Here is a 57,671-nt window from a genome sequence, read left to right on the forward strand (position 1 = left end):
ATCAGCAAAAATGGCAATGTAGACCAAAACACATCATCACGTATCCAGTATCCTGCCATAATCTGAAAAATACCGGCAAGCTGTAGATATGTCTTTCTGGCTTTTAGTCCATAGAAAAAAACAATACCTCCGGTTGCACAGCAAATAGCCGCCAATTGCGTAAACTGCAACGATATAAATGCGAAATAAGAAAAAAGGACTCCATTTAATGCAGAAAGAACCGTCCCCATAACGTAAGAATATCGTTCTAAAAAAACATATGAAACCATCCAGAAGCAGAAAAACGCCAGAACAAACTGGACAATTCCATAAAAATTAACGGCATGAGATAAACTATATAGAAATTTTAAAATAAATCCATAAATAATATTAGGGAACACAAGATACTGGCTAAAGTCTTCTCCATAATATCCTGCCGCAATGTCATTCATAACAACATCATCATATAAAGCAAAATATGACGTTGCAAAAATCTGCGTCAATGCCAGAATGACCAAATTGATCCCAAGTGCAAGAAATAGCTTTCCAACCGAGCTGTTTTTCCACTTTGTATGCATAAATTTCCTTTCCTCCTGTTATAACGTACCTTTTTATTGATCTAATCCGTGTTTTTCCATTAACTTTTCAAGTCCCTGATGTTCAATATTTTCCATAGACTTAAAAATGTGTTCATTTGCAATTTTTTCTGCACGTTCTTCATCCTTATTCAAGACAGCTTCCAAAATAGCTTTGTGTTCTTCACTCGCTGTCAATGCACGCTCTCTTGAAGCCAATGTATTCTTGCGGACACGTTCCACATAATGATGGTAATCGGATAAGATATGCTCTAATATCTTACTTCCGCATGCTTTATATAGAGATAAGTGGAAACGATTATCTAACTCAAAGATCTGTTCCCAGTGTTCCTTTTTAATATGAAATTCACTCAGGTAAATAATCTCTTCCAATTCTTCTGTCTGTTCTTTTGTAATATGCTCACATGCCCATTTTGCACACAGTCCTTCCAGATAAGAGCGAATGACATAGATATCATAAATATCCTTTGCCGTAATTCCGTTTACATAAGCACCTTTATTCGGAATAATACTGACAAGTCCTTCTAACTCCAGTTGTCTGAGTGCTTCCCTGACAGGTGTTCTTGACACACCTAATGCCTTACTGATGGCTGCCTCCTTCAATTCATCTTTTTCCCTATAATTTCCGGCTAAAATGTCCTCCCTGATCTTACTAAATACCTTTCCTCTCAAAGAGTATTTGTCCATTTCTTCTTTGCCACCTGCATAATTATCCATCATAATCTTCTTTCCCCTGAAGGCCGAATACCTTCTTTATTCCTTTCTTTTATCAAGATAATTTAATACGATTTTCTTATTTTTAAACAGAGTAAAAACTTTTCCAATTACGGAATGCTTTATCATACGAAAAATACCTATAGATACTATATCACCTTAGGCACTATTTTTCATTGTAAACATTCCCTATTTTAATGTCAACTATCAAAAATATGACTGCCGGCTGCTTCCACTATCCGTTACAGGATACTTTTTGTGATTTTCTTTATTACTATACGATAAGATCACCCAAAAATCATGGATTTTATTTGTTTCCATACCCATTTTATGATAAACTATTTTAGAAATATTTTATGCACAGATCACATTTGTGCAGGAACGGAGTAAAACATGGCAAAAGAAAAAAATACAAAAAACACGGCAGAGCCAAAATTTCCTTTGATCTATCTGGTACCACTGATCGCGGTTCTTGCTATCATTCCTTTGATCGTTCATATGTACAAATATGACACAGGTCTTACGAAATACGCATCCTTTCAGGGACCGTCAACAACTTATGACTTTTTTTTACACTCTAAGATGACATGGCTTTTGTTTATATTAGCATTATGCATCTTTATCCTTGCTTATATGATCTTTGCAGCCGAAATTCCGGCAGTCTGGAACAAACAGCTGCTTCCATTAGTGATCTATTGCGCTTTGACTTTTATCTCTGCTTTGGCATCCACTGATATCGGATATTCTTTTTCCGGCATCTACGAACAGTTTGAATCGGTCTGGATTCTGATGGGATATGGTATTCTGGTTTATTATGCCTTTTATGTGATCAGTTCCGAAGCCGCCCTGAAACGCTTAATGCCATGGTTTGTAGGTGGTATTGTTGTAATGGGTGTGATTGGAATTTTACAGGCCTTATCCCACGATCTGTATTCTTATCGATGGTTCCAGAAGCTTTTTATCGTTCCTTCTAATGCAACGCAAAACTTTAAATTCAAATTTAATTTTGAACCGGGACGTGTCTATCTGTCTTTATATAATCCAAACTATGTTGGTTTCTATGTTGCATTGGTAGTGCCTGTCCTTTTAGCCCTTCTCTTACATACAAAGAAGATCCTTTTTAAGATCGGATACGGCTTGTTAGCATTAGTCATGCTCTTTTGCCTTTTTGCATCACAGTCAAGAGCAGGTATTGTCGCATTGATCATTTCCTGCTTTATCATGTTACTCTGTATGCGACGTGTCTTTTTGAAAAACTGGCTTGTTACCACGATCACGATCGGATTGGTTGCTGTTGTTTTCATTGGAGTCAATGTAATGAATCATGGTATTTTAATTGACCGTATGAAATCCATGTTCTCAACCTCAGCAGAAACCCATCCTCTCGAATCGATCCTGACCGGAGAAGATGTTACGGTAACATATAACAAGCAGACACTTCATATTACAACGACAACGGATGATGATGAAAATACGACATTCACCTTAAAGGATTCTTCCAATAAAAATGTCGCATATAGCGAAAAAGAAGATTCTATTGTTATAACCGATACACGTTTTCCATTTACTCTTACAGCGATCAACGAGCAGAAGTTCAAGGGATTTGGTGTAAAAATAGATGATAAAACATGGTATTTTTCTAACCGGTTAAAACAGGGGGACAGCCGGTATTATGCAAAAGGAGCCGGTTCTTCTCTCGTACTTTTGACAAACCATGAAAAGAGCCTGAAATTTTTAGAAGAGCATTATCACTTTGCTAATATGCGTGGTTATATCTGGGCAAGAACCCTGCCGCTTTTGAAAAAATACTTTTTCCTCGGCTCCGGTCCCGATACTTTTACGATTGCATTCCCAAATGACGATTTCGTCGGTTTGTATAATTCAGGTCATGACCAGGAAATTATCAGCCGTCCTCATTGTATGTATTTACAAATTGCCGTACAGACCGGTGTTCCTTCTTTGATCGCCTTTTTAATATTCTTTGGCTGGTATATTATAAGCAGCTTACGCCTTTACTGGAAACAGTCATATGAAAGTTATATGTCTAAGATTGGTGTCGGAATCTTAGCAAGTGTGATCGGCTATCTGATCCTCGCTCTGACAAACGATTCCTGCATAGCCGTATCGCCTATTTTCTGGGTATTGACCGGTATCGGGCTTGCAATCAACCGTCAGTTAAAGAAAGCATCAGTGCATGCATCGTAAAAGCAATGAAATCTGTTATTTTCAAAACTGAAATAAAAATAACGAGGATTGAAAAAATTCACCAAAAAGATTTCCAATTTTTAAAACAAGGGGCAGCAAAAAGCTGCCCCTAATACTATAAAGATGATTAAGAAAATCAGGAGAATAGAGTGATAAACGCTCAGAAACGAGGATTATTATGCATACTAAATTAAAAATTTTATTTCCCGACTGGAAAAACTTCGGTGTAGACGATATCAAAGATGCTTTTGAAAAAATGGGACATGAAGTAATCATTTATAAAACGGAACCAAAAAACTACCGTATTGATCCTCGTTTTAAGTCCGAATTAAAAAAATATATTCGTGCCAACGAAATTACTTTGATGTTCACATCCAATTATTTCCCGGTTGTAGCTGATGCCTGCCATGAAGTGAATATTCCTTATATTTCCTGTTGCTATGACAGTCCTTTGGTACTGACATTTTCAAAAACGGTCTTTTATCCCACGAATTTTATTTTCATTTTTGATTCGAAAATGGTAGCAGACTTACAAAATCTTGGTGTAAAACAGGTCTTTTATATGCCTATGGCAGTCAACCCCGACCGCCTGAACAAATTACACACAACATCGGAACAGAGAAAGCTGATCGATGCCGATATTTCTTTTGTCGGATCATTATATTCCGAAAAACATACGCTTTATGACCGCATGACCGATCTGGATGACTATACAAAAGGATATATAGATGGTGTCATGAAAGCACAGGAACAGATTTATGGTATATCTATCGTAGAAGATGCTCTGACTCCTGAGATCATTGATGCAATGTACAAAAAAATGCCGATCAATATTCATGAAGATGACTTAGAAACGAAATCTTATGTCTATGCAAACTATTTTATCAATCGTAAGATCACACAGACAGAACGCCCTATTCTGTTAAAAGAAATCAGCGAAGCCCTTCCTCAGATGGAAGCACAGGTTGGACGTAAACTCAAACCACTAAAACTTTATACGCATAATCCGACACCATTTCTTCCTAAGGTTGAGAATATGGGAACCATCCATTATATGAAAGAAATGCCTCTTGTCTTCCGTCATAGTAAGATCAATCTTAATATCACATTGCGAAGCATTATCAATGGTATTCCGCTTCGTGCAATAGATATTATGGGTGCTGGCGGCTTTCTTTTGACAAACTACCAGAACGATTTCCAATATCATTTTGAAGATGGAAAGGATTATGTCAGCTTTTACAGCAAAGAAGATATGTTAAATAAGATTGCCTATTATCTGGAACATGAAGACGAAAGAAAACAGATTGCACACAATGGTCAAGAAAAAGTATGTAAAAAACATACTTATGATATTCATTTAAAAGAAATGCTGGATCTGGTATTTGATCATACTGATCCGTTTTGATGAAATATGTCTTTTACGAAAAACAAGAAATGTTCGTGCAACATAATATTATAATCAAAAGAGCAAAATCAACTTTAACAAAATGAACTACTCAAAATCATTAGATGATCGGTCTGATTTTGAACAGTAATTCAAGATGTTGATCTTGCTCTTTTATATTGATAAACCCTTTTTATGTAATGGAACATTAGATGTCATCATAAGGATGTTCATAAATTACTCTTTCTACCAGTTCTCTGGATACATGTAATTTTTCTACAATATCCTCTGTCTGATATCCAAGATCCGCAAGCATCTGGATACGTCCATCCAAAAAGCCTTCTTTACGTCCCAGTTCCATTCCCTGTTGAATCCCCTGTTGAATTCCCTGGCTGATTCCTTGACTGATTCCCTGACTGATTCCCTGATTCACCAATGCATCTGCTACCCTACACATAGTGACTTCACCTCCCTTTTTTTCAACTTCTTCTAAATATGCTATTCCAAGTTCCCGGTATCTCTTATCCTGTGTGAACGCACTCATAAATTCTAATACTTCTCTATAATGCTTTAATTTTCTTGTGCTGTCAAATGGATTTTTTCCTTGTCTTTTTCGTTTCAAAAAATATGCTATTTCTTTAAAATCACTTTTAAAACTTTCTATGATTTTGTCTGGAAGATAGGCTATATCGAAAACCTTGATCTGATAATCCTGCACATATTGCTTCATTTTCTCATTCATAGTCACCAATTCATGGACACTCTTTGGCGCTGTCCATCTTTTTTCTGTCAAATTCAATACAATCGTAATCACCGGATAAACAGAAGCTGCTTTCTCCTTCATCTGTTTATGATAACCGGATGCATCATAGTGCATTACCCGAATCGGCATTGTTTTGTCTATTACCGCCTGATTTTCTATCCCGAAATTTGCTATGACATAATTTGTCCCATCATTATATTTTTTAATAATATCTCTATCCTGGAATCGGATTTCTCCATTTTCTGAATGGTAGACTGATTGTGTTGCATCATTTTGCAATCCTTTTTCTTGTAAATATTCTTTTTCAAATAAAAGATGATTATAAATATCAACAAAAACATCTGCATATTCTTCTAATTGTTTTCCTGTCAGATCCTTTTTTCCCAATCGTGCTTCCTTTCTTTTCCTATGTAGCTCAAGTGTCTTTCCTATCGCAATACCAAGATTATATTGTGATAAGAGCATATTTTTATACTGTACTCATTTAGTATAATAATACTTCTTCCACATGTCTATTGACATAACTACAAAAGAATATAACCTGAAACAGATAAATTAACCAATGATATACCAGTCTTTGTATATTTTCTTTTTGACGATTTGTATATTGTCATGCTACAAATTTATGCAACCTGCTTAACTCTCTTTCATGTCATAATTTGCATCACAAGAAATTAACTTATCTTCCTGCTCCAACTCTTCATATCATATGTAAATTCATTATAAATGTCACATAACAACACGTCAATGCTCTTGCTCTGTCTGTCTTGCTTTTGCCAGGGCATATCCTTCAAAGAGGAAAATATCTTCCTTCGTCGTGATTTTTATATTGGTCTGGTCACCATAAGACTGATAAATCACTTCTCCTAACGCATACATCAGACTCGTCACATGCGGTTCTGTCGTGTCAATTATGTTCTTCTGTTCTGCTCTGTCATAGATTTCTTTGATATATGACATCTGAAAACATTGCGGACTTGCAATCTGGATATATTGATCCCTATCCACCCATTTGCAGCTTGTCCGGTCCTCATCATTCGTTCCCATCAGCTGATAACACGGTGTACACGAAACAGACATTCTATGCTCTTTGCATACCTGTATTGCATCCTGTATGATCCGCTTACTGGTAAATGGTGCTGCTCCATAATGGACCAACACCATATCCTCTAACGCTAACTTTTTTTCTAAAAAACGTACACCGTTTAATACGGATTTTTGGAAGGTCTCACCACCGGGTACGATCCATTCTACTTTGCTTAAATGATATTTTTCAATCATTTCTGTCAGATAAGAGATCCACTCTTTATGACAAACGACTGCGATTGAATCCACTTCCTGCATATTCTGAAACAATTCTATCGTATAAGCAAGAATCGGTTTTTCCAAAACTTCTACAAACTGTTTTGGACGGTCGGCTCCGACACGTGAACCAACTCCGCCCGCTAAAATCATTGCTGTGATCAATTCTGTTCTTCCTCCATCTTTTTATATTCTTCCAATGCTTTATCTGCATACTTCACACAGGTTCGATATGCCGGCAGGAAAAAGAAGCCGTCATCATCCCCGACACTTCCCTTATATAATCCCCAGCAAAACCAGTAAAAACCGCATAATACAACATAAGCAAGTGCATGACAATATTCCTGTATGGTCAATGTTCTTTCATAATATAACCCAAAATATTCCCGGATCATATCTTCATTGCATTCTGTACGGCAAAGAATACATGCAATATCATTCGCAGGATCATTCCATCCGGCATATTCCCAATCGATCAGATACAATTCACCGGATCTTTTCTTTAGAAAATTCGGTTCATATACATCATTATGACATAATACTTTTTCATTGTCTTCTTCTTTTACGATTGAATCCAATTTTTGTACCTTGACGATCAGATCATGAAATTCACGGATCAGATCTCCTTTTACGCAGGATGCGATCTTCATTAATTTCATTCCTTCCGCAAAATCATCAAAAACTTTTCCCTCTTGGCTCTTAGAAGTCTTATGCAATTTCCTTAAATATGCCATACTGCGTTTCAGGTCATCTTTATCCTTTTGAAAGTCGATCGCAACCGTATCTTCTATAAAATAAGATATCTTCCAGCCTGCTGCATCCATATAAATAATAGAAGAATCAATCCCGATATCTTTTGCAACCTTCTGTGCCAACAGCTCGGTTTTTCGATCTACCATATTACCGGCAGACGTTCCGGGATGGCGGTATACATATTTGGTATCATGCACATCAAAGGAAAAGGAAACGTTGGTCAATCCTGCCTGAATCACTTGTATGTCAACAATATCATTTGGTTCACATTTTAATACTTTAGTAATATTTCCTATGATCTCCGAATTGACATTTAATAAGAATTCAGAGTCAAACCTTCTTAAATCCTTGATACTGTCAAATTCTAAGATCATTCCTGCATCATATTCTTTGATATATAAAGTCAGACTTTTTTGATGCTTTGCATAGAATTCTTCCCAGAACATGGATTTTACACCAAAATCATCTATTTCTTTTTCCATTTTATCGCAAAAGATACGACTGAACCTCTGATTAAAATATGCATGACCAACCATTGCCATGCCATCACAACCACCAATCGAAAAGTCCGTGATCACATTTGCATCCGAATATTCGATTCCAAATTCCAAAAATTTTCCTTGCAATTTCATACATGCCCGGTAAGAAATATTTTGTTCATTTTTATCCAAAAACGGATTTTCTAAAAAGTAATGATCTCCACAGCAAATAAAAGTATCTTGGAGATAATTTCTTGCAACAAAAAGAGAATACAGATTCCCTTTTAAGGAAAATTGGTTGTTGACTAACAAAACCACACCATATTTTTCTTCTAAATAGAAGAATTTTTCTTTCATATAACCTACAACAACATAGATTTCATAAATGCCGGCTTTATGTAGTTGTTCAATCTGCCTCTCGATCAGAATTTCTCCTTTCACACAAAATAATCCTTTTGGGCGTTCATAGGTAAAAGGGGCAAAACTGCTTGATTTTCCTGCTGCCAGAATAATCGCATTTTTCATATCAACACAATCTCCTCTCCATGATTTTTCTATCTCATCTTTTGCTCAAAACCTGTTGCGTTCTGCTTTTATAAGCCAAACTTTTCTACGATCTGCATCACGATTTTCTCCGGTAAATCTTTGCCATCATTATGAATCACCATAGACGGATTCTTTGGCTCTTCAAATGGAATATCCATTCCCATTACATTGCTGATCTCTTTTTTCAGCACTTTGGAATACAGATGTTTTTGATCTCTGCGGATCAGCTCTTCCATTGGTACATTCAAATAGATTTCATGATACTTTGAAATATTTTCATGGTTCCATGCCCTGCATTCATCGTACATGGCGATCACACAGATAACAACGTCGATACCCTGATCAGAAAGCATTTTGCATAACCGTCCATGCTGTTTTGCAAGTTTTAACCGACCCTGTGTACTATAATCTGTCGTCTGGTATACTTCACGCATGATATCTCCATCTAAGAAAACAACGTTCTTTTCTTTCTTTTTCAAATGCTGATACAAAAGTTTACCGATCGTAGTCTTTCCGGCACCGGACAGTCCTGTCACCCAGAATACATGACCTTTCTGTGAGCTTTGGGCTTCTAATGTTTCATATAATCTACGTGTGTTTTTAAATTCCGGCAGATTTTTAATATCAAGGAAATAGTCGCCTGCCAATTCTCTTAACTGAGCAATTCTTTCCTGATAGAGCGGATTGTCAATTTGATCATCCTGCTCTGTATCCAGTTTCCAGTACATCTCCTTACCATTTGCAAGTCTTGCATACTTGTCTGTCTCTGTTACGATACAACGATAAGCAAGTCCATATATTTGATTCTTCTCTGCGACTATTTTGTTCACTCTAGACAAATTGTAAATATCTACATCCTCTATTAATGCATAATCCGACAATGCTTTATCTAATAGTGTTTCATCTCCATTTAATATATATTGTAATATTAAATAGAAATTTTTATAGGATATCATTTTATGTACTTTTTCTTTTTTCACCTTTTCTCCTTCAATTATGCAAAATGTATGCATTTTATCTTCCAGAAAATTCCATTCATCTCTTTGGAAATTAATTCCATGATCCGCCATATATATCTTTATTATCGGTTCAGGAAATAGTGTACTGTAAAATTTTAGTTGATCATTCATGTATTTATAATTTTCTATGATTTGTCCTGTTGTTAATGATTTTTTAAATTGATAAGAATAATCCACATCCATGCCAAAGGAAATAAACGGTCTATGTGTTTCACAAATTGAGTGCATGATAACAAATTGTGGTTTTTGGACTTGTAACAAAAATTTCAAGGTATCCCAATAAATACTACATGCAGCAATAGAAAAACGATCATCTTTATATAAATTCTCTTCTTTACCAATTCGGATATATACCGGATCAATATGTTTTTCTCCTACATATCCCATGTATGCAAATTCATATCCGGCCTCTGCAATTTCTTGTAAAACGATACTATTTTCTTTTTTTATTTCTTTTTTTGTCAATGAATAATCATCAATCCGATCTGTTCTTTGCATAATCGCATGCATTGTCGGGTGTGTATTCGGACAGCTTGAATATACCCTCTCAAAAAATAAACTCTTGTCTTTTTTCTCATACATAAAAGGAAGTTTTTCCAGATTCTTATATGGCACTGCATCAATCCAAAACATTATAATATGTTGTAAAGACGAATGTTTCATTTCCTGTCGTACCTGCTCCAAAAGTTCTTTTAATTTCTCTTCTATTTCGGAATACAATGCGATTCTGGAAAACTTTCTTTTTTTATACTCTTCTATCCATAAAAAAGCAGAATGAAAATCTTTTAAAACGAGAAGACTGTCTATTAACATTTCCAACATTTCTTCTGTTCGCTCTTTTTGATAACAATGCTTATAATATAAAGACGTTTCGTAAAATTTATTGCGATAATAATAAAACGGTGCCTCTAAATGATATCCTGCTTTTTCAAGCTCCTCATAAATATCCCAAATTAAAACAGATTCGGATTCATAATCCTCACGCATTGCATGACGATACGAATAGGAAGAAAGAATGACCATATCATATTTAATCTGCTTTTGCTTTTTTTTTGCAAGAATCGCTATGCCGTTTAATTGTTCCCCTTGTAAATTATCATCTATAACAGCAACAATTGGTGATTCCTCCGGTGCTGATAACTTCTGAAGCCTATTTAATATATGCTCTGTGTGAATTCCTCCACCTCGTATAATTACTTTTCTCCCGTTCATAAGAACAAGTAGCCTCAGAAAACAATCCGTCACATAATCTTCTATCCCTCTTGATTTACCATAATCTCCTAATTTTTCTATTATCTTGTTAAATTTGTCCTCTAATTTCATAGTCAACTCCCATTTTATCTTTTTTCTAATCCTTTCGCACCTTTTATATACTGTAATTTTTCTTTTCATTTTCCTTCAAAAAAGGCAAAATTTCTTTTTGTGGAAAGGTATAATAAATTTCTTTGTTCGGCAATTTCTTTTTTAATTCCATTACTTTTCCTATATCTAAATCTTCTACAGCGAGCATTTTTATAATCTCAGCTACCAAATCTAACGCATCATCATTCCAGTTATATCGTGCAATTTCCTGTGTACCTAAGCGAATGCCAAAACCATGAAAAAGATTCTTAGTTTTCTTATTCAAAGTAACTTCACAGCGATAAGCATTATCATAAATCCGATTCATTGTATCCTGATCGCATTCTATAAAAATTTGATGTGTATATGAAATCTGGTCTCCTGTTTTTACAATATGATATCCTTTTTCTTCTAGTTTTTTTCCAAGATAATTTGAACAATGCACCATATGAGTCATATATTCAACACCATATTTCTCAAATTCAACCAGAGCAAATAAAAGAGAAATTTTCTGATGCATTTGTGAATGTCTTAAATATTTAGGATTTATCGTCATCTCCATCTTATCGTGCAAAGATTTTTCATTTGTCATAATCAAACCTGATGCAGGACCTGGAAATGTCTTATGCGTTCCCGCAAACATAATAATATTTTTCATATGTTCTAATGGATTTTTACATAAGCCCGCTGCAATCAACCCTAATAACTGACTACAGTCCCACATTAATACGCAAGACGACGTATCTATCTTCTCTACATCCAATGGTCTTATTACATCTGATGGTGCTAACAGAATATATTTAATATTCTCTTTTTTTATCATTGCATTGACTTCATCATATTTTAAATCTAATGTTTCCATTGAAAACGGTGCTTCATATGTTTTTAATCCCAAACGTTCAACTACCGGCTTCACAGAGGCATGACCACCATATTCTTTTCCTAAAAGCATAATCTTATCACCATGTTCACATACTGTTTTTACAATCATATCAATACAATTCATTCCGGTAAATGGTCTTGGATCTGTGTAAACTGCCCCAAACATTCTTCTGCACACTTCAGAAATTTTTTGATAAAAAGGTAAAAGTTTTTCACATCCTATAAAGTTATCTGACATATTGAAGGAATATGTATTGTTCATAATATAACGCTCTTGAAATCCACATGATAATGGAATATTTGTAAATTCTGATGTAGGATTTTCTGCTGCACAGAGTGGTAATGTGCGTTGATGATACTCTTTAAATTCATTTGTTGCCTGATATAAATATTTCAAATCTCCCTCAACATTATACTCTCTTTTTCCATTAACTTTTATATTTTTATCTAACTTATACAGAGTTATCGTACTTCTTATTACATCACGACACAAATAATACACTCTACCCTGATAATTAATTTTATCATTGTTATTTTCTTGTATATCACAAATATATGTTTCTTCTTTACATTCAAATTTAAACATAGAAAATTTGATTTTCTTTAATGATTCAATATGAATAATCTGATCTTCCGTAACACCTAATACATAACATATTTTTTGCATGATCTTAGAATTTGATTTTTTCTGATAATTATAGTCAAATTTCCTTAGTTCTTCCAATGAATCAAATTCATGAATAACATCCGCACCACAATATTTTGCATACATATATAATTCTTCTAAATGTTCATCTTGTATATCAGCCCAAAATTTCCCTGCAGTATCTGGCAAGTCATAAATTTCATCTAATATTTTTACAAAGTTTTCTGAAAATCTTTTATTAAAATACGCATATCCTAATGTAACCCAGATATCATAACACTTATCTCCATACATAGTTTTTAAAATCTTATCATCCTCGTCTGTAACGATACCTCGTTCAGCTGTTTTTCCTGACATATAAACAGAAGAATAATAAGCATCATACGCATATGTCTGAAAGATATTTTCTGAAAAATATAGATCAGAAGAAGTAATGATTGTATTTTTCAAATATCTTTTGGCGGCATAAACACTTGAGTGATTATTTTTCTTTTCATACTCTTTAGATTCCACTAAGATAACTCCATATTTATCTACTAAATATTGGAATTTTTCTTTCATATATCCTACGACAATGACTACCTCCTGAATTCCTTTTTCCCTAAGCTGGCATATTTGTCTTTCTACTAATACTTCACCCTTTACCTTTAGAAGACCTTTCGGCTGCTCATAGCTAAGTGGTACAAATCGAGTTGACATCCCGGCTGCAAGAATAATGGCATTATCTATTTTATGTTCTTCTAGCATTTTTTTACCTGATGGCAAAATTTCTTTACCACTAATATACCCATTTTCCTCTAGATTTTTTCTTGCACTTTCAATCAAATTATTATCTTTAAATAATTTACTTGCCAATTCTTCATTACTGAATTCTTCATTTTCATCCAATAAACGAATTATTTCAAATTGCAATTTATTTATCATAACAATTTCTCCATTCTATCCTAGCTGATAAACCCTCATTTTCTTGCTTTCTCGTTTTTCTTCCAGTGGCAAAATCATATAATCTCCATAATCTGCTTTTAAAATCTTATCATACCCATCCGGTATCCAAAATTCTTCTGTTTCAAATTTTGTAAGATGTCGATTGATATAATCTTCTTTTAACATCACTCTGGATCTTCCATGATTAAAACCAAATGTTCCACAATATATACAAGAAACCCATCTGCTATCAGCTAAATCATATTTCAATATAGTCTCTTTTATTTTTTTTACTAATTGTTCATAGTCTTTTTTGCAAAACAAGCTTGTTCCATATGGAATAACCACTTTTTCTTTCCATTCATTTCCGATTTTTTCCATATTATCAGAGAATACCTTTTGATCAGAAATGTCATTTGGAAAACCGCCTAATGACCAAATATCTATTCCAATTCCCATTTTTTGTCGCAGCGGAAAATTTCTTTCTTCTCGTTTATACTTTTTCGATAGCAGTTTTGAAATCGTGCTGGTAAAATATTCTTTATTATTAAAAATGCTCAAAAATTCATACTCTTCTTCTTCGCTTAGCAATTCACAGCATTTAAAATAATCTTTTGCAGGCATTATAACATCTACATCATCATCCCATGGAATAAAACCCTGATGTCTGATAGCCCCAATTAAACTGCCACTATATAGTGTATAATGAAGGTGATTTTTTTCACAAAAATAATGAAACCATTTCAATATCTTCATCATTTCTTCCTGTGCCTTCGCAATTTCTATCATCCCTTTACTTTCTGACCAATCCAGACAATCTTCGGAAGCTTTATAATTATAAACATCAATCTCAATTATTTCCGTATTATCACTACCAGATGTCATTTCTTCCAATTTTTTTGCTTTTCCTTTTTCACATAAAACAACACTCTTATCCTTCTGTGATTGACAAAATTGCTCAACCGATAAAACCTTTACATTTTGAAATTTTTTTCCAATCTTTTCTGGTCTGTTATCAATCATTCCTTTTACCGTCATATCCATTTTATGAAAATAACTTATAAAAAGTTTTGCCGGTGAACTATATTCAAAAATATAAATGTTTTTCTTATCTCTCTTTCCATCCAGTTCGTTTTTCAAATTTTTAATCGCATACTCAGCACATGATTTATATTCCATTTAATATCAATATAGTAATACCCTTACTGGTATTGTTTACTCCTCTCTTTATTGCTGATCGTCATCCTCCAAAAAATTCTCCACAAAGAATTCCATCGCATTCTTAGATCCCGTTGATACACGGATATACTCTGAAAGCATTGGATTTCCAAATGTTTTGATCAAAATCTTTCTTTCTTCTTTTAACTCTTTTTCCAGTTCTTTCGGTGCTTTTTTCGTCTTAATAAAGATATAGTTTCCAAGTCCGTCCTTCGTTTCATATCCTTTTTCTTTCAGGATATCTAATGTATAGTTCTTGCCTTCTTTTTGTTTGCAAATCATCTGATCAACCAGATCTTTCTGCTCTAATATCCTCTCACCAAACTTTAATGCGATCGCATTGACATCGAAAGTCAGATGTGATTTTCTCACATACTCAATGATATTCGGATTACTGATGATAACACCCAGACGACACGCTGCCATAGAAAACAACTTTGAAAAAGTTCGTAAGATCACCACATTATCGTATTGATCGATCAATGGCAGGAATGTCTTATCATAAAAATAATGATATGCTTCATCAATGATCACGATCGCATTCTTTTCCTGTGCTTTTTGAATCACTCTTTCGGTTTCCTGTGTAGAATATGCAAAACCGATCGGATTATTTGGATTTAGTAAAACGACGATATCGGTATCATCATCGATCGCATCGACAATATTGTCAACATTGACTGTCAGATCTTTTTCATAAGCAACCGGAACATGCTGTAACCCCAGAATCGCACAATTCACACGATACATTTCAAAGGATGGGCTGACTGTCACTACTTTTTTACCTGTCTGTGCAAAGACTTCATACAAATAGCGGATCGCCATATCCGATCCATTCGTAGCGATCACATTTTCAAAACCTACACCGATAAAATCAGAAAATTTCTTCAAAAAACGATCCGGTTCAGGATAAATTGCCAGAAATTCCGGTGTGATCTCTTTTAAAACCTGATCGACAAAAGACTTCGGAAGTCCTTCCGGGTTTTCATTCATATCAAAGCGGTAATATCCATATCTTCCCTGCTCCGGGAATATTCTTTCACATTCTTTTACATATGGATTGACATAATAATTAGTCATATGATTCATCTCCTTTGTTTTTATCATTTTACAAATACAACAGGAAAACTTCTTAATATGACACCATAAGTTTTCTTCCTGCCTGACAATGATCTGCTCCTTAAATTCTGTTAATTCGTTCCTTATCTAAATAGAAAAACTTTTCCATCATTTCACTAATTCCGATAGACAATGTATTATCGACCGAATAATTTTTATGGTGTGTGCGGATCAGTCGTAAAAACTCTGCTACTTCATAGCGGATGCCTTCACCTTCGACCTGATAGAAATACCGTTTGTTTCTGTTAAAATCTTCAAAACGCACTTCAAAATATTCCATCTTCCACCACGGTGATGGCACATATACATATCCCTTGGTGCCGGATATCACAAGACTGCCTTCGGATTTGACACCATATCCGACTTTTCCATTGGCAACCCCGCCATCATAGATCAATTGCAATTGCGTAAAAAGATCGGTTTCTTTCTGCTCGTCAATAAAAGAACTAAAGCTGCTCTTTTTATAATCCATTCCGAATAGTTGAAAGATCGGAAGCAGGATAAAAGAACCCCAGTCGGAAAAGCTGCCACCTTTTGCTTCTTTCTCATAAAACCATGCATTTGACGGCTTCATCGACGTACAGGTTACATCAATCGCTTTCACGGCTCCAATCCCTCCGCCTTTGACAAGAGAGATCATACGGCAATACGCTCTCAGATACGCTGTTTTGATCGCATCAAACAGTACCAGATGATGTTCGTAGGCATATTGGTATAATTCCTGCGTTTCTGCTTTCTTTAACGTTGCCGGTGATTCACAGATTACATGACAATTCTTTTCCAACGCTTTTTTGATGATCTGATAGCGTTTTGATGGTTCTGCCAGAATATACATGGCATCGCAGGATTCCATCAGCATTTCCATGGATACCATATCTTTGGTATCGCAGACATCCTGCACCATGATCCCGCTGACGTACCGGCTTTCCTCGATCAGCTTATCGACCATTGTTCCCTGCCCGATAATGCCAAGCTTGATAAATTGCTGTTTCTCACGAATCTGCGTACTGGAGATTCCTTTCGTCCGCTCCAGATAGACAACCTCACAATATTCTTTCAAGTAATCAAAGTCACCATACCAGTCTGAGCCGATTGCAAAAACATCTACCTGATATTTTTTGACATCATCTACTTTCTGCCCCTCATATTCTTCTAAAATGATCTTGTCTGCCAGCCCGGTATCCTGAATGGCTTTTACCCGATCCATGACAGACTGCTGTACATTTAACTTGCCTCGGTTTACATCAAAACTGTCTGTTGTCACTCCGACGATCAGGTAATCGCCAAGCTTTTTTGCTCTTTTTAGCAAATTCAGATGTCCCTGATGCAGCAGATCAAATGTTCCATATGTAATTACTGTTTTCACAAAATCACCTCTTTTGACCAGTTTAGCCACTGTTTTAATAATGCATCTCTAAAAACTTAGGGAAGGAAATATCATATTGGCTTTTTACTTTTTCTGCAAATCTTTTTCCTTCTTTGGTCTGTATCAGGTTATACTTCAGATCACCGATACGATACACTTCTTCTTTTCCTGTCTTTGTCACACAATACACATATTCCTTTGAACGGAAGCCCTGAATACCGTCAATATAATCTTCCAGACCTTTCTGTTTTGCCACATCGCGAAACTGTTTATTATGTGTGCTGTAATACTGATAGTGGATCATTTCATTTTCAGGTACTTTGCCTTCGTTCCAGACATAATGCTCAACGAGCTTATTAAAATCAAGAAGACTTTGCAAACTGTCATCTTCTTTATGTACAATTCCCGGTCCTTTGATCGCCATAATGCAATGTGTAGAGCGGTCATTATCCGCAGCATAACAATAGAACGGAACACATTTTTCAGGATCATATACAATTTGCGAATGATCACTAAAAAGCACTGTGTAGCCATTCTGCGGCAGGATCTTTGCATAAAATGCAAACTCTTGATCTACATAATGAAGACAATCCTGTAACTGTCCTTCTATAAAGCCTGACATATCCTTAATACCGACATCCTTAAATCCCATAGCAACCGGTTCTTTCGTATGATATCCACATAACAACGGAAAATGTAATTCCCATGGATAATATGCATAATTAAATGTCGCTTCTTTGGTTTCTGCCATTTCACAAGCCATCGTCCATAATTTATCGGTAAGATGGATCTGATCTACATAATGGATTCTTTCATCTTCTTTAAAGATCCGCCATTCCGCAGAAGAATACAAACGGATCGAATATCCTTTTTCATATGCTTTCTTTAACAGATCACACTCATCTAATCCTAAGATGAAACGATCTTCATATACATTTTCTGTATATGGCATATGTTCTGTGATCGTTGCATACATACTTTCATAGGTTGTCGGTGCGGTAGAATGGATATCCGTAAAGACAACGGAATCTTTTAAATATTCATTCAAGACCTGATACGTGTCTTTTTTCTCTCCCAATACATCGACTGCCCGCAGTGCATCAATATAATGAATCGTAATATCTCCCTTGCGCTTTTCATTTTTCTTTTGCACTTCTAAGATCAATTCCTGTATCTGTTCTTTTGTCTGTCTTATCTCTTCGTATCTGTCGTATTGCTTTTCTATATAACGATCCATATATACAAAGGCATAATAAAAATCTTTGATCTTTAGATACGAGGCGATCAATTTCCATAATAATGCTGCTTTTTCTTCTTCCTTGGCATTCTCATATGCGACACGCACATCATATAATTCAGAATAAAAACTTCTCTCTTCATAAAAATTATAATGAATATCAATCCCCTGATCGCGCAGTTCCTGATACAGATCAAGTGAGGCACAGTCCGGTCCGAACTGATGTAAACTCTGCTTGATCGACTCTGCACTTGAACGGGAAGAAATGATCACTAGATCAATATCCCAGTCTTTTAACTGCTCCGGTGCAATGATCGGATAGCCAAGCAGATCTTTTCCCTGAAGTTCTTTACAAGAGTCGATCAGGCACACAACACCCTGTAAGCAGGTTGCATATTTTGTCAGCAAAACAGCCGCATGGCTTGTCATGGAATTATTGTATCCGGCTCCCCACAATGCAATTTTTTTCTTTAAACATTTTTTTTGAAATAATTCCAAAATAATATTATGGATTTTCGTACTGTCTATAAAATCATTTCTGGTAAGATCATGTTCCTTTATGATCGAATCATATCTTGCTTCATAACTGTTCAATGTCTTTTCCTCCCATTTTCCTATATATACTCTCGGAAATCCGTCCGGTAGGATTCGTTTTAAGAATACTGTCGAGAGTACATTTACTATATCTTCAGATCTTTTTTGATCTTTGTTGTAGAAATCTCCGGTGTCCGTTCCAGATATACAACTTCGCAATAGTCTTTTAGAAAGTCAAACTTTCCTTTCCAGTCATCCCCCATTACAAAGGTATCTACCTTAAATTCTTTGACATCCGAAATCTTCTGTTCCCAGTTCTGCTCCGGAATGACTAAATCCACATACCGGATCGCTTCTAACAGTCTTTTGCGTTCCTCATAAGAAAAGTATGTGATCTTATTTTTTTCTTTTGAATTAAATTCGTCCGTGGACAATGCTACGATCAGATAATCTCCTAATGCTTTTGCTCTTTGCAATAAATTAATATGACCATAATGCAACAGGTCAAATGTTCCATATGTAATAACTTTCTTCATTGTACCTCCTCGTTGACCACTTCTATCGGATCTTTAAAATATCTTTGATATCCTGTACCATTCGCGGTGATGCTGCGTTTTGTGTCTCATCAAAGACGTTTCTTTTTATTTCCTGATACTTCTCATTTTCTGTCATATCGGTCACTTTCCGATGGCAGACTGCTTCTTTTAATGCCTCTTCTAATTCTTCCTGATTCTTCGCTTTCATACCGGGTGTAAATGCTTCATAATCAAAATACATTTCACGCGTATCGGACAAATATTCTTCAAGATCATAGTCAAAAAACACAACCGGCTTATCTGTTAATAAAAAATCAAAATAAATAGAGGAATAATCCGTCACCAACACATCGGCTTCTTCTAAGAATGTATAGGGATCGGCATCCTTATCAATCACCTGAATTGCTTCTCCCTGCAGCTCTTTAAACTGCGCATTTAATTTTGACTTTGGGTGCAGCTTAACACAAAACAAAATATGATTTTCTTTTAAAAATTGCTGAAAGCTTTCTAATTGCATTACATCAAAGAACTTTTTTTCACTGTCACGGAAAGTAGGCATATAATATACCATCTTCCCTCTGCTGTCTCTCTCCCGGAAAGAAGTGATTTTTTCCAATTCTTTCTCTTCAAGTTCCGGAAGTACATTCTCAAGCACATCAGAGATCAACCTGTCATTTCTCGGATAACCGGAAACTAAGACATGTTCCGTGCGAAATGCTGACGAAAAGATCGGCCGCATAAATTCTGATGTAGTAAGTACATAATGACTTGGTTTTTCATCGGATAAATTTCTTGGAAAACATTTGAATTTTTCCCAGCTGTTCTTTGGATGTCTGAACAGATCAAAGCGATTATCCGCCTGAATTTTCTTTAATGGAATGCCATGCCACATATTAACTTTTAAGGCTCTTCCACTCTGCCAGAAATTAATATCCTTAGAATAATTATCAAACAAATAAACGCCTGCTCTTAGAGCCATCCAAATGCCTTTCAAAGAATGATAATAATATGCTTCATAACCATTGCTTTGTAAAAAAGAAACAATTTCTTTATTATGGCTGATCCAGACTGCCCGTATAGTAAGGCAATCTTCATTTGCCTTCCATTCATGCCCTTCTTTTTTCCATGCATCCACTCTTTGTGCAAGTTTGTCTGACTGATATGCCGAATGCTGGCTTACATACAGATAAAAATATCTTGGATTATCTGCAAATCTTCTTCCAAATGTGCTTCCAAACACCCATATATTTTTATTTCCAGGCACTAAAAAAGATAACCAATAGACCGGAAGGAGCAGCAATTGTCCCCAATACTTTAATCCATTGATTATCTTTTTTTTCATCTATTTATACCTCCATGTATCTGACATTTGCATCCTACTTTTTATATATATCGTCATTTTTTCTATAAATATAACCTTTATAATCTAAAAAAGTGCAACGCCGGCGCGTTGCACTGCAAGAATTACGAAGTAATTCTTGTTGTCATTCCACAACCTGCTGGCATTTCCTTTTTATATCTTAACCGGTTCTACCATTTATAAACCTTTGTTTTACGTTCCATTAAATCTTTCTTGGCAATAACCGGATCTTCATAATACGAATCATTCTTGACATGTGTTGTGGAAATCTCTTCAAAAACGGCTCCGGTACGTGAGCTGAACGAATGCATCTGTCCACGAAGCACTGTCTGGATATCCCCCGGTTTCATTTCTCTTTCCTCTCCGTCTACAACGACTTCGAGATCACCATATAAAAGCTGGAAAGTCTCTTCTTTGACTTTGTGCATATGATCCGGATGCTGCTGTCCCGGTAAGACTGCAATCAGCTTCTTACAGTATTCACGATTGACAATACTGATGATCACGGCACCAAACTGACGGAAATGCTTCATACCGTAATGATGGGAAAGTTCTGCTTCAAAGGTATCTCCTAAATAAATATTCGCTTCATAAAGCATACCTTTTACATCATGGATCACGCTTCTTGCCAGATTCGTATCGGTAACCGGCTTTGTCTCATGCAATTCTTCATTTGCCTTATAATCTTTACTGGCAACGACACCTTCAAAGAATTCTCCGCTTGTCATCTGCTTATCATGGTTTGGCATCGCAAAGAAAACATCTTCTCTCTTTAACTCTGTTCCCTTTTTGACATCATGTTTCAGATAGACTCCACGCATCAATGAATTCAGCGAATCAATCTCTGCCTGGCTGATATAACGCTCTGTTTCCTTCTTCATCTTGCAGATTTCTTTGGCTTCTAATGCCGATTTAACCCATTTGTCTGCCTGATCCGGGTTCATCGAATAGGCATTTAACGAGATTGTTTCTGTAGGAAGTCCTACATGACGTTCTAAGATTTTAGCGCCTTTTGCAATCGCCATCATCGGGATCACATTATCATCCGGATCTTCATGACCGGAATACCCGATCACATTGTCAGGATAACGTCTTCTTAACTTGTCAATAAAATCAAGCTGTAAACGTTCAATCGGTGCCGGATATTCGGCAATGCAATGCATAAATGCAAAGTCGCATCTTTTATGCGTAAAATAGTTATATAACTTATCAATGTCAGAAATTGTCTTTCCACCTACTGATATAATCACCGGCTTATGTGTCGCTGCAATCTTTTCGAGCAATGGCCAGTCAAGAGAGCTGCAGCTGGCAACTTTGATAATATCGAGTCCCTGATCCATACACCAGTCCACACCATCTTCATCAAATGGTGTACTCATGGCGATCATGCCTTCACTGCGGATCGCTTCTACTAACTCTGTAAACTGGTCATAGGTCAGCCGTGTGCTTTCAAATCTTGGAATATGGTTGACATCTTTTCTACCCTTGTAGTCCGGGTGAATAAATGTATCCAGATTACGGTATTGCAATTTGACTGCTGCTTTAATGTTATACTTTCTTGCAATCTTTCCCATCTCATGGATAATATCTTTTCCATGTTCTACACTTCCCTGATGGCTGTTTGCCATTTCAAAAATAAACAAATCATCAAATATCTTACTCATAACTCTCCTCTTTTCTGTATCTAAATATTAATCTTAAATTAAACCACGGTCGCAACAATTACTGTCAAGAGCACAAGTAATGCTAATATCACAATATATGCAAATAAAAACTTTTTTTCTTATGCCTTTTCTATCTCCATTTTTGTCTGCTTGTCATATTCTTCTTTATAACTTCCCAGCCCACGATAATTTTCTTCATCTTTAAATGCAGCATCTGTCTGCTCACTATACGGTACATCCGGCTTGTTTGTTAATTCTTCAAAAATAATCTGTGCAATTCGCATTCCTGCTGATAATTCTATTGTATTGTTGGAAATATTCTGAATTCGTAAAAATGCAAATGTCACATGACCCGGCTGATAATGTGGTCCATCTACTTTTAATCCCTGACGCATTCTGGAATTTTTCTCAGCAATCCTGCCTAAGATATTCAAAGGAATTGCCAGTTTTTCTTTTGTTTTCACAAACACGGTTTCACCCGGTCTCAAATCATAATGTATATTCTCTTTTTCATCAATACCGCAAATCACTCCTATTGTCAGATCATATGATATACCATTCAAATTTTCTTCCTGATAACCGGCTTGAATCAATTGACCTTCCTGAATATAACTTTTTATATCCTTATCTACCAATATCATAAAATACACTCCTTTTAAAGCATCCGATAAAGCTATTTTACCGAATACTTTTTCCATAAAACACTCCAAAGGCATTATGTTAATTACGCATCATTATAGCCAATACCTTAGTTCATTCATGTAGATAAATGAACATTTTTACTTATAATTCCCTTTTATATTTCTACTTTTTCAGTATAGCACGCTTATTTTCATACAACAAGCGTTACTTACATATCTTTAACCTATATTCTATTACTATTTCCAACCAATGCTTTTATTTTTAGATAATTTATTTTCTTCTGAACAGAATCACTATGACACTTTATTCTTCCTGCAAAAGATACTCCTTCGCACGAAGGAACTCTTCTTCGGTATCAATATCAAAGTTGTCTTCCATCTTATAACCTGCAATCGTATCTCCCGTCATTGAATGCTTTTTTGTAACAACTTCACTTCGAAAGACATCAATACACGCATTTTGATAATACACATTCGGAAGCTGCTGCCGTGGCATGTTGTAGCATTCCGGTATGTCTGTCATTAATGGAGAAAGCATTCCGGTATCTTCATCCATATGCCACATCTTATAGGGGATTTCTTTTGCCGGTGCTACGCATCGCATACTGTCTACATCCGGGTGTACCTCCATATATCGAATCATATTTTCAATATCCTGTATCCGACGGATCGGATATGTCGGGCGAAGCTGTACAACAAGATCAGGTATATATCCTTCTTTTTCTTCTAAAAAGCTAAGAGCATGCATAAATACATCCAGATCAAGAGATGTATCTGTCGCATACTCTGCCGGTCTGATAAACGGTACTTCTGCTCCATATTCTCTCGCAATTGATGCATATTTTTCACTATCTGTACTTACGATCACTCGATCGATCAAGGATGTTTGCAATGCATGCTCAATAGAATACGCCAACATCGGCTTACCATTGATCAGTCTGATATTTTTATCAACAACACTTTTTGAGCCACTTCTGGCCGGTATTACAGCAAGTACTTCACTCATATGTTCTCTCCTTTGAACATTCTGTTCCTAACTATATTATATATCGGCTACACACCTAAAAAAATAACTCTTTTATCTTGCCGAATCAATTCCTGTTAAGCTTTACTACGCTGACAACATTTGTTTATCTGCTAAAAACACATGATCAACATACAAAATGTGTATTATGAACAGCTTTCTCCCGGTAATGCTTTCCATAACGAAATACATTTTCAATTGCTTTTTCTTTCTCTACACAGGCAAGCTCAATAATTTTTTCTACACAGATAGAAGAAATTTTTTTCTCTTCCAAATACGCTATTGCTTCTTTACAATCTTCATCTGACAAACTGTATTCAAGTCTTCTCACACAAAACTTCAACTTCATAAAATGTTCTTTAATCGTTGTACTATTAACCGGCTCTATGCAAGCAAAAAGATCACTTTCTCCTGCTGCTTTCTCACGATCCTGTATTTGAAAAAGCAGATATAATACAACAAAAAGCTCACTGCTTTGCATCTTTTTGATATGCTGGTATACCATTTCTTTTGCAAAATCCAGGTTTCCCTGATCTAGCTGTGCGATAATCAGATTTTCAATTCTTTGAACAGCAGCATTTTCTGTTTGCTGCTCTTTGCTTTCTACAAGCGTAGAATGATATTCCTTGCAAAAAAGTGCTCTATATTTCTCATAATTCTGAAAATTCAGGAAACCGCAATCATGAAGCACCCATGGCACTTCCTGATACGGAACGACCACATGATACCCTTTTATACGAAATTCATAGGATTGCGATGCATCGTAAAAATCCCATCCGTCAAAAAGATCTTCTCTCCATGGCACATCATACTGTGTCATCATCAAAAGACCATCCACGGCTTCAACTTGTGTATAAACCGCTTCTTTGTCATGTTCATGATCAAAGAAATCGTCTACTGTATTCAAATGGCAGCTCCGCAAGGCACCGATGCGGTCATTGGTTTCCCACATTACTGCACTTTGCGGCATTTTAAGCGTTCCGACCATTCCGATTATCCCAATTTCAGGATGCTTTAAAAAAAGTGCGATCGTGTCTTTTAAAAATCCGCGATATAAAACAAAAACGTCCTGATGCAAATAGACTTTATACTTCGCATCGCTTGCCTGCATCGCAGCATTATAGCCGGCTGTCATGGATTCTGCCTGTGCGATCGTCAAAAGATCCAGTTCAAATCCATCCGGGATTTCAAGACGATTCAAATAACGGATGCATTCCGATAAATACAGTTCATTATTATAGCAAATAATAAAGCAGATTTTTTGTTCATTCATATCTTCTCTCCATGTGCTTTTCGCTACCAATATTTTTCTCTGACTCTTTGCTCTATCGCATCATTTAGATCCCTGATTGCAGACTCAGAAGAAGTCATAAGCTTTGCCCTGTCTTTTGCTTTTGCAGACATTTCCCGATAAAATGCATCATCCTTACGATACCGTTCTATCTGCTCTTTCATTTCACTAAGATCATTGACTGCAAAATCCGGTCCACCGGATACAAAAACGTCCCCTGTCTTTGTATACACACCCGGAACTCCTTTGGCAAATGCTTCGATCACCGAGAATCCTCCCCCTAAACGGATCGGATTGATATAAAGATCACAAATTTCCATCAATGCTTCCATATCTTCACAATAGCCTATAAAGTTCGTATTTTGTTCTAAAACCGGATCATTTTGACACCAATCCGAATACGTTTCAAATTTTCCTGCCAGAACTACAAAAAAACCTTCTTTTTCCAGCGTGATCAAAAGTTTTGTAAAATCATCACTAAGCTCATAGTCCAGACGAATCCCTACGATAACCAATACAAAGGCATCTTCCGGTATCCGGTATTCTTTTCTTGTAAACGTATGTGTCTGTTCTTTTAATTCAAAAGTAAAACGGCTTTCGATCACATCCATATTGGCAAATGTCTCTTTTTCTTCTTCCCGTATCATTCTTCCTAATATCTTCATCGGGTTCATTGTATGTGGCAGATTAGAAAAAGCCAATGCCATAGATGCAGTCGGAATAGCCTGACCACATAGATCAGCGGTCATACTTCCGGTTCCCATCGATAAAATGTAGAATGGTTTTACCTGCCTGATCAGTCGGAGCACCGTGCGCAGTTTCCGTTCAATCGTCATCTTTTCTGATATTTGTAAAAAATCAAATTCATCTTCTCCAAAACGTATCACATGTGCGTTGCGATAGCTTTCCTCTACACTTCCAACAGCCGGATCATAGATGGGAATTTCTCCTGCTGCCAGATATTGTTCGGTTGTATTGACAATAAATACTTTTTTCCCTAATTTCTTTAACCATTTCACACGTTCGATCAACGTTTTCGTTGGAGCATGATTCATACCGAGAAGCTGAATCGTAAGAACAACAATACAAGCAGGATCTCTTTGTTCTTTCGGAATTTTCTCCAACTGTGATTTTGTTTTTTCAAAATAAATACCATAGCTTTTCCGATAGATCCGCTCAAGAAGGTTATAACTTTCCCGGTCTGTTTGCACCATCTTTTTCAAAGAAAGCCGTTTAAACTGATTCCAGATATAATACAGTTCATCAGCATTAAAATCGCCCAGAAGTATTTCTTTTAATAAACTATTTGTATCTTCTGTTTTTTTCTCTAATCGCATTAAAAGAGACAGTATAAAGCAAAAAAACTCTTTTGTCATCTTTTCTTCCTGTCTTTGATAACCTGTATTTTTCCTGTCAGCACATGGCTCTAATACCTCTTTACAAGCCTCGATCAACAAATCTTTTTGTTCTATTGCCGCCTGACTCAAATAATCATAGATCATATTATCTAACTCTTTGAATGCATTTTTATCCTGACATTCTTTGTATGACCTTAAAATTTCCGTCAATGAATTCAAAAAATCTCCTCCAGTGTTTGTTCTTTCATACCATGTATTCTTGCTCCGTTCGAAGCGTTGATCCATTCAATCTCCGTCTCAGATTCAATACGTCTTTCGATCCAGCGTCGGTAAATATCCAGCGTTTTACCGGTTCGTACCTGTCTGCCGCCAACACCTTCTACCAAACGTAAATTCTGTGTATCGACAAGCTTCTTTCCAACTCCTCCGGCATGCGTTTGCTCACCCGGATATCCCATATCCAGACCAACGACTATGATCCTTTTGCAATGCATACGAATTCCAAGATCGATTGCAAAGGTAGCTACCGATCCACCGGATTCATATAGTGTATATCCCATTTTGTGTGCTGTCTCTTCTGCTTCCGGCATTCCCTCCTGATAAGCAATATAACGCTTGCTTTCATATTCATTTGCCACAATTGCCGCTACTGTCGATAGGTAGATCAACGGGATTCCTGAATTTTCAATTCCACGGATACGGCAGCGAGTGCCTGCTTTTGCATCCGTCATTACAAGATAATCCGGACGGATCTTTTCTGCCAATACTTTTTGGGCAACTTTTCCGACACAAAGCATAACAATATCTTCTCTGCCGCTTAACTCTCGAAGCTTCTCCCAGTGTTCTTCTAACGACGGTCCACCGGCTAATAATATCATCGTTTTATCGCAGAATGTATCAGAAAGCACATCTACACATTCGTCCTGTAACGTCTGGTTTTTATGAAAATTTTCAACCAAAAGCTCACCCTGCTTTTCCATCGAAGCAAAGATCACTTTATAATTTTCTAAAATTTCACGAAGAGAACGATCCGGTGTGGTCTTGATCGCCGGTTCCCACATACAATAGCGTATGTCTTCTTTTTCTCCGTCAAGCCATGGAATATAATCTTTGGGATTTTTGCAATATACGATCGTCACTTTTGTATCTTCTAAAAGTTCTTTCAGGTTACGATAACGCATACAGATTGCAAGCACTTCGAGATCACTTTCCAAAACGACGATCTTTTTAGATGTCATTTTTGCTAATGCTTCTACATGATAGCCAAGAGCCATGCCAAACACGACATATTCCTCGCAGGATTCATTACGATTCGCTTTTGCAAAAAGTTCAGCCTCCCGTCTGGGATTTCTTGCAGAGCAAAGACGAATCTTTTTTTGCTCTTCTTCTAATGAAAGAACGACATCTCCATCCCTTGTCCGATCCAGATAAAATATTCTGTCGGATTCATCCTGAAATGTGTTTAACACACGATACAACTTAGAATCTTTCTTTTTTAAGATAGAAAGATTACTTTGCCAAAAATCATTTTCTTCCAATACAATTACTCCTGTACTTTTTTGCTCTCCATTAAAGTCAGATCAATACACTTTCAGAAAACTTCAGATGATCTGACTCTATACTTTTCATGAAAAACATATATTTTACTCTAAATTTTAATGATAATCTCTTATCACAATTTTGCTAACGATTCTTTCAACAATGGTGTCAATTCATCAATAGCTTCTATCATAGCTGTATAAACCGCTCCTGAGATAGCGAGCGTCTGTAACATGTTCTGATCTGCGTCTTCAGAAAGCATATTGATCTGCTGTACTTTTTCCGTAGTCATACCTGTAATATAGGTATCCAATAAGTTATATGCACTTTGTTTTGCTATTACATTATTGACTTTACGAATTGTTTTCAGACATTTTTCTTCTTTTTGAGCAGATGTATTATGCTTACGGATCAGTTTCATCAGATCTTCCTGTGCTTTTTTCCCTTCCGTTGCTTTCCCTCGTAAAAGAACAAATTCCTTTTCTAGATGCAGCATTTTCTCTTTGACTTTTGTATACTCTTCTGCGGAAAAAGTAGGTCCTGTCTCTTCTAAAACAGCCGCAAAATCAAATTCTTTTTTACATTCCTTTTTAATGACATCGGCTAAAGTCCGCACCTTAGATCCTTCGATCAAAGCACCGCCTTCTGTTGCATCAATTACTTCAATCTCGGGAAGTGCACGGATCGCATCTTCAAACCAGTCTTTATAGATCAGCCAGTCATAACGAGAACGTACTTTACCGCCATTCACGCCATCCACCATCTTCATGCCATAAGATTCATTGACAATGTGCTTTTCTACACCTCCGGCATGTGTCACATCTCCATCATAAGCAAGATCCTGACCGATCAGAACGATCTTTTTAAATCCTAAAGCAGCACAAGTACTGAATGCACCTGTCGCAACCGACCCGCCACTGCTATATGGTGGAAACTCTCTGCCAAACTCACTATACAAAGCTTCTGTATATGGTTCACTGCGAAACCAGATTTTTCTCGATCTGTTCTTCTCTAAGAAAAGATTTTTTGCTTCCACATTGCTAAAGATCGGCACCTGTTCACATCGCTCGTCAGTCAGATGACGCGGGCTTTTCTTCGCATCCAAAGTTACGATCGCATCAAATGGTGCATCATGCATCAATAAATATTTTACTGCTGTATCTGTTGCAAGAATAAACGCTTTTCCTTTTGCATTTTTCAATTGATCAATGTTCTTATCCAAAGATGGTCCGGCAGCAACAACAATTGCCGGCACTCCGTCCGGGATTTTATCTATCAGATCCGGAATATAGTTACTATCCTTGATAAAATGAAGATTTTTCATCACATTGCTAATAGCCGAATGCGCCAGATGTGCTTCGGTATCCCGATTAACCTTTGCCATTTTATTCACATTTTCTACAGCTGCTAAAAAATCCTTATACTGCTCTATATATAGCTTATCATAATTAGGATGAAAGCTTAAGATCTGTGAGGGAAGATTGGTCCAATGCACGCTTCTTTCCAATGCACCCGCAAATCCGTCGAGATTGATCTGATCTACATAAATCTGTACTCTCTCATCTTTTAAGACATCTTCCATATCAAAATGATCTAGGCAAAAACAGAATAATGCAAAATCCGGTTCACAAACAAAAACTTTTGCATCTGCATCCAGTCTTTTTAGTAATTCTCCTAAAAAGATACCATTGCCCAATCCATATAAAATGGTAATAATATTCATATTTTGAAAAGTAAACTGATCTGCCCATTTCTTAGCTTCCTGTGCCGGACGATATGTACTGTTCATTCGATTTACTTTTCCGTCTTTTTTTATACAAAGTGCCCAGTTTCCGTCTCTTGTTTCGGTTTTTTCGAACGAATCAAACGAAGGCTGCTGTTCTTTTTCTCTTTCTATTAGTTTTTCATATAATTTTGGTCTTACTTCCTGCAAGACCGAACGATTTTTCTCAGCGTTATCCATATCATTTCTCCAATGCTATTCCATATTACCAACAAGTTCTTCCATATATTCCAAATAGTCATATTGTAAGATATCTGCAAGCAATACCATATCTCCGTCTTGTAATGCATTCATTGCATCTTTTAAAATATTTGTAAGCTGTGCTTCATCCAAAACAAAATCATCATGTTCTGTCCGATAAGTAAATAAGGCATCAATTGCTGTCATCATATTGCTAAGTCCTATTGTAAATTGATCCAATGCCTCTTTTTCTTTTTGCTGGTAAAAAAGATCAACTATCCCTTTTACTTCTTCTATACTTTTCATTACAACATCTTTTGATCCACTCATCTGCAGCTTCCTCCTCTATTTTTGTTCATATTTCTAACATCTTAGAATATCCTCATAATACCATAATGATATCTATACTTCAAAATTCCACTCTTTTTAGCCATTATTTTTTATTAAAACAATACACAATTTAATGATAGAAAAAATGGAGCCGGTCGATAATCGACCAGCTCCATCCCAAGTTTAGGATACCATCCTAGTCCAATAATTACTGGAGTAAAGAAAGTACACCCTGTGTAGCCTGGTTTGCCTGAGCAAGCATAGACTGACCAGCCTGCTGTAAGATAGATGATGCTGAGTAAGAAACCATCTCGTCAGCCATATCTACGTCACGGATCTTGCTTTCTGATGACTGTAAGTTCTCAGCCATGTTATCAGCATTAGCAATTGTATGATCTAATCTGTTCTGTAAAGCACCAAGTGCAGATCTCTGTGTAGAAACCTTTGTGATAGCTGTGTTTACAGTTGTGATCAACTTAGTGATATCCTTACCTGTGCTAGAAGAAATAACCTTAGCAATTACAGTTGCAGAAACACCGAGCTTACCAGCTGTCATTGAGCTGATTGTGATGCTGATTGTCTGGTTTGTGTTAGCACCAACCTGAAGTTTCTTGTTCTTGAAACCACCTGAAAGAAGTCCCATTGTATTGAACTGTGTCTGAGTTGCAATACGGTTGATCTCTGATGTAAGAGCTCTAACTTCTTTAGCGATAGCCTTACGGTCAGCTGAAACGTTAGTATCGTTTGAAGCCTGAACTGTAAGTTCTCTCATTCTCTGAAGTACTGAGTGAATTTCACTTAAAGCACCTTCAGCTGTCTGGATAAGTGACTGACCATCTTCAGCGTTTGTTGAAGCCTGCTCAAGACCTCTGATCTGTCCTCTCATCTTCTCACTGATTGAAAGACCAGCTGCATCATCAGCTGCACGGTTTACTCTGTAACCAGAAGATAACTTCTCTGTGCTTCTTGCAAGATTTGTGTTTGTAATGCCTAACTGTCTGTTTGCGTTAAGCGCTGTCATATTATGCTGTACTATCATAGCATTTTCCTCCTTGATTTCGCAATGGCATCCATGCCATTGGTGCATTGTTTTTAGTTTGCTGCCCCTTCCATGTCCGTACACACTTTAGAAACCGCATATATCTATACTCCTTATGGAGAATAAATAACTTTGTTGTTTACATTAAGGTTATCGTCAGCTTTTCTGATTCTCTTAACCCATTTCCATAAAAAAATTAATTTTTTTGTTATTTTTTCTGATCCACAAAATAAGTCTGCCATTGGTGATGCTGATTTGACATATTTTGATAATACGATGCTGCGGTTTTGTTACTCGCATTAAAATCACGAATCTCTTTTCTTTTATTTTTCACAAACATTTCGAACTTATTTTTGTTCTTTTGCTCCAATGCCTGAATTTTCATGCTGCATTCCGTAATAATACGGATATAATTCTGCATTTCCAATATTTCAGGCTTAAAGCTTTGCGGATCTGCCTGTATAAAAGGATTCACTTTCGAAAATACACGCTCAAATCCACCATCTAATGTAAAGATCCGTGAGATCAATTCTTCTTTTTGCGATAGCATTTCATCAAAAGCATCTGCATCAACCGGATCTGATGACAAAATCTCTGCCTGACGCTTTGTCGCATCAAGAATCTTTTGCATCACTTCATATTTTTCTTTTAAGGAATCTTTTAATATGGATACATAAACTGTCACCTGATCTGCCATACATCCTCTTTTCTATAAATCACATACTATGTGTTTTTTTCATTACTTCGATCCACGTTTCACGCATTGTCTTAATATGCTTTAACGCTTCTTCGAGTATTTCATTGTCTTTTTTCATGTTCGCTTCAACAAGTCTCCGGTAAATATAATCATATACCTTATCAAACTCCTGTGATACCGGATACTTTGTATCAAGTGACACACGAAGCTGCACGATGATCTTTTGCGCTTTCTGAATGTTCAGATTCGCCTTTTCGATATTTTTTTCATCAATTGCCACCTGTGCCATATGACAAAACTTGATCGCACCATCATATAACATCAAAATAATCTTTGCCGGTGATGCTGTCTGAACAGAATTTTTTTGGTAAAGTTGTGCAGCATTTCGATATTGTGCCATTGTAGTTACCTCCTTGTATTAGCAATTACACCTTTTTCATAGCAGGCAATCCCTATACGAACTGCCTTGGCTTTTTAACTAAAGAAGTTTGAGAGCGAATTTGACTGGGAATTTAATGAAGCTAATGCTTTCTCCATTGCCGTAAACTGAGAATAATAACGCTCTTCCATGGTTGATAATTTGCTGTCCCACTTCTTGATCTCGTCTTTATAATCCGATAACTGAGAATTCATCTCAACATCATTATAGAATGTCAAAGCACTACTCATGCTTGTCTTACCCATTTTCTTAAACAAGTCATCATAAAGATTTGATGCAAGTCCGGAGAATACTTCCATAACAAGATCCGGATCTTTATTCAGTAATTCTTCCAACTTATTTGTTTCATCGGCGTACTCGCTGTCATCTTCATCACCCTTAATATGTAAGAGACCACCTTCTGCATAATCGGCTGATGTTGAAATACCTATTGATGACAATGCATACCTCTTGCCATCCGATGCTGTGATCGTTCCTGACATATTATCACGGAATGATGAGATCAGAGAACTTAATGTATCATCACGGCGAAGCAGGGAATCCTTAATCTTGTCTTCCCATTTTTCTACTTCATCATCTGACATTGCTTCTTTCTGCTCATCTGTCAGAACATCATAATCTTTAGCAGAGGATGCATTGTACTTCGTATTCATCTCTTTTAAGATTGAATTGTATTCTGAAATGAAGTCTTTGATCGTATCATAGATACCGGATACATCCTTTGTAACAGAAATCGAAACTTCACTACCCGCTGTCATATCCAGGATATTTAATGTCAACCCGTTCACTGTGATCGTAGAACCCGAACTGCTAAGCGTTGCACCATTTAATTCGATCGATGCATCACTGGCTGCTATGACAACCATACCACTTGTATTACCGGCATCGCCTTCTGCAACGGCTGTACCATCAATAGAAGAAAGCCCCAGACCGGCAAGTACCGATGAAGAGTTTGTGATTGTACCAATATCATCTTTGAACGTCGTTGCAGCTGCTACGGAATCAATCTTACGTGTTGCACTGTCTTTCTTTAAGAAATCATCGTCTGCATTGGCAATACCGTTCTCTATACCATCTGTAATCTTCTGCTGGTATTCATCTGACTTCAAGTCTTTTGCAACATTTTTACTGATCAGAGAATTTATGCTGTCTGCTAATTCTTTCTCTGTCATTTTGTCAAGATCATCCTGCTTTACACCGGAATCCAGGAGTGCCTGTTTGCCTGCATCCGATACCTTTGTATGCTCATCATCTGTAAAATAGCTTGCTTCATAACCATCCTGAAGCTGCTTTTTATAATATGCATTGACCGCATTAGATGCTGCTTTATCTGTATATGACTCAATAGAATTCTGTACCTTATCAATTGTAGCAGAACCTGTCTGTAACTGGTCAAAGATCTTTTGTACACTTGCTTTATCAGAAGAAGACAAGTTATCGTAACCAATCTGCTTTTTCCAGTTAGCGATCGTATCCTGCTGGTCTGTTGTCAGATTACTTGCCGTAATTGAAAACGTCTGATCCACACCACTATCATCCGAACTGATAAAAAATCTCTGCTGTGTCTCATCAAAGCTGGCTTTTAGTCCTGCGTTTGTGCATGCTTTTGTAAAATCTCCTATTGTGGTATTTTCATCAACCAGCAAAAGCGATGTGCCGGATTTTGACTTGATCGCAATCTGTGTACCGGCTGCGATCGGATCAGCAAGCTCGGTAAGTTTTGTTGTTTCTTTTGCTTTCGAGCCATCTGTAAGTGTACCAAGTTTTCCGCTTGTTACATACTGAGCCGAAGCTAAAGAATTTACTTTGACCTTATAAGTACCTTCTGCTGCCTGTGATGTAGCAGTCGCTGTTACTTTACTGGTATCTGAACTTGTTGCCGCTTTGGTTTTATATGCAGATTGTGATTTAATCTTATTTAAAGATCCCTTATAGAAATCATAGAGTTTTGTATTCATCTCGCTCCAGATATCTTTTTTCCATTCAAGCTTTGTCTTTTTGCTTGTGACTTTTGTTTTCTTCATTCGCTGTGCAGACATCAATGCCTGTACGATTGAATCGGTATCCAATCCTGAATTAAGACCTGTCATTCTAATCATAATTCTGCCTCCTTATCGTTTCTCATCTACGATCAATCCTGCAATTTCCCAAATCTTTTTAATTGCTTCAAGAGATTTTTCAGGCGGTACTTCACGAATAAGATCGCCGGTATCTTTATCATATACCTTTACCGTGATCGTATTGGTCGGATCATCAAAATCATACTCACAACGTGTCTTTTTGATTCTTGAATTCATATTTGACATTGCTGACTCAAGTGTGCTCTGAGCTACTTCTTTGTCCTTTTGATTGTCTTTTGTCTTTCCTTTGTCACCGTCATCACCAAACGTAGTCTTTTTGACTGTATTTGTACTACTTACCATACCTGCTGTCGTGTCTTTTGTCTCTATCTCAGTCGGTATGATCTTTCGGTTTGGATCAGCCGAAAAACCATTAAGCTTTGCTTCCATTGCCATTGTAATACACCTCCATGTGCAAATGCTGTAAATAAACTTCAAAAATAACGTCTGTAACTTTTGATATATCCTTATATCTAACTAACCTTTATATCGACATTTTTGCTATTTATCTTTACTCTTTTTTTCAAATAAGTCTCTGATCTTTGCAATATCGACTTCCTGTCCTGCCTGTTTATTTTCTTCCTGAATCTGCAGATAAATCTCTTTTCGGTAAACCGGAATGGATTTTGGTGCACTGATTCCGATCTTTACCTGATCTCCTTTAATCTCCAGTAATGTGATCTCGATATCATCACCGATCATGATCGACTGGTTTACCTTTCTGGCTAATGCTAACATCTGACTCCTCCGATCCTGCTTATTGTTCTTCTAATATCATATGTTTAACCTGATACTCATTATTCTCTGCAATGATCTGCATCGCTTTGTTATTACGCGTATTGATAACGATAGGTGCTTTCATGTTCACAGAAGTTTTGCTGACATCTGCCGGAACAGTTGCCAAAAGAAAAACCGCCAGATCTTCTGTCTCAAAATCTCCAAGCTGTTTTAACAATGCATCTTCTACAACCGGATCATAGGACGTATCCACACGAAACGGATTCACGATTGGGAATGCAAGCCCCTCTTCCGTAATACATTGCAGCCAGGAAAAGAATGCTTCCTGACCTTCTTCTATATCATATAAGATCGTATAATCCGTATACTGTTCAAACCCCGGAATTCCTTTTTCGAAATGGATCACTTTGGTATCTTCAATGTCTACCTCACCAAAATATCTTGTTTTTACTCTCATCTTGTCCTCCTCACCAAATACTCTTTACTCATTAAATATAATTAAGTAAAGAAGTACCAAGAATCTTTACTGTAGCAGATAAGGATGCCTGATACAGATTGTCTGCCTGAGTCATATTGATATATGCATCTGTCAGATCGACATCTTCATTATCTGACAATTTTTCTTCTGTGTTAGTACTCTGATCATCCAGTTTATCTTCTGTCAGTTCAAGACGGTTATAACGTGAACCGAGATCTGCTAATGCAACATTTAACTTATCCTGCGTAAAGCTTACCATACTCAGTCCTTTTGTAAATGCCTCTGTCATAACTTCCGTACGAAGCTTTTTCTCTGCTTCAAAACGACTCTGAAGTTCCTTTAATGCAGCAATCTCATCCTCATCGGCACTGTTTGCGATCTGCTTATCTACATCACTCATCTTCTGCTCTAACTCATCCATTGCCTGCACACATTCTTCAATGTGATTGATCGCACGATAGATCTGTGGATCAAATGCATCTTTTGCCTGTGTATTGACAACAGCTGTCTGGCTGAAATTAACTTCATAACGGATATCCTGTTTCTCCGGTGCAGAATAATTGATTGTTCTTCCTGTACTTGTATTATAACTTGTACATCCAAAATACATTTCCGGACGGATATCACTCTTTTCAAATTCTTTCTTTGTATAATCAACCATAATTGTTGCATTATTCATCTGGACATCAGAATATGCCTGCGCACCAAAGATCACGGTGCCGGTATCATACAGATAGATTGTATCAAAGTTGGTACCGTTTGCTTTATTATAAGCATCTACATCATATGCGTTCGGATCGTCTGAACTTACCACTGCACTGGATAAAGTATCCGTAACCGTTGTGCCTGCTGCATTCTTATAGGATGTTGTAATATTAAATACCGTATTATCTCCTGTGATCGCACTGTTTGAGCAATTACGGTAAGAAAGCTGTAAGCGGTATGCGGTATCCTGAGATGCAAGCTGGTCGGAATAATCCGTGATATCATTACCTGCTACATATCCCACATTACTTGTAACATATTTGATCGTATCAATTGCTTTTGATGAAAAACTTTCCGAAATCTTATATTCCAGATTATCGGTATCGGTCGGAAAGATAAGAGAGGTATCGGTACGATATCCGCTAAATACATATCTGCCCGAATAATCGGTATTAGCTTCATCTTCAAAGATAGAAGAAACATATTCCTGCAGCACAGAAAGGACAGAGTTTCTCTGATCTGATTCAAGATAATCATTTGCACCCTGGTTTAAATAACCTTTCATATTCTTTAAAGTTGTATTTGCATTTTTTAATGCTGTCTCTGTAGAATCCATCCAGTCCATGGCGTCCGATACATTTTTACTTGCATACTGCCTGATCTGTGTATAAGTAGTACGCAGTTGTAAAGCACGAACCGCTACTGTAGGATCATCCGATGGACGCTGGATCTTTTTTTCTGACGCAAATTGTGTCTGGTATTTTAAAAATAAATTTTTCGCATTGGTAATATGCTGCTGCGAACTATTTGTGATCATGCTGTTTGTAACTCTCATGAAACCCTCCTATCTATGCTTTGCAAGCATCGCTCTTCATTTATCAGTCTGTCTGATTGCGGTACAACGAAATTCAAATTTTCACATTTTCGTTATACTAGACTGCTGTTCCATTGATCAACTTATCTAACACTTCATTCATAACAGATAATACTTTATATTGATAATTCAACAGATTCTGGCAGATGATCATGTTCTGGCCTTCTTCATCTTCATCAACACCCGCTGTTGATAACCTTCTATTTGCTACTGCATTTTTGATATTTTCTGCATTCTCCATCGCCGTTTTTACCTTGGATCCGTCTACACCGGCTGCAGAAGTAAGCACCTGTAAAAAAGATCCCGGTTTTCCCTGTCGAAACATCGTAGTATCATTTGCAAGGTCAGACATCTTCGCTAAGTTACCACCATTTGATACACCGCCGCCCTGTTTATCGGAAAGTGCAAGCAAAGAACCGTCTTTTGCAATCTGTGAATCAATATTGCAATTCAACGCGGTCATCATATAATAACTTGTATTAGCATACCCTTCGGTATCCGTTGCGATCTTTCCATTAGCATCTAAGGCTAATAAGGAATCAAACGTAAATCCTGTCTTTACTGTATCCGAAAAGCGCATCTCAATACCATTTACTTTATCTTTTGCAATAAACATCTGCTGACCTGCATTATCATTCAGATCATAACCACTTGTCTGTACTTTATTGAAGTTATATGAAAAAGTTCTGATAAATTCATTCAGCTGCGACATATAATAAGGAACACCTCTGTAATCTACCGCATCGCTGATATGCATATCCTCATCCTGAATATCTCTTCCTAATGCATTTTCCAATGTAAATGTATACGTATAATTTCCATCAGCATCCACTGTTGCTGTAAATGACTTATAATTATATGTAGCATTTCCCAGTGTGATCACACCATCCGAAGCCGGAATATCCAGTTTTAAAAGAGAATTTCCAAGGTCGTTTACATCTGTTACTGTTAATGTCTTAGAACCCGCTGTTCCGGTTGCTTTTCCTTCAAATGTCTCATTATTATTACCATCACGCATTTCAAACAATGCCTGCAGTTTTCCGCCTAATGCTTTGCTCCGCTTATCAAAGCTCTGACCGGTACTCCATGTCAGATCATACATCTTATCCATATCATTCATAGAATAACAGGTATCCATTGCTGTATACTTGATCGTATTATAATCATTGGTATCTACTAAAGGCGACCCTGCGATCGATACAATGTATTGAGCAAGTCCGTTACCGTTTGTCGGCTCTTTTTCTACCACGTCAACATCCACTAATGCCGAAAGCTCATCTATGATCGTTGCTCTCTGGTCGCGCAGATCATTTGCCTTTGTACCATATATTTCAATCGTAGCGATCTGCTTGTTCAGCGATGCGATCTGCTGTGCATACGCATTGATCTGATCTACTGTTGATGCTATCTGGTCATTTAAATCTTTTTGTAATGCCTGTAACGAATTCGCTACTTCATTGATCGATTTGACTAATGTATCTGCATAACCGACTGTCTGTGTACGAATCGTTGTGCTGGATGGATCTGTTGTCAGACTGGTAACTACTTTGAAAAAATTATCCAAAGAATTTGTCATTCCGCCACTTGTACTGTCTTTTGCATACAGATCATTCTCAATACTGTTCATATAATAATTTAATGATTCATAACGGCTATAGCTTGTATTGCTCATGCGATATTTATTATCGTAATAAACGTCTCTCTGGCTGTCAATGCTGATCGCATCGACACCGGTTCCTACCATACCATATGTAGTTTTAAAAGAGATTGCTTCTGTTGCCTGCTGTTTTACAACCTGTCTGGAATATCCTGTTGTTTTTACATTTGCGATATTATGTGCTGTTGTATTTAATACGGCATTGTAGGTAGACATACCTGATCTTGCAATATTTAACCCAAAAAATGTTGATGGCATCTCTTATCCCTCCTATCCTAAACGTTCGATCAAATGCTGTAACATTGCATCTACCGTCGTGATATATCTTGATGCAGCATTGTACGCATGCTGGTACATCAAAAGACTTGTCATTTCTTCTTCTGTCGATACACCGGCAATCTGCTGTCTCTTATCTTCTATGCTTTCTGTTTCTTTTGTCTGGTTTTCCATAATACTCTTCCAGACACTCCCCTGCGTAGCAAGGTTTCCGACCATTGCATCATAGAAACCGTCTGCACCATATTTTGATAATGCATTCGGATCTAATGCCGTATCTTCTTTTCTCCAGCTTGCAAGGATATTTTCATATGGTGTCTGTAAATATGTTCCATAATTTCCGGTTGCGGGATTACCCTTGACCGGAAGGTAAGAATAATTCTCTTTGAGGCTCGAATTCACTTCTAGATTCTGTAATGTATATAATGTATTTTTATCATCTGCGTCTTCTTCATTGTATACATACAGGCTGTATGTCTTTGTACCATCCGCTGCAACATTTTCTTTTGTCAGCGTAATCGTGTTGCCATTCTCATCTGTGGTTGTCACAGGTCCGTTTACCGTATATACCGTATAACGTGAACCTTGTCCTTTTCGTGTGAAAACTTCCGTTCCGATTGTTTCATCGTCATCCGCACCTACCAGGCAGTTGTTCGCATCAAGTACTTTTGCATTTGTCAATGCCGGCATTGCATTTCCCTTTGCATCGGTTCCGGAAACACCTGTCAGATCTGCATCAACATTTGGTGCAAATGCATCATTGACAGCTGTAACGATCTTGTGGATCAAAAGGTCAAACTGTGCTTCTACTTTCTCTAGCAGACAATTTCCTGTTGTATTATTATAATTCTCCAATTCATAGGATGTCGGATTCTGTACAATATCTGTGTACACACCAACATTCTTGCCTCGTGCTGTCAGAATACCAAGAAGTGAACCCATATCTGTTTCTTCTTCCTGTGAGTATGCACGATTGATATCATATACTTCACCATAACCGTTCTTTTCCCATACTACCGTATACATCGGAGAAGATTCAATATCGGTATATGTTCCGGTTGCTTCATCGTATTTCTGGTTCTTGATATTTTTGCAAGCCATATGATACGATCTTGATTCATCAACTAACGGTGCGTTATTGATTCTGACGTTAACCTGTCCTGTGCTGTCTTCATAGTAATCATAGTTTGTATATTCCGCTAACTGATCTAATAAAAGGTTTCTTGCATCACGGTAATCATTTGCATTTTCAAGTCCCGATGCTTCTGCTGCGGAAATCTTTGTATTCAGCTCTGCGATCTGGTCAGCAATCTTGTTGATCGATGTCACCTGATTTTCAATCTGTGAATTCAGATTAACCTGATAACTCTTCAATGCAGAATAGACATTTTGTGCCTTTTCCAGGAACGATTCTGCCTGTGTAATGAAAAGCTTACGATTTGTAATACTTTCCGGATTGGTTGACAGATCTTGTACAGTCTGCCAGATGTCCGATAAGACATCATTGAACTCCACGCCTTCTGTCTCGCCTAAGATATCTTCAATCTCGGTTGCCGTATTATACTGTACTTCGTAGAAAGTCTGTCTGCTGACTTCCTTTCTATACTCTTTATCCAGAAATTCATTTCTGATCTGACGTATTGTGGCAATCGTTGTACCGTATCCTACCTGAAGTGTAGAATTCGTTGTTGTCTTGATTGTCTGATAATAGGTATCTTTATTGATATTCTGCTGTCTGGTATACCCCTGTGTCTTTGTATTCGCAAGGTTATGTGCCGTTGTATTCAGTCCTGCCTGCGACGATTGCAAGCCGGAAACACCCGCATTAAAACTTGTAAATAAACTCATCTTTTCCTCCGTTTCAATAATATGTACTCTCGATATCTTCTCAAAAACCAATCCGAAAGCACATCAATCTATATCCATTCAATATATTCAACTTTTCTTTTCAAAACTCATATCTTTCTGACCGGATGACCACTACCGGTCATCCTATCACTTCCGATATATTGCCAGATTTTAATTCTCTTATACAGCAAAAAAACGGCTGTCACAGTACAGGGAGCTTTACGCTCCCCGTAAACAATCACTACTGCTTTGCATCAAACCCTCCCGGTGTATATCCCGGACTGTAGGATGACGATGCATTGCGGTCGTAATTATTTACCCCTGGTGACATCCGTGTACTTTGAATAAAATTCATATTGAATTCTATCATTTCAAGGGAATTCTCAATGAGATTTTTATTTTTCTCATTAATATCTACTAAACGCCTCATGATCACTTTCAATTCATCATGAAGCTGTGCTATCTTTTTTCTTTCTCCAGGCTGCTTTTCTAACAGCGTTGCCAATGTTGTCAGATCCAATGTGCTCGCATCCCTGTTTAGCACGACTCCAATATTGGCAATCACTTCTTCTCTTTTCTTTCCTATCGCTGTCGCTTTCTCAACCAAAGCCTGCTCTTCCCGGGTTACCTCTTCCAGTTCTTTCAGATCTCCACGGGTTAAGATCTCCGTCTTCTTCTCTGATACCGGAATCAGTTTCTCATAAATTTCTTTTTCACCGCTCAATGCAGTAAAAAGATCCTCCATCAAACTAGCCAATGTTCAACCTCATTTCTTATATTGAGATGTCATAGTAATTACTGATCATCTTTTCTGCGATTTCCTGTGAAGATACGTTATACGTTCCACTGGCAAGTGCTTCTTTCATTTCAGCAACTCTGTCTTCGCGAACATCTGATGACTCAGCGATCGCATTCTTTGCTACCTGATAATCTTTTGCAGATTGAGAGATTTCATAAGCATCCTGATATGAGGATTTCTTTGTCTTACCTACGCTTTTTACCTTTGTTGACTGGTACAGCTGACTTACATGATTAATGGCATCTACTCTCATTCTAATCACCACCTAAATAAAATTTCACAACATTTTCAATATAAATATCGGAATGATAAAAAAGAAACTTTAGTTTTTTTTTGACTTTTTTGCAAAAAATAAAAAAGTGCAAAGCCCGCACTTTGCACTGCAAGAATTGCTAATGCAATTCTTGTTGATGCACCACTACTGCACGAACAGATTCCTATTCCACAAAAAAGGACAGCACCTATGTGCTGCCCTCTGTCAGACCATCTGATCTTTTTATTCGTATTTAACATCCTTTAAGATATCCGAAAAGTCAAAGGTAGCAAAGTAATCCTTTGGCGTCTCTGCACGACGGATCATCTTAACACTTCCGTCTTCCTGTAACAACAACTCTGCTGATTTCAATTTACCATTGTAATTATATCCCATTGCAAAACCATGTGCACCTGCATCATGAATGAACAAATAATCTCCCATATCAATCTTTGGAAGCATTCTGTCTACTGCAAATTTATCATTATTCTCACAAAGAGATCCTGTTACATCATATTTGTGATCACAAGGAGCGTCTTCCTTCCCAAGAACCGTGATATGATGATATGCACCATACATAGCCGGTCTCATCAGATTGACAGCACATGCATCTACACCGATATATTCCTTATAAATATGCTTCTCATGGATTGCTTTTGTGACAAGTCCACCGTAAGGTGCAAGCATAAATCTTCCTAATTCTGTAAAGATTGCAACATCACCAAGCCCTGCAGGTACCATGATCTTTTCAAACTGCTTGCGTACGCCTTCACCGATCACTGCAATATCATTCGGCTCTTTGTCCGGTGTATAAGGAATACCGACACCACCGGAAAGATTGATGAATGCAATATCTACACCTGTTTCTTCCTTCAATTCAACAGCAAGATCAAAAAGGATACCTGCCAAAGTCGGATAATATTCATTTGATACGGTATTACTTGCAAGGAAAGAATGAATTCCAAAACGCTTTGCTCCCATTTTTTTCAAACGTTTGAACGCTTCTTTCATCTGCTCTTTTGTCATACCGTATTTGGCATCTCCCGGATTATCCATAATGTCTGTTCCCATCTTGAACACTCCGCCCGGATTGTAACGACAGCAGATAGTCTCCGGGATACCTGCTTCTTTTTCCAGGAAATCAATATGTGTAATATCATCTAAGTTGATAAATGCATCTAATGCTTTTGCTTTTTTATATTCTTCTGCCGGAGTTACGTTTGAAGAAAACATAATGTCTGATCCATGGAAGCCACAAGCTTCTGACATCATAAGCTCTGTCAATGAAGAACAGTCAACACCACATCCTTCTTCCTGTAATATTTTTAAAATATATGGATTCGGAGTTGCTTTTACCGCAAAATATTCACGATATCCTTTATTCCATGAAAATGCTGCTTTTAACTTACGTGCATTCTCTCTGATCCCTTTTTCATCATAAATATGAAACGGAGTCGGATATGTCTTTGCAATCTCTTCTACTTGTTCTTTGGTTACAAATGGTGTCTTTTTCATAATCTGTCTCTTCCTTTCTATACTTTACAGACTAACATCGCAAATCGCCTTATGATCGTCTGATTCTTCTGGTAAACTCCACACAATCTTTATCATATCAAAAAGCAAATCCACTTTCAATACTTCTTTTTGGCACAAGCGCAAACATTTGTTCTGATTATTTGCAATCTTATTTTTATTTGTGCTATACTTATTAGATATGTACGCAATAAACACTTGCGCCGGTTTACCGGCATTTATAAAAAAGCAACTTAAAGGGGAAAGAAAATGAGCGAATATTCAGGAAAAGATATTGTAATCCTGGAAGGATTAGAAGCAGTCAGAAAAAGACCGGGTATGTATATCGGTTCAACCGGTTCGAGGGGTCTTCATCATCTGATCTGGGAAATCTTAGACAACAGTATTGATGAACATCTTGCGGGATTTTGTGATGAAATCCATATCACGATGCAAAAAGACGGAGGAATCTGTATCGAAGATAACGGGCGAGGGGTTCCGGTTGACTTACATCCGACCAAGAAGATACCGACAGTACGTGTTGTATATACGATCCTGCATGCCGGTGGAAAGTTCGGAAACAGTGCCTACAAAGTTTCAGGTGGTCTGCATGGTGTCGGCTCTTCTGTTGTCAATGCATTATCAACAAAAATGATCGTTGAGGTACGCCATAACGGATGCATCTATCAGGATATCTATGAGAATGGCGGTAAGCCTGCTGTCTCCTTAGAAAACGGAATGCTTCCGGTCATTGGCAAATGTGCAAAAAGTGCTTCCGGCACAAAAGTAACCTTTTATCCTGATCCGGAAATTTTTGAAACAATCCATTTCAAACCGGAAGTGATCAAAAAGAAATTAAAAGAGATCGCCTTTTTGAATAAAAATCTCAAATTGATCTTTAAAAACGAAATAGACGACGAAGAAATTGTCTATCTTGAAGAATTCGGAATCCAGAGTTTCGTCCGCTATATCAACAGGGATGCCGTTGTATTGCATGAAGATCCTATTTATATAGAAGGAAAAAGCGGTGATATTGAAGTTGAAATTGCTTTCCAGTATACAACGAATTTTTCAGAACAGATCAATCCGTATTGTAACCGTATCAATGTCGTAGACGGCGGTACCTTAGTAACCGGCTTTAAAACCGGTCTCACGCGTGTAATGAATCAGTATGCAAGAGAACTTGGCATCCTAAAAGAAAAAGACGAAAACTTTGACGGAAAGGATATCCGAAACGGTCTTGTTGCAATCATTTCGATCAAGCATCCCGATCCGCAGTTCGAAGGACAGACAAAAACGAAGCTTGGAAATACTGACGCAAAAACAGCTGTAGAAGATGTCTTTACCACGCAGGTACAACGTTATCTTGATAAGAATGTCGAAGTCTTAAAAAAAATCTTAGACAATTCCTTAAAATCCTACAATGCCAGAAAAGCGAGTGATAAAGCAAGAACCGCTGTCTTAAAACAGTTAAATGATATTGACAGCAAAAGCAAACTTGCTGCATGCACTTCTAAAAAGCCGGAAGAATGTGAAGTATACATTGTCGAGGGTGACTCTGCCGGCGGTACGGTAAAAACAGCCCGTAACCGAAAGACGCAGGCAGTTCTTCCTTTGCGTGGAAAAATCTTAAACGTAGAGAAAGCTTCGTTAGAAAAGATCTTGCAAAACAACGAGATCAAATCCATGATCGCATCCTTTGGCTGTGGCATTGGTGATGATTTCGATATCAAAAAACTACGCTATGACAAGATCATTATCCTGACCGATGCCGATGTCGATGGTGCTCATATCAGTACATTGCTTTTAACATTCTTTTATCGTTTTATGCCGGAACTGATCTATGAAGGAAAAGTCTATCGTGGTCTTCCGCCATTATATAAGGTAGATTACGAGAACAAAAAGCTGCCGGTCAAAGATAATGATAAAGCCGAAAAAGGCAAAAAAAGCCGTAGCAAAAAAATGCATTCCGAATATATCTTTAACGACTTTGAGTTAGAAAAATTCCGTAAGAATAAAGATAACAAGATCCTAAGTATCCAACGTTACAAAGGTCTTGGCGAAATGGATGCCAGCCAGCTCTGGGAGACAACACTTGATCCCGAGACAAGAATTCTTGCACAGATCTCTATCAGTGATACGGTTGAGGCAGATGATGTGACTACGACATTAATGAGCAGCAGTGTCCCACCAAGACGGCAGTTTATTATGGAAGAAGCCAAGTATGCTACATTAGATGTGTAATGTTCTTTCCCGCTATAGATGGTATCACTGCATAATAAAGATTCAGATATAAAATTGAAATAGAAACGAGGATTATAATGACAACGAAAGACCAATCAATCATTCAATTAGATTTTTCAGATGAAATGAAAAATTCCTACCGGGATTATGCTGTCAGCGTTATTATCTCGCGTGCACTTCCCGATGTCAGAGACGGACTCAAACCGGTTCAGCGAAGAATATTATATGCCATGACAGAACTCGGACTGGCACCGGACAAGCCACACAGAAAAAGTGCCCGTATCGTCGGAGATACCATGGGTAAATATCATCCGCATGGCGACAGCTCCATCTACGATGCTTTAGTACATATGACCGAAGATTATTCCCTAAACCTTCCTTTAGTAGATGGTCATGGTAACTTTGGTTCCATTGACGGAGACAGTGCTGCTGCGATGCGATATACCGAAGCCCGTTTGTCTGCAGGTGCCTTGACGCTTCTTGAAAACTTAGACAAAGGACTGGTTCCTTTCGGTCCAAACTTTGATGAAAGCGAAAAGGAGCCACTTGTTTTACCGGCTACACTGCCAAACCTTTTGATCAACGGTACAACCGGTATTGCTGTCGGTATGGCGACAAACATTCCACCGCATAATGTATCCGAAGTTATTGACGGAACCGTGGCATTGATCAAAAATCCTGATATTACAACAAAAGGACTTATGAAATATATCAAGGGACCGGATTTTCCAACCGGAGCAATGATCACAAATGCTGACAGCATTGAACAGATCTATAATACCGGTGAAGGAAAATTAACGATCCGTGCCAAAACAGAAATTGAAAACAGCGATAACGGACGCAAAAATATTGTAATTACCGAAATTCCCTATACCGTTGCCGGTAACAAAACAAAATTATTAGAAAGCCTTGTCGCTCTGACAAAAGATAAAGTCTTTGATGAGATCTATGATGTCCGTGATGAGTCTTCAAAAGAAGGAATCCGTCTTGTGATCGAAGTAAAAAAAGACCGTAATATCGAAAATCTCTTAAATGGGCTCTATAAAAAGACAGCCATGGAAGATACCTATGGTGTCAATATGCTTGCAGTCAAAGACAAACAGCCGATCACATTTACGTTAAAGCATATGCTTCAGGAATTTGTACTTTTCCAGGAAGAGTTATATACCAAAGAATATGAGCATCTTCTTGCCAAAGCCAAAGACCGCCTTGAGATTGTAAACGGTCTGATCAAAGCAACCGATGTGATCGATCTGATCATTGAGATCTTACGTGGCAGCCAGTCTGTCAAACAGGCAAAATCCTGCCTGATCGATGGGATCACCGAAGGGATCACATTCCGTTCCAAAAAATCAGAAAAAGATGCCGCTACGCTCTCTTTTACCGAACGTCAGGCAGATGCGATCCTTGCTATGCCGTTAAGCCGTCTGATCGGTCTTGAACTTTTAAAACTACACCAGGAAAAAGATGTACTTGATAATAACATTGCGCAATATCTTGTGATCTTAAACAACAAAGAAGAATTAGACAAAACAATCATTGCCCGTCTGAAACGATACAAAAAACAATTTGGAGTACCCAGAAAAACAGAACTTGCGAATGTTTCTCAGGTCAAATATGTTGAAGAGATCAAAGAAGAGGATATCTATGTTCTGATCGATCGCTTTGGCTACATCAAATCTGTTGATGCCACAAGTTATTCCCGCCTTTCTGCAGAAACGCTCAACGATTATGCACATATCGTCTGTATGCGTAACACAGATCGGCTTTGTGTCTTCTCTTCTGCGGGTAACATGTATCAGATCAAAGCCATGAACATACCAAAAGGCAGGAGCCGTGATAAGGGTGTGCTGATCCAGTCACTTTGCAAGATCGGGCACGAAGATGCTCTGCTTTATGTCGATGCAGAAACATTATTTAATTCACAGCTTCTCTTTACAACAGCATATGGTTTTGTCAAGCTGGTATCGGGTATTGAATTCGATACGAACCGTCTGGCAATCGCTTCTACAAAACTGGATGAGAATGATTACCTTGCCGGTGTGACTTTATTAACCGTAGAAGATGCGATCGCACAGGATCGTAAAGTCATTATGATCACAAAAGACGGACTGTCTCTTGGCTTTCCACTCACAGAAGTCAGCGAGCTCAAAAAAACAAGCCGTGGCGTTAAAGGTATTGCACTGGAAAAAGAGGACCTTGTCGAATACTCTTCCGTTGTAACGCCGGATTGTGAAGAGGTCACTTTTGAACAGACTAAATACAATCCAAAGAAGATACGAAACCGCAAACGTGGTGCGAAGGGGCAGAAAGCACAGATACGTCTTTCTTAATACAATAGAGTATTATCTGTATGAATAGAGCGATATCTGTCCGAAAACCCCTGTATAGCAAAAAAGCTCTATGCGATAGAATGAAACTATACTGCCTTCCAAAATCAGATTTAAAATCTATTTTGGAAAGCGGTATCAGAATTCTATAACATAGAGCTTTTTATGATATGAATTTTCTTTTTTATCTAATACAATGATGATGCCAAAAAGGAATAAAAATTTTCTCATATCATTGTGGAATTTTAGCATCGATCACTTTGTACTTCTTATTCCTCTTTAGAAGTTTCTGTGCTTTCTTCTTTTGCTTCTGTTCCTTCTTCCTCACCGATATCTAATGTCACATAATCTCTGTCACTGTCATCGTTCTCATCTTCAAAGATATCATCAAAGTCATCATCGAAATCATCTTCTTCTAAGTCTGCTTTGCGTTTGTCCCAGAAATATAAGACACCGGCAACACTTCCTGCTACTGCAGCAACACCTACTACAAATTTCAAAAATTTCTTCATAAATCATCCCTCATTTCAAACATTATTAACGAGTTGTCAGTTTCTTTGTAATATGCCATAAGAATGGATCTAATCCTTTGTCCATTGCAAGAGCTTCCTGAATATCAAAGTCAACGAATTCGCCTTCTTTATATCCTACAACACGGTTAGATTTACCCTCGCAAAGAAGCTCAACTGCTTTCGCACCCATAGCAGAAGCAAATACACGATCTTTACATGTTGGATTACCACCACGCTGGATATGACCAAGTACCGTAGCTCTTGTCTCAACACCGGTAGCAATCTCAATCACCTTTGCCATCTCCGCTGAGTTTCCGATTCCCTCTGCATTGACAATGATATGGTTCTTCTTACCGATGCGTCGTCTATCCTGAATCTTATTGATGATTCTCTGGATATCACCATGATATTCTTCTGTTGTCAATATATACTCTGCACCGCTGGCAATGCCTGTCCAAAGTGCAATATGACCTGCTGTACGTCCCATTACTTCAACAATGCTGCATCGTTCATGTGATTCTGAAGTATCTCTTAATTTATCGATTGCTTCCATTGCTGTATTGATCGCTGTATCAAATCCGATCGTGTACTCTGTACATGCAATATCCAGATCGATCGTTCCCGGAACACCGATCGTATTGATTCCATGCTGTGCAAGCTTGCTCGCACCATTGAAAGAACCATCACCACCGATTACTACGATACCATCAATACCATGCTTACGACAGATCTCAGCACCTTTTTTCTGGTATTCTTCATGCTTGAACTCAAGACAGCGGGCTGTATATAAGATTGTACCACCTGTCTGGATAATATCCGATACGGTCAGATTATTCATATCAAAGATATCTTCTTCTAAAAGTCCTGCAAAACCACGACGGATTCCCTTTACATTTAATCCATTTGAAATACCGGTACGAACTACTGCACGGATTGCTGCATTCATTCCCGGTGCATCCCCACCACTTGTTAAAACACCAATTGTCTTTACTGCGTTACTCATATTGTCCTCCTTTTGTGCCTTAATCTATTTATAAATTTTACGCTAATTAAGATCATTTTTCAATACTCTTTTCACGAATTGCTAAAGCATTCTCACCGAATTCTTTTAATACATTTTCCTGTAAGATCCTGCGTGCATCTATACTGTAGCTTCTTGCCAGTTTTTTAACCTGCTTTTCTTTTTCTGCATAAATACATACGGTATCTGCACCATCAAAAGGCAGTATCTTTTGGTACAGCTCTTTTTCCTTCTCCTGAAATGATGCGATATCCGGAAAACGGATCCATAATTCACATGGAATTTTTTCAAATGGTATGATCTGCCGGCATAAAAGTTTTCCGCCTCTTCCTTCCTCTACCTGTGCTCTTCCTTTGACAAAAACTTTGCTGTCAACTTCGAGATACGGTTTGTTTTTCTCATAATCTCTTGGGAATACGACTACTTCTATGTTTCCATACAGATCTTCAACTGTCAGAAATGCCATCATCGTATTCTGTCTTGTAGTTTTGACACTTTTGGAAATTATCATTCCTCCGACAACTACCTTTTCACCATCGTCAACAGCCGCCATCATTTCTTCGTTTTCAGCAGACGGCTGGAAATCCAGTGAATTTCTGGTACAGTTCTTCTCCATAAGAGACACATATTCTTCGAGCGGATGACCACTGATATAAATTCCTAAAACTTCTTTTTCATACATCAGAAACTCTTCTTTATCCCATTCTCCTACATCGGGAAACGTAATGCGGTCCGCCTGATCTAACTCTTCATCTCCCATGTCAAACAACGAAAGCTGTCCGGCAAGATTGTCTTTCTTTTCACGGTTGACATGCTCAAGCATTGATTCATAGACATAAAATTTCTGCTTTCTTGTACCATCCATACTGTCAAACGCACCTGATTTGATAAAGTTTTCAATTGTGTGACGGTTGACTTCTTTCGATGACAGACGTTTCATAAAATCTTCCATTGATGTAAATGGTCCGTTTTGTGTTCTTTCCTGAATAATAGATTCGATCACACCGTCTCCGACACCTTTGATCGCTGAAAGACCAAAACGAATCTTTCCGTCTGCTGCCGAAAATGCAGACATTCCTTCATTGACATCCGGTCCTAAGATCTCAATCCCCATTTTTCGGCAGCTCATCGCGTATTCTAACACTTTTGCGGTGTTATCTTTAACAGATGTCATCAAAGCTGCCATAAAGGCAACCGGATAATAATATTTCAAATATGCCGTTTGGTAAGAAACCACAGCATATGCAGCCGCATGTGACTTGTTAAACGCATACTTTGCAAATTCTGTCATATCATCATAGATCTTATTGGCAATTTCTTCTGATATTCCATTGGCAATACAGCCTTTTACGCCTTCTTCTTCATTACCATAGACGAAATTCTTACGTTCTGCTGCCATGACTGCGGCTTTTTTCTTTGCCATCGCACGACGTACCAGATCACTTCGTCCAAAGCTGTATCCGGCAAGATTACGCACGATCTGCATAACCTGCTCCTGATAGACAATACAGCCATAAGTCGGTTCAAGGATCGGCTCTAACTGTGGGCAGTCATATGTAACACTGTCACGATTGTTCTTACCTTTGATGTATTGCGGGATGTAATCCATTGGTCCCGGACGATATAGAGAAATTCCGGCAATGATATCTTCCATGTTCTCCGGTTTCAACTCTGTCATAAACTGTGTCATGCCGGCACTTTCTAACTGGAACACACCTTCGGTCTTTCCTGCTCCGATCATCTCATAGACATTTTGATCATCAAAGTCAATATCCATTAATGTATCATCTTTTAATCCTGCCATCTTTGCTGCATTCTGGATCACAGTCAATGTACGAAGTCCTAAAAAGTCCATCTTCAAAAGACCAAGTTCTTCTAGCGTTGTCATTGTATACTGCGTTGTGATCGTACCGTCTGCTGCCTTCGACAATGGCACATATTCATCGACCGGCTTAGGACTGATCAGCACACCCGCCGCATGCATTGACGTATGACGTGGCAGTCCTTCTAATCGTTTGGACATATCGATCAAGTTTCTTGCCTGTTCATCTGTCTGATAGATATTTTTAAATTCAGGATTATGCTGTAAGGCTTTCTCGATCGTAATACCAAGTTCCATCGGTACTGCTTTTGCGATTGAATCCACATAATTGTACGGAAGATCTAACACTCTTCCGACATCACGGATCACACCTCTTGCCGCCATCGTACCAAATGTGACGATCTGTACCACATGATCTTTTCCGTATTTTTCCATCACATAATCAATCACGCGCGGACGGTTTTCATAACAGAAGTCAATATCAATATCGGGCATCGTCACACGTTCCGGATTCAGGAAACGTTCAAACAACAGATTATAACGGATCGGATCAATATTCGTAATACCCAGTGAATACGATACAATACTTCCGGCTGCCGAACCTCGTCCCGGTCCGACACTGATCCCGTTTTCCCTTGCATAACGAATAAAATCCCATACGATCAGGAAGTAATCGACAAATCCCATTTTGTGAATGACCGCTAATTCTTCCTCTAAACGTTCTTCATGCTGTTTTGCCTGCGTACCATATCTTTTTTGCAAACCTTCTTTACAAAGTTTTTGTAAATATTCCCATGCGGTATACCCATCCGGCACATCAAACTGTGGCAGTTTGTAATTGCCGAATTCGATCTCTACATGACAACGGTCTGCCACTTTTTGAGTATTATCAATGGCCTGCTGTGCATAAGGAAAAAGCTTTCGCATCTCTTCTTCGGATTTTAAATAATACTGTCCTCCGTCATAGCGCATACGGTCTTCATCAGTTACAAGCTTTTTCGTCTGGATACAAAGCAGGATGTCATGTGCTTCTGCATCCTCTGCCATAATATAATGCACATCGTTTGTTGCCACAAGCTCAATCCCTGTTTCTTCGCTCATTTTCAAAAGTCCGGTATTTACCGTCTGCTGGTCGGCAATTCCATGATCCTGCAATTCCAAAAAGAAGTTATCTTTTCCAAAGATCTTTTGCAAACGCAGTGCTTCCTTTTTTGCCTGATCATACAGACCTCTGCGCAGATTAGAAGCAACAATACCCGCAAGACAGGCACTTAATGCAATGATCCCTTCATGATATTTTTCAAGCACTTCATAATCGACACGGGGTTTGTAATAAAAACCTTCCGTAAAACCAATCGAAACAATCTTCATCAGATTATGATAGCCAAGATCATTTTCTGCTAACAGTACCAGATGATTATACCGGTCTTCTCCCTTGATAAGCTCTTTGTCGTGACGCGAACCGGATGTCACATAAACTTCGCATCCTATGACCGGATTGATTCCTGCTTCATGTGCCGCACGATAAAAATCAATCACACCATACATATTTCCATGATCTGTGATCGCCAGATTTTTCATTCCGAGATCTTTAGCCCTTTGCACAAGTTCTTTGATCTTGCAGGAACCATCTAGCAAAGAATACTCTGTATGCACATGCAAATGTGAAAAACTCATCTTACTCCTCCTAAAATGCCACTTCTAAAAGTGCATCGTCAGCACGCTGCACTACAAGAATTGCTATTGCAATTCTTGTTGGTGTACCACTACTGTACGAGCAGTTTTCTATTTCCTAAAAAAGCCATGTGAATACTCTCACATGGCTTCTAACATTTCTTTTTCTTTATGCTTCTGCTGCACTCAGGAATTTCTCAATGTCTTCCATTGCACTTGTCTCATCATCGCCTTCAGCCGATACGACAACTTCCTCTCCTGCGTCCAGTCCTAATGCCATCATCCCCATAATACTCTTGGCATTTACTTTCTTTGCTCCACTTTCTACATATATGCTGCTGTTAAACTGACTTGCTACCTGAACAAGTACAGCAACCGGTCTAGCCTCTAAACCATTTTGAATCTGAATTTTGATCTTCTTAGTAATCATGCTTATTTTTCCTCCTTCTGATAAGCGATAAGTCATAATGTATCATTTTGCAGCCACGAAACCATTCTTTTCTCTTAACTGTTCTGCAAATTCACTAATCTTTCGCAAGCGATGATTGACTCCCGATTTACCAATCGGCTTCGAAAGCATTTTGCCTAACTCCACTAAAGAGGAATCAGGATATTCCAGCCTTAACTCGGCAATCTCTTTCAATCCATCTGCTAATTGGCTAAACCCCATATGCTCCTGTAAATACTGTATATCTTCAATCTGCTTGGCTGCAGCAGTCACCGTTTTATTGATGTTTGCCGTCTCGCAATTCACCTGACGATTTACAGAATTTCTTACTTCCTTTAAAATTCTGACATTTTCAAAATCCATAAGAGCAATATGTGCTTCAATCACATTCAAAAAGTCTACAATCTGTGTTCCTTCTTTTATGTAAAGCACAAAATATTTCTTACGCAAAACAATCTTAGCATCCATAGAAAACGACTGCATCAGTTTTTGCAGCGAACGTGCATATTCTTCTGACGCGGTTGCAATTTCCAAATGATATGCTTTTTGCGGATTCGTGATTGAACCGGCTACTAAAAATGCTCCCCGTAAATAGGCTCTTTTACAACATGTATTCTGAACCAAAAGCTGATGCACTTTATCATAAGCTCCCCATAGCTTACCGGTATCATCGATCACTTTGATCGCTTTTAATACCATCAAAACATCCCGGTTCCCCTTAATAATCAAGCAATAATTTGTACTGTTTGCCCGGATATTATGATTTTGCACCCGGATATCTGCTTTTACACAAAATGCATACCCTATTAAGATATAAGATTTTCGGGCAACTGTCAAGTTTTCTGTCCTGATTTCCAGATAAATATCACCATATCTGTCCTTTCTGATCTTGCCTGTTAATGCAAAAATAGCGGCAAATTCAGCAATCAGACAATGTCTTCCATTGCCTGTCTGTGAAACCAGCTCTTCTTTTACTTTTCGTGAAAAAGACATACTCACCCTCCTTTACGAATGGCATCCTTTTCAATATCACGATGTTCTACTTTCAGTCCATACGGCATGTCTTTCATCTTCTTCGCTAAAGCATTTGCCATTGATACCGAACGATGTTTTCCACCGGTACAGCCAATGCTGATCACGATCTGGTTTTTGCCTTCTAAAATGTAATTCGGAATCAAAAAACGGATCATCTGAAAAAGTTGCTTTAAAAAGACCATAGCCGGTTCTGTTGTCATCACATATTCATATACTTCACTATCATTACCGGTCAGTGGTTTTAGTTCCGGAACATAATATGGATTTGGAAGAAAACGAACATCAAATACCAGATCCGAATCTTCCGGTATTCCATATTTAAATCCAAAAGACAGGATCGTTACAAAGAAGTTTTCATATACTGTCTTTTCTAAAAAAATCTTATCAATCTCCTGTTTTAATTCCCGTACCAACATATGACTGGTATCCAGAATGTAATCGGCTTTTTTTCGAATCGGTGCAAGTTCTTTTCTCTCTGCTTCAATTGCTTTATCCACTCTTCCCTGTAACGCAAGCGGATGGTTACGCCTTGTTTCTTTATATCGCTTGATCAAAACATTGCTGTCCGCATCCAAAAAAAGGATCTCATAATGATATCCGGCTTCCTTCATGGCTTCTAAAATATCATCCAATGCCGAAAGTCCTTCCTGATTACGGATATCGATTCCCAATGCAACTCTGTCGATCGTTTTTCTCTCTGCCATAAATACTTTTGTTAATTTAGGGATCAGCAAAACAGGAAGATTATCAATACAAAAATATCCCATATCTTCTAATATCCGAAGAGCAGAACCTCTCCCTGCACCGGACATTCCCGTAACGATCACAAAACGTATCATAACAACCGCCTTTCTATTGTATCATTTTTACTTCCAACTCCAACGATACATGAAACTTTTCTTCTACTGTTTTTTGCACATGTTCAATTACCTGACGTGCTTCATCATATGTTCCTTCGCCTACATTGACAACAAAACCGCAATGCTTATCCGATACCATCACATCACCGACACGATATCCTTTTAATCCGGCATCTTCTATCAATTTGCCGGCAAAATATCCTTCCGGTCTTTTAAATGTACTGCCGGCACTTCCATATTGCAATGGCTGTTTTTCACGTCTCCGCTGATTCAGATCGCGCATCGTTTCTTCAATCTTTTGGGTGTCTCCCTTTGCAAAAGCAAACAATGCCCATAATACAATCCGTTCTTCTTTTTGTATACGGCTGCTTCGATATCCGAGTTCTAATTCCTCTTTTGTCAGATATTCGGTTTTGCCATCTTTTGTCAATGTCATGGCTCCTAAAATGGAATCCTTAATCTCTCCACCATACGCACCGGCATTCATCACAACAGCTCCTCCGAGTGTTCCCGGAATGCCTCCGGCAAACTCAAATCCTGTCAATCCGGCTTTTGCAGCTTTTGCTGCCATGTTAGAAAGCATGATCCCGCTTCCGGCAAAGATAATGGTCTTACCTTCTGTCTCCGTCTGTTCTTCCGCCAGAATCTTTTTACGGTTCAAATCGCCCGGCATTAAGATCTGTAACGTATCCAGTGCTGTCTTATCTGCTTTTTCTTTCACCGTTTTTCCAGCCATATGCGTTGCGATCACAATGCCGTCATATCCGGTATCATATGCTAACAGATTACTTCCGTTTCCCATTACAAAGTAACGAAGATTCTGCCTTCTAACGTAATCCAATAAAGCAACAAGATCTTCTATATATTGAGGCATCACAAAAATCTTTGCATTTCCACCAATATGAAATGTCGTGTGTTTTGACAATGGTTCTTCACAAAGTACATTTTCCTCTCCGGCTATTCTTTTAATCTCATCTAAATCAGACATTCAATCACATCCTTTCCATCAGGCTGTTCTTTGCGTTATTAATCCAACACCATTCTTGCACTGCCATAAATACCGGCATCATTGCCAAGCTCTGCCATTTTAAATGCTTTGTTCTTTAAAGCAAACATAACATTTTCTTCATAGTTTTTGCTGACTTCATCAATAATGATCTGACCGGCACGTGCAACGCCTCCGCCAATGACAAAAACTTCTGGATCGATCACCTGTGAAATATGTGCTAAAGCCATTCCAAGATAAAAACCAAATTTTTCAACAATATCCATTGCAAGTTCATCACCTGCTTTGGCAGCGCCAAAAACAGCTTTAGCAGAAAGATCATCCGCAACTAATGTTGTTTTCTTTTCCTTTTTTTCTAATGCTTTCTTAGCAAGTCTGACCACTCCGGTAGCGGATGCATATTGCTCTAAGCATCCTGTCTTTCCACAGCCGCAGACATCCTTTTCCTCATAATTCACACGAATATGACCGATCTCGCCACCAGCACCATTGCTTCCGGTTAAGATCTTACCGCCCAGAATGACACCGCCGCCAACACCGGTTCCCAGTGTGACCATCACCAGATTATTATAAC

At 37.8% G+C, this 57,671-nt stretch carries 46 protein-coding genes (2 of these 46 running past the window's edge); 4 read left to right on the forward strand and 42 right to left on the reverse strand.

Annotated elements, in window-relative coordinates:
- Positions 1 to 557: the 5' end (the start) of a hypothetical protein gene (locus H8700_RS08570; protein ID WP_249305110.1), read on the reverse strand. Its footprint begins 1,132 nt before the window's first position; 557 of the gene's 1,689 nt are visible here — the first part of the coding sequence; it begins with the start codon at positions 555 to 557; the stop codon falls past the left edge of the window.
- Between the two features lie 33 nt (positions 558 to 590).
- Positions 591 to 1,292, reverse strand: coding sequence for a GntR family transcriptional regulator (locus H8700_RS08575; RefSeq protein ID WP_408610853.1), 702 nt, complete (start codon positions 1,290 to 1,292; stop codon positions 591 to 593).
- 390 nt (positions 1,293 to 1,682) lie between these two features.
- Here H8700_RS08575 and H8700_RS08580 point away from each other — a divergent pair, with 390 nt between their 5' ends.
- Together H8700_RS08580 and H8700_RS08585 are read left to right on the forward strand one after the other, a co-directional pair.
- Positions 1,683 to 3,494 carry an O-antigen ligase family protein gene (locus tag H8700_RS08580; protein WP_249305112.1) on the forward strand — a complete coding sequence of 604 codons (1,812 nt, stop codon included), beginning with the start codon at positions 1,683 to 1,685 and terminating at the stop codon, positions 3,492 to 3,494.
- Between the two features lie 178 nt (positions 3,495 to 3,672).
- Complete coding sequence (locus H8700_RS08585; protein WP_249305114.1) at positions 3,673 to 4,899, forward strand: CgeB family protein; 1,227 nt, start codon at positions 3,673 to 3,675, stop codon at positions 4,897 to 4,899.
- Between the two features lie 187 nt (positions 4,900 to 5,086).
- Here H8700_RS08585 and H8700_RS08590 read toward each other — a convergent pair whose 3' ends face one another.
- From H8700_RS08590 to H8700_RS08750, 32 genes are all read right to left on the reverse strand, one after another.
- On the reverse strand, positions 5,087 to 6,028 hold the full coding sequence (locus H8700_RS08590; protein ID WP_249305116.1) for an Rpn family recombination-promoting nuclease/putative transposase: 942 nt from the start codon (positions 6,026 to 6,028) through the stop codon (positions 5,087 to 5,089).
- Between the two features lie 357 nt (positions 6,029 to 6,385).
- Positions 6,386 to 7,108 (reverse strand): IspD/TarI family cytidylyltransferase, encoded by a 723-nt coding sequence (locus H8700_RS08595; RefSeq protein WP_249305118.1) that lies wholly within the window; start codon positions 7,106 to 7,108, stop codon positions 6,386 to 6,388.
- Positions 7,105 to 8,700, reverse strand: coding sequence for an NTP transferase domain-containing protein (locus H8700_RS08600; protein ID WP_249305120.1), 1,596 nt, complete (start codon positions 8,698 to 8,700; stop codon positions 7,105 to 7,107). The genes H8700_RS08595 and H8700_RS08600 overlap by 4 nt, the downstream gene beginning before the upstream one ends.
- A 68-nt stretch (positions 8,701 to 8,768) precedes the next feature.
- Positions 8,769 to 11,063 carry an adenylyl-sulfate kinase gene (locus tag H8700_RS08605; protein ID WP_249305122.1) on the reverse strand — a complete coding sequence of 765 codons (2,295 nt, stop codon included), beginning with the start codon at positions 11,061 to 11,063 and terminating at the stop codon, positions 8,769 to 8,771.
- Between the two features lie 43 nt (positions 11,064 to 11,106).
- Complete coding sequence (locus tag H8700_RS08610) at positions 11,107 to 13,533, reverse strand: NTP transferase domain-containing protein (protein WP_249305124.1); 2,427 nt, start codon at positions 13,531 to 13,533, stop codon at positions 11,107 to 11,109.
- Between the two features lie 15 nt (positions 13,534 to 13,548).
- Positions 13,549 to 14,556: a LicD family protein gene (locus tag H8700_RS08615; RefSeq protein ID WP_249305126.1), complete on the reverse strand. Its 1,008-nt coding sequence runs from the start codon at positions 14,554 to 14,556 to the stop codon at positions 13,549 to 13,551.
- 204 nt (positions 14,557 to 14,760) lie between these two features.
- Complete coding sequence (locus tag H8700_RS08620; protein WP_249305128.1) at positions 14,761 to 15,828, reverse strand: pyridoxal phosphate-dependent aminotransferase; 1,068 nt, start codon at positions 15,826 to 15,828, stop codon at positions 14,761 to 14,763.
- 100 nt (positions 15,829 to 15,928) lie between these two features.
- Positions 15,929 to 17,233 (reverse strand): adenylyltransferase/cytidyltransferase family protein, encoded by a 1,305-nt coding sequence (locus H8700_RS12225; protein WP_330606346.1) that lies wholly within the window; start codon positions 17,231 to 17,233, stop codon positions 15,929 to 15,931.
- Between the two features lie 34 nt (positions 17,234 to 17,267).
- Complete coding sequence (locus H8700_RS08635; RefSeq protein ID WP_249305131.1) at positions 17,268 to 19,064, reverse strand: nucleoside-diphosphate sugar epimerase/dehydratase; 1,797 nt, start codon at positions 19,062 to 19,064, stop codon at positions 17,268 to 17,270.
- An 86-nt stretch (positions 19,065 to 19,150) separates the two neighbouring features.
- Complete coding sequence (tagD, locus tag H8700_RS08640; protein WP_022141675.1) at positions 19,151 to 19,540, reverse strand: glycerol-3-phosphate cytidylyltransferase; 390 nt, start codon at positions 19,538 to 19,540, stop codon at positions 19,151 to 19,153.
- Positions 19,541 to 19,562: 22 nt separating this feature from the next.
- Positions 19,563 to 20,882 (reverse strand): CDP-glycerol glycerophosphotransferase family protein, encoded by a 1,320-nt coding sequence (locus H8700_RS08645; RefSeq protein ID WP_249305133.1) that lies wholly within the window; start codon positions 20,880 to 20,882, stop codon positions 19,563 to 19,565.
- A 188-nt stretch (positions 20,883 to 21,070) separates the two neighbouring features.
- A complete protein-coding gene (locus tag H8700_RS08650; protein WP_249305135.1) occupies positions 21,071 to 22,564 on the reverse strand; it encodes an N-acetylneuraminate synthase family protein in 1,494 nt (497 codons plus the stop codon).
- A 119-nt stretch (positions 22,565 to 22,683) separates the two neighbouring features.
- Positions 22,684 to 23,262 carry a dCTP deaminase gene (locus H8700_RS08655; RefSeq protein ID WP_249305137.1) on the reverse strand — a complete coding sequence of 193 codons (579 nt, stop codon included), beginning with the start codon at positions 23,260 to 23,262 and terminating at the stop codon, positions 22,684 to 22,686.
- A 247-nt stretch (positions 23,263 to 23,509) separates the two neighbouring features.
- Positions 23,510 to 24,211 carry an acylneuraminate cytidylyltransferase family protein gene (locus H8700_RS08660; RefSeq protein ID WP_022141671.1) on the reverse strand — a complete coding sequence of 234 codons (702 nt, stop codon included), beginning with the start codon at positions 24,209 to 24,211 and terminating at the stop codon, positions 23,510 to 23,512.
- Between the two features lie 145 nt (positions 24,212 to 24,356).
- Complete coding sequence (locus H8700_RS08665) at positions 24,357 to 25,502, reverse strand: glycosyltransferase family protein (protein WP_249305139.1); 1,146 nt, start codon at positions 25,500 to 25,502, stop codon at positions 24,357 to 24,359.
- Between the two features lie 23 nt (positions 25,503 to 25,525).
- Positions 25,526 to 27,097, reverse strand: a complete 1,572-nt coding sequence (locus tag H8700_RS08670) for a glycosyltransferase (RefSeq protein ID WP_249305142.1) — start codon at positions 27,095 to 27,097, stop codon at positions 25,526 to 25,528.
- Complete coding sequence (locus tag H8700_RS08675) at positions 27,094 to 28,416, reverse strand: motility associated factor glycosyltransferase family protein (RefSeq protein ID WP_249305143.1); 1,323 nt, start codon at positions 28,414 to 28,416, stop codon at positions 27,094 to 27,096. The genes H8700_RS08670 and H8700_RS08675 overlap by 4 nt, the downstream gene beginning before the upstream one ends.
- A 134-nt stretch (positions 28,417 to 28,550) precedes the next feature.
- Positions 28,551 to 30,380: a motility associated factor glycosyltransferase family protein gene (locus H8700_RS08680; RefSeq protein ID WP_249305145.1), complete on the reverse strand. Its 1,830-nt coding sequence runs from the start codon at positions 30,378 to 30,380 to the stop codon at positions 28,551 to 28,553.
- 15 nt (positions 30,381 to 30,395) lie between these two features.
- A complete protein-coding gene (locus H8700_RS08685) occupies positions 30,396 to 30,710 on the reverse strand; it encodes a DUF8042 domain-containing protein (protein ID WP_022141666.1) in 315 nt (104 codons plus the stop codon).
- A gap of 208 nt (positions 30,711 to 30,918) precedes the next feature.
- Entirely contained in the window at positions 30,919 to 31,749 is an 831-nt protein-coding gene (locus H8700_RS08690; protein ID WP_249305147.1) for a flagellin N-terminal helical domain-containing protein, read from the reverse strand.
- A 208-nt stretch (positions 31,750 to 31,957) separates the two neighbouring features.
- A complete protein-coding gene (gene flgN / locus H8700_RS08695; protein ID WP_022141664.1) occupies positions 31,958 to 32,446 on the reverse strand; it encodes a flagellar export chaperone FlgN in 489 nt (162 codons plus the stop codon).
- A gap of 19 nt (positions 32,447 to 32,465) precedes the next feature.
- On the reverse strand, positions 32,466 to 32,846 hold the full coding sequence (gene fliS / locus H8700_RS08700) for a flagellar export chaperone FliS (protein WP_249305149.1): 381 nt from the start codon (positions 32,844 to 32,846) through the stop codon (positions 32,466 to 32,468).
- Positions 32,847 to 32,920: 74 nt separating this feature from the next.
- A complete protein-coding gene (gene fliD, locus H8700_RS08705) occupies positions 32,921 to 34,984 on the reverse strand; it encodes a flagellar filament capping protein FliD (protein WP_249305151.1) in 2,064 nt (687 codons plus the stop codon).
- 12 nt (positions 34,985 to 34,996) lie between these two features.
- Positions 34,997 to 35,401, reverse strand: a complete 405-nt coding sequence (locus H8700_RS08710) for a flagellar protein FlaG (protein WP_249305153.1) — start codon at positions 35,399 to 35,401, stop codon at positions 34,997 to 34,999.
- A gap of 105 nt (positions 35,402 to 35,506) precedes the next feature.
- Positions 35,507 to 35,743 (reverse strand): carbon storage regulator CsrA, encoded by a 237-nt coding sequence (csrA, locus tag H8700_RS08715; RefSeq protein ID WP_022141660.1) that lies wholly within the window; start codon positions 35,741 to 35,743, stop codon positions 35,507 to 35,509.
- A 19-nt stretch (positions 35,744 to 35,762) separates the two neighbouring features.
- Entirely contained in the window at positions 35,763 to 36,200 is a 438-nt protein-coding gene (fliW, locus tag H8700_RS08720; protein WP_249305155.1) for a flagellar assembly protein FliW, read from the reverse strand.
- A 31-nt stretch (positions 36,201 to 36,231) separates the two neighbouring features.
- A complete protein-coding gene (gene flgL, locus H8700_RS08725; RefSeq protein ID WP_249305157.1) occupies positions 36,232 to 37,761 on the reverse strand; it encodes a flagellar hook-associated protein FlgL in 1,530 nt (509 codons plus the stop codon).
- A 97-nt stretch (positions 37,762 to 37,858) separates the two neighbouring features.
- On the reverse strand, positions 37,859 to 39,715 hold the full coding sequence (flgK, locus tag H8700_RS08730; protein ID WP_249305159.1) for a flagellar hook-associated protein FlgK: 1,857 nt from the start codon (positions 39,713 to 39,715) through the stop codon (positions 37,859 to 37,861).
- Positions 39,716 to 39,727: 12 nt separating this feature from the next.
- Positions 39,728 to 41,581: a flagellar hook-associated protein FlgK gene (gene flgK, locus H8700_RS08735; protein WP_249305161.1), complete on the reverse strand. Its 1,854-nt coding sequence runs from the start codon at positions 41,579 to 41,581 to the stop codon at positions 39,728 to 39,730.
- 241 nt (positions 41,582 to 41,822) lie between these two features.
- A complete protein-coding gene (locus tag H8700_RS08740; protein WP_022141655.1) occupies positions 41,823 to 42,338 on the reverse strand; it encodes a flagellar protein FlgN in 516 nt (171 codons plus the stop codon).
- Between the two features lie 16 nt (positions 42,339 to 42,354).
- Positions 42,355 to 42,633: a flagellar biosynthesis anti-sigma factor FlgM gene (gene flgM / locus H8700_RS08745; protein WP_022141654.1), complete on the reverse strand. Its 279-nt coding sequence runs from the start codon at positions 42,631 to 42,633 to the stop codon at positions 42,355 to 42,357.
- A gap of 243 nt (positions 42,634 to 42,876) precedes the next feature.
- A complete protein-coding gene (locus tag H8700_RS08750; protein WP_249305163.1) occupies positions 42,877 to 44,148 on the reverse strand; it encodes a diaminopimelate decarboxylase in 1,272 nt (423 codons plus the stop codon).
- A 267-nt stretch (positions 44,149 to 44,415) separates the two neighbouring features.
- Between H8700_RS08750 and H8700_RS08755 the strand changes: the two genes are divergently transcribed.
- Positions 44,416 to 46,389: a DNA gyrase/topoisomerase IV subunit B gene (locus H8700_RS08755; protein ID WP_249305166.1), complete on the forward strand. Its 1,974-nt coding sequence runs from the start codon at positions 44,416 to 44,418 to the stop codon at positions 46,387 to 46,389.
- A gap of 77 nt (positions 46,390 to 46,466) precedes the next feature.
- Complete coding sequence (locus H8700_RS08760) at positions 46,467 to 48,722, forward strand: DNA gyrase/topoisomerase IV subunit A (RefSeq protein ID WP_249305168.1); 2,256 nt, start codon at positions 46,467 to 46,469, stop codon at positions 48,720 to 48,722.
- A gap of 266 nt (positions 48,723 to 48,988) precedes the next feature.
- On the opposite strand, the gene H8700_RS08765 is transcribed toward H8700_RS08760, so the two are convergent.
- The 8 genes from H8700_RS08765 to H8700_RS08800 form a co-directional block, all read right to left on the reverse strand.
- Positions 48,989 to 49,231, reverse strand: a complete 243-nt coding sequence (locus tag H8700_RS08765; RefSeq protein ID WP_249305171.1) for a hypothetical protein — start codon at positions 49,229 to 49,231, stop codon at positions 48,989 to 48,991.
- Positions 49,232 to 49,256: 25 nt separating this feature from the next.
- Positions 49,257 to 50,234, reverse strand: coding sequence for a 6-phosphofructokinase (pfkA, locus tag H8700_RS08770; RefSeq protein ID WP_022141649.1), 978 nt, complete (start codon positions 50,232 to 50,234; stop codon positions 49,257 to 49,259).
- A 52-nt stretch (positions 50,235 to 50,286) separates the two neighbouring features.
- Positions 50,287 to 53,751 carry a DNA polymerase III subunit alpha gene (locus H8700_RS08775; protein ID WP_249305173.1) on the reverse strand — a complete coding sequence of 1,155 codons (3,465 nt, stop codon included), beginning with the start codon at positions 53,749 to 53,751 and terminating at the stop codon, positions 50,287 to 50,289.
- A 166-nt stretch (positions 53,752 to 53,917) separates the two neighbouring features.
- Positions 53,918 to 54,178, reverse strand: a complete 261-nt coding sequence (locus tag H8700_RS08780) for an HPr family phosphocarrier protein (RefSeq protein WP_022141648.1) — start codon at positions 54,176 to 54,178, stop codon at positions 53,918 to 53,920.
- Positions 54,179 to 54,220: 42 nt separating this feature from the next.
- Positions 54,221 to 55,189, reverse strand: coding sequence for a DNA-binding protein WhiA (gene whiA, locus H8700_RS08785; protein ID WP_249305175.1), 969 nt, complete (start codon positions 55,187 to 55,189; stop codon positions 54,221 to 54,223).
- 2 nt (positions 55,190 to 55,191) lie between these two features.
- A complete protein-coding gene (rapZ, locus tag H8700_RS08790; protein WP_249305219.1) occupies positions 55,192 to 56,067 on the reverse strand; it encodes an RNase adapter RapZ in 876 nt (291 codons plus the stop codon).
- A 16-nt stretch (positions 56,068 to 56,083) separates the two neighbouring features.
- A complete protein-coding gene (gene murB / locus H8700_RS08795) occupies positions 56,084 to 57,079 on the reverse strand; it encodes a UDP-N-acetylmuramate dehydrogenase (protein WP_249305176.1) in 996 nt (331 codons plus the stop codon).
- 38 nt (positions 57,080 to 57,117) lie between these two features.
- Positions 57,118 to 57,671, reverse strand: partial view of an ROK family glucokinase gene (locus H8700_RS08800; protein WP_249305178.1) — the 3' portion only. The gene runs 385 nt beyond the window's last position; 554 of the gene's 939 nt are visible here — the last part of the coding sequence; its start codon lies off the right edge, out of view — the gene reads right to left on this strand; the stop codon is at positions 57,118 to 57,120.

Source organism: Jutongia hominis, assembly GCF_014384965.1.
In the GTDB taxonomy this organism is placed as follows: domain Bacteria; phylum Bacillota; class Clostridia; order Lachnospirales; family Lachnospiraceae; genus Butyribacter; species Butyribacter hominis.

Coding starts and splice junctions, on each gene's coding strand:
- flgM (WP_022141654.1), bottom strand. CDS start 42,633: ATGAGAGTAGATGCCATTAATCATGTAAGTCAGCTGTACCAGTCAACA.
- H8700_RS08765 (WP_249305171.1), bottom strand. CDS start 49,231: ATGAAGAAATTTTTGAAATTTGTAGTAGGTGTTGCTGCAGTAGCAGGA.
- flgL (WP_249305157.1), bottom strand. CDS start 37,761: ATGAGAGTTACAAACAGCATGATCACAAATAGTTCGCAGCAGCATATT.
- H8700_RS08680 (WP_249305145.1), bottom strand. CDS start 30,380: ATGGATAACGCTGAGAAAAATCGTTCGGTCTTGCAGGAAGTAAGACCA.
- H8700_RS08620 (WP_249305128.1), bottom strand. CDS start 15,828: ATGACTAATTATTATGTCAATCCATATGTAAAAGAATGTGAAAGAATA.
- tagD (WP_022141675.1), bottom strand. CDS start 19,540: ATGAAGAAAGTTATTACATATGGAACATTTGACCTGTTGCATTATGGT.
- fliD (WP_249305151.1), bottom strand. CDS start 34,984: ATGATTAGAATGACAGGTCTTAATTCAGGATTGGATACCGATTCAATC.
- murB (WP_249305176.1), bottom strand. CDS start 57,079: ATGTCTGATTTAGATGAGATTAAAAGAATAGCCGGAGAGGAAAATGTA.
- flgN (WP_022141664.1), bottom strand. CDS start 32,446: ATGGCAGATCAGGTGACAGTTTATGTATCCATATTAAAAGATTCCTTA.
- H8700_RS08650 (WP_249305135.1), bottom strand. CDS start 22,564: ATGAGTAAGATATTTGATGATTTGTTTATTTTTGAAATGGCAAACAGC.
- fliW (WP_249305155.1), bottom strand. CDS start 36,200: ATGAGAGTAAAAACAAGATATTTTGGTGAGGTAGACATTGAAGATACC.
- whiA (WP_249305175.1), bottom strand. CDS start 55,189: ATGTCTTTTTCACGAAAAGTAAAAGAAGAGCTGGTTTCACAGACAGGC.
- H8700_RS08775 (WP_249305173.1), bottom strand. CDS start 53,751: ATGAGTTTTTCACATTTGCATGTGCATACAGAGTATTCTTTGCTAGAT.
- H8700_RS08575 (WP_408610853.1), bottom strand. CDS start 1,292: ATGGATAATTATGCAGGTGGCAAAGAAGAAATGGACAAATACTCTTTG.
- H8700_RS08665 (WP_249305139.1), bottom strand. CDS start 25,502: ATGAATGAACAAAAAATCTGCTTTATTATTTGCTATAATAATGAACTG.
- H8700_RS08685 (WP_022141666.1), bottom strand. CDS start 30,710: ATGAGTGGATCAAAAGATGTTGTAATGAAAAGTATAGAAGAAGTAAAA.
- H8700_RS08600 (WP_249305120.1), bottom strand. CDS start 8,700: ATGAAAAATGCGATTATTCTGGCAGCAGGAAAATCAAGCAGTTTTGCC.
- H8700_RS08710 (WP_249305153.1), bottom strand. CDS start 35,401: ATGGCAATGGAAGCAAAGCTTAATGGTTTTTCGGCTGATCCAAACCGA.
- H8700_RS08585 (WP_249305114.1), top strand. CDS start 3,673: ATGCATACTAAATTAAAAATTTTATTTCCCGACTGGAAAAACTTCGGT.
- flgK (WP_249305159.1), bottom strand. CDS start 39,715: ATGCCATCAACATTTTTTGGGTTAAATATTGCAAGATCAGGTATGTCT.
- H8700_RS08615 (WP_249305126.1), bottom strand. CDS start 14,556: ATGATTGATAACAGACCAGAAAAGATTGGAAAAAAATTTCAAAATGTA.
- H8700_RS08690 (WP_249305147.1), bottom strand. CDS start 31,749: ATGATAGTACAGCATAATATGACAGCGCTTAACGCAAACAGACAGTTA.
- H8700_RS08605 (WP_249305122.1), bottom strand. CDS start 11,063: ATGAAATTAGAGGACAAATTTAACAAGATAATAGAAAAATTAGGAGAT.
- fliS (WP_249305149.1), bottom strand. CDS start 32,846: ATGGCACAATATCGAAATGCTGCACAACTTTACCAAAAAAATTCTGTT.
- H8700_RS08610 (WP_249305124.1), bottom strand. CDS start 13,533: ATGATAAATAAATTGCAATTTGAAATAATTCGTTTATTGGATGAAAAT.
- H8700_RS08750 (WP_249305163.1), bottom strand. CDS start 44,148: ATGAAAAAGACACCATTTGTAACCAAAGAACAAGTAGAAGAGATTGCA.
- csrA (WP_022141660.1), bottom strand. CDS start 35,743: ATGTTAGCATTAGCCAGAAAGGTAAACCAGTCGATCATGATCGGTGAT.
- H8700_RS08645 (WP_249305133.1), bottom strand. CDS start 20,882: ATGAAAAAAAAGATAATCAATGGATTAAAGTATTGGGGACAATTGCTG.
- flgK (WP_249305161.1), bottom strand. CDS start 41,581: ATGAGTTTATTTACAAGTTTTAATGCGGGTGTTTCCGGCTTGCAATCG.
- H8700_RS08660 (WP_022141671.1), bottom strand. CDS start 24,211: ATGAGTGAAGTACTTGCTGTAATACCGGCCAGAAGTGGCTCAAAAAGT.
- H8700_RS08760 (WP_249305168.1), top strand. CDS start 46,467: ATGACAACGAAAGACCAATCAATCATTCAATTAGATTTTTCAGATGAA.
- pfkA (WP_022141649.1), bottom strand. CDS start 50,234: ATGAGTAACGCAGTAAAGACAATTGGTGTTTTAACAAGTGGTGGGGAT.
- H8700_RS08655 (WP_249305137.1), bottom strand. CDS start 23,262: ATGGAAAAAGTATTCGGTAAAATAGCTTTATCGGATGCTTTAAAAGGA.
- H8700_RS08780 (WP_022141648.1), bottom strand. CDS start 54,178: ATGATTACTAAGAAGATCAAAATTCAGATTCAAAATGGTTTAGAGGCT.
- H8700_RS08580 (WP_249305112.1), top strand. CDS start 1,683: ATGGCAAAAGAAAAAAATACAAAAAACACGGCAGAGCCAAAATTTCCT.
- H8700_RS08755 (WP_249305166.1), top strand. CDS start 44,416: ATGAGCGAATATTCAGGAAAAGATATTGTAATCCTGGAAGGATTAGAA.